Origin of the sequence: Pseudomonas sp. PSPC2-3 (assembly GCF_049898265.1) — a bacterium.
In the GTDB taxonomy this organism is placed as follows: Bacteria; Pseudomonadota; Gammaproteobacteria; order Pseudomonadales; family Pseudomonadaceae; genus Aquipseudomonas; species Aquipseudomonas veronii.
Genome location: NZ_JAFCXJ010000001.1, coordinates 663,652 through 721,322, shown reverse-complemented (window position 1 = coordinate 721,322; position 57,671 = coordinate 663,652). Strand labels below are relative to the sequence as shown.

The 57,671-nt window shown below is 54.8% G+C and carries 54 protein-coding genes (2 of these 54 only partly in view); 43 read left to right on the top strand and 11 right to left on the bottom strand.

What is annotated here, in order from left to right; all coding sequences use genetic code 11:
* Positions 1-1,390 carry the 5' portion of a chromosomal replication initiator protein DnaA gene (gene dnaA / locus ACP7E3_RS03335; RefSeq protein ID WP_026140277.1) on the bottom strand. Its footprint begins 128 nt before the window's first position, so the window shows 1,390 of its 1,518 coding nt (coding positions 1-1,390); its start codon is at positions 1,388-1,390; the stop codon falls past the left edge of the window.
* Between the two features lie 585 nt (positions 1,391-1,975).
* Between dnaA and rpmH the strand changes: the two genes are divergently transcribed.
* The 31 genes from rpmH (at position 1,976) to ACP7E3_RS03180 (ending at position 34,757) form a co-directional block, all read left to right on the top strand.
* A complete protein-coding gene (gene rpmH / locus ACP7E3_RS03330) occupies positions 1,976-2,110 on the top strand; it encodes a 50S ribosomal protein L34 (RefSeq protein ID WP_003213577.1) in 135 nt (44 codons plus the stop codon).
* A 16-nt stretch (positions 2,111-2,126) separates the two neighbouring features.
* Positions 2,127-2,531, top strand: coding sequence for a ribonuclease P protein component (gene rnpA, locus ACP7E3_RS03325; protein WP_010565857.1), 405 nt, complete (start codon positions 2,127-2,129; stop codon positions 2,529-2,531).
* Positions 2,524-2,769: a membrane protein insertion efficiency factor YidD gene (gene yidD, locus ACP7E3_RS03320; RefSeq protein WP_003213574.1), complete on the top strand. Its 246-nt coding sequence runs from the start codon at positions 2,524-2,526 to the stop codon at positions 2,767-2,769. Before rnpA ends, yidD begins: the two co-directional genes overlap by 8 nt.
* A gap of 2 nt (positions 2,770-2,771) precedes the next feature.
* The gene (yidC, locus tag ACP7E3_RS03315) at positions 2,772-4,454 is read left to right on the top strand and encodes a membrane protein insertase YidC (RefSeq protein WP_426122260.1); all 1,683 of its coding nucleotides are present in this window, start codon (positions 2,772-2,774) and stop codon (positions 4,452-4,454) included.
* Positions 4,455-4,533: 79 nt separating this feature from the next.
* A complete protein-coding gene (gene mnmE, locus ACP7E3_RS03310; protein ID WP_017848941.1) occupies positions 4,534-5,904 on the top strand; it encodes a tRNA uridine-5-carboxymethylaminomethyl(34) synthesis GTPase MnmE in 1,371 nt (456 codons plus the stop codon).
* A 551-nt stretch (positions 5,905-6,455) separates the two neighbouring features.
* Entirely contained in the window at positions 6,456-8,348 is a 1,893-nt protein-coding gene (gene mnmG / locus ACP7E3_RS03305; protein WP_057004955.1) for a tRNA uridine-5-carboxymethylaminomethyl(34) synthesis enzyme MnmG, read from the top strand.
* Positions 8,345-8,989 carry a 16S rRNA (guanine(527)-N(7))-methyltransferase RsmG gene (gene rsmG / locus ACP7E3_RS03300; protein WP_026140276.1) on the top strand — a complete coding sequence of 215 codons (645 nt, stop codon included), beginning with the start codon at positions 8,345-8,347 and terminating at the stop codon, positions 8,987-8,989. Before mnmG ends, rsmG begins: the two co-directional genes overlap by 4 nt.
* An 18-nt stretch (positions 8,990-9,007) precedes the next feature.
* A complete protein-coding gene (locus ACP7E3_RS03295) occupies positions 9,008-9,805 on the top strand; it encodes a ParA family protein (RefSeq protein WP_016978715.1) in 798 nt (265 codons plus the stop codon).
* Positions 9,806-9,814: 9 nt separating this feature from the next.
* Positions 9,815-10,687, top strand: a complete 873-nt coding sequence (locus ACP7E3_RS03290; RefSeq protein ID WP_017848938.1) for a ParB/RepB/Spo0J family partition protein — start codon at positions 9,815-9,817, stop codon at positions 10,685-10,687.
* A gap of 148 nt (positions 10,688-10,835) precedes the next feature.
* Positions 10,836-11,243: a F0F1 ATP synthase subunit I gene (locus ACP7E3_RS03285; protein WP_026140275.1), complete on the top strand. Its 408-nt coding sequence runs from the start codon at positions 10,836-10,838 to the stop codon at positions 11,241-11,243.
* Positions 11,244-11,259: 16 nt separating this feature from the next.
* Entirely contained in the window at positions 11,260-12,129 is an 870-nt protein-coding gene (atpB, locus tag ACP7E3_RS03280) for a F0F1 ATP synthase subunit A (protein WP_017848936.1), read from the top strand.
* Between the two features lie 133 nt (positions 12,130-12,262).
* On the top strand, positions 12,263-12,520 hold the full coding sequence (atpE, locus tag ACP7E3_RS03275; RefSeq protein WP_002555987.1) for a F0F1 ATP synthase subunit C: 258 nt from the start codon (positions 12,263-12,265) through the stop codon (positions 12,518-12,520).
* A gap of 57 nt (positions 12,521-12,577) precedes the next feature.
* Positions 12,578-13,048 carry a F0F1 ATP synthase subunit B gene (locus tag ACP7E3_RS03270; protein ID WP_015886647.1) on the top strand — a complete coding sequence of 157 codons (471 nt, stop codon included), beginning with the start codon at positions 12,578-12,580 and terminating at the stop codon, positions 13,046-13,048.
* A gap of 12 nt (positions 13,049-13,060) precedes the next feature.
* The gene (locus ACP7E3_RS03265) at positions 13,061-13,597 is read left to right on the top strand and encodes a F0F1 ATP synthase subunit delta (RefSeq protein ID WP_017848934.1); all 537 of its coding nucleotides are present in this window, start codon (positions 13,061-13,063) and stop codon (positions 13,595-13,597) included.
* 21 nt (positions 13,598-13,618) lie between these two features.
* Complete coding sequence (gene atpA / locus ACP7E3_RS03260; protein WP_017848933.1) at positions 13,619-15,163, top strand: F0F1 ATP synthase subunit alpha; 1,545 nt, start codon at positions 13,619-13,621, stop codon at positions 15,161-15,163.
* Positions 15,164-15,213: 50 nt separating this feature from the next.
* On the top strand, positions 15,214-16,074 hold the full coding sequence (atpG, locus tag ACP7E3_RS03255; RefSeq protein WP_017848932.1) for a F0F1 ATP synthase subunit gamma: 861 nt from the start codon (positions 15,214-15,216) through the stop codon (positions 16,072-16,074).
* A gap of 27 nt (positions 16,075-16,101) precedes the next feature.
* Entirely contained in the window at positions 16,102-17,481 is a 1,380-nt protein-coding gene (atpD, locus tag ACP7E3_RS03250) for a F0F1 ATP synthase subunit beta (RefSeq protein ID WP_010565871.1), read from the top strand.
* A 44-nt stretch (positions 17,482-17,525) separates the two neighbouring features.
* Positions 17,526-17,951, top strand: a complete 426-nt coding sequence (locus ACP7E3_RS03245) for a F0F1 ATP synthase subunit epsilon (RefSeq protein WP_046381581.1) — start codon at positions 17,526-17,528, stop codon at positions 17,949-17,951.
* A 115-nt stretch (positions 17,952-18,066) separates the two neighbouring features.
* Complete coding sequence (gene glmU / locus ACP7E3_RS03240) at positions 18,067-19,434, top strand: bifunctional UDP-N-acetylglucosamine diphosphorylase/glucosamine-1-phosphate N-acetyltransferase GlmU (protein ID WP_046484441.1); 1,368 nt, start codon at positions 18,067-18,069, stop codon at positions 19,432-19,434.
* Positions 19,435-19,664: 230 nt separating this feature from the next.
* Positions 19,665-20,432, top strand: a complete 768-nt coding sequence (locus tag ACP7E3_RS03235; RefSeq protein ID WP_026140274.1) for a DeoR/GlpR family DNA-binding transcription regulator — start codon at positions 19,665-19,667, stop codon at positions 20,430-20,432.
* 10 nt (positions 20,433-20,442) lie between these two features.
* Positions 20,443-22,275: a glutamine--fructose-6-phosphate transaminase (isomerizing) gene (gene glmS / locus ACP7E3_RS03230; protein WP_057004918.1), complete on the top strand. Its 1,833-nt coding sequence runs from the start codon at positions 20,443-20,445 to the stop codon at positions 22,273-22,275.
* Positions 22,276-22,557: 282 nt separating this feature from the next.
* Positions 22,558-23,412, top strand: coding sequence for a TnsA endonuclease N-terminal domain-containing protein (locus ACP7E3_RS03225; RefSeq protein ID WP_010567715.1), 855 nt, complete (start codon positions 22,558-22,560; stop codon positions 23,410-23,412).
* A complete protein-coding gene (locus tag ACP7E3_RS03220) occupies positions 23,409-25,577 on the top strand; it encodes a Mu transposase C-terminal domain-containing protein (RefSeq protein ID WP_010567714.1) in 2,169 nt (722 codons plus the stop codon). Before ACP7E3_RS03225 ends, ACP7E3_RS03220 begins: the two co-directional genes overlap by 4 nt.
* Entirely contained in the window at positions 25,574-27,034 is a 1,461-nt protein-coding gene (locus tag ACP7E3_RS03215; protein ID WP_017848908.1) for an ATP-binding protein, read from the top strand. The genes ACP7E3_RS03220 and ACP7E3_RS03215 overlap by 4 nt, the downstream gene beginning before the upstream one ends.
* 16 nt (positions 27,035-27,050) lie before the next feature.
* The gene (locus tag ACP7E3_RS03210) at positions 27,051-28,718 is read left to right on the top strand and encodes a TnsD family Tn7-like transposition protein (RefSeq protein ID WP_081610198.1); all 1,668 of its coding nucleotides are present in this window, start codon (positions 27,051-27,053) and stop codon (positions 28,716-28,718) included.
* 382 nt (positions 28,719-29,100) lie between these two features.
* Positions 29,101-30,732, top strand: coding sequence for a TnsD family Tn7-like transposition protein (locus tag ACP7E3_RS03205; protein ID WP_232591053.1), 1,632 nt, complete (start codon positions 29,101-29,103; stop codon positions 30,730-30,732).
* A 187-nt stretch (positions 30,733-30,919) separates the two neighbouring features.
* Complete coding sequence (locus ACP7E3_RS03200) at positions 30,920-31,252, top strand: DUF2790 domain-containing protein (RefSeq protein ID WP_026140268.1); 333 nt, start codon at positions 30,920-30,922, stop codon at positions 31,250-31,252.
* A gap of 217 nt (positions 31,253-31,469) precedes the next feature.
* Entirely contained in the window at positions 31,470-32,795 is a 1,326-nt protein-coding gene (locus ACP7E3_RS03195) for an OprD family porin (protein WP_010565095.1), read from the top strand.
* Between the two features lie 484 nt (positions 32,796-33,279).
* Positions 33,280-33,555 (top strand): metal/formaldehyde-sensitive transcriptional repressor, encoded by a 276-nt coding sequence (locus ACP7E3_RS03190; RefSeq protein ID WP_010565096.1) that lies wholly within the window; start codon positions 33,280-33,282, stop codon positions 33,553-33,555.
* 11 nt (positions 33,556-33,566) lie between these two features.
* The gene (gene dmeF, locus ACP7E3_RS03185; RefSeq protein WP_010565097.1) at positions 33,567-34,538 is read left to right on the top strand and encodes a CDF family Co(II)/Ni(II) efflux transporter DmeF; all 972 of its coding nucleotides are present in this window, start codon (positions 33,567-33,569) and stop codon (positions 34,536-34,538) included.
* A gap of 36 nt (positions 34,539-34,574) precedes the next feature.
* Complete coding sequence (locus tag ACP7E3_RS03180; RefSeq protein ID WP_010565098.1) at positions 34,575-34,757, top strand: DUF1289 domain-containing protein; 183 nt, start codon at positions 34,575-34,577, stop codon at positions 34,755-34,757.
* A 333-nt stretch (positions 34,758-35,090) separates the two neighbouring features.
* On the opposite strand, the gene ACP7E3_RS03175 is transcribed toward ACP7E3_RS03180, so the two are convergent.
* The 5 genes from ACP7E3_RS03175 to ACP7E3_RS03155 all read right to left on the bottom strand — a co-directional run bounded on the left by ACP7E3_RS03175 (position 35,091) and on the right by ACP7E3_RS03155 (position 39,322).
* Entirely contained in the window at positions 35,091-35,558 is a 468-nt protein-coding gene (locus ACP7E3_RS03175) for a DUF411 domain-containing protein (protein WP_010565099.1), read from the bottom strand.
* Positions 35,559-35,687: 129 nt separating this feature from the next.
* Positions 35,688-36,752: a copper resistance protein B gene (locus tag ACP7E3_RS03170; protein ID WP_017848904.1), complete on the bottom strand. Its 1,065-nt coding sequence runs from the start codon at positions 36,750-36,752 to the stop codon at positions 35,688-35,690.
* Positions 36,724-36,972, bottom strand: coding sequence for a hypothetical protein (locus tag ACP7E3_RS03165; RefSeq protein ID WP_130926104.1), 249 nt, complete (start codon positions 36,970-36,972; stop codon positions 36,724-36,726). The genes ACP7E3_RS03170 and ACP7E3_RS03165 overlap by 29 nt, the downstream gene beginning before the upstream one ends.
* Before the next feature lie 12 nt (positions 36,973-36,984).
* Positions 36,985-38,937 carry a copper resistance system multicopper oxidase gene (locus tag ACP7E3_RS03160; protein ID WP_016963499.1) on the bottom strand — a complete coding sequence of 651 codons (1,953 nt, stop codon included), beginning with the start codon at positions 38,935-38,937 and terminating at the stop codon, positions 36,985-36,987.
* A gap of 178 nt (positions 38,938-39,115) precedes the next feature.
* Positions 39,116-39,322 carry a co-regulatory protein PtrA N-terminal domain-containing protein gene (locus ACP7E3_RS03155; RefSeq protein ID WP_010565102.1) on the bottom strand — a complete coding sequence of 69 codons (207 nt, stop codon included), beginning with the start codon at positions 39,320-39,322 and terminating at the stop codon, positions 39,116-39,118.
* A gap of 399 nt (positions 39,323-39,721) precedes the next feature.
* On the opposite strand from ACP7E3_RS03155, the gene flgB reads away from it, so the two are divergent.
* Positions 39,722-40,135: a flagellar basal body rod protein FlgB gene (gene flgB, locus ACP7E3_RS03150; protein WP_010565103.1), complete on the top strand. Its 414-nt coding sequence runs from the start codon at positions 39,722-39,724 to the stop codon at positions 40,133-40,135.
* A 30-nt stretch (positions 40,136-40,165) separates the two neighbouring features.
* Here flgB and ACP7E3_RS03145 read toward each other — a convergent pair whose 3' ends face one another.
* The 5 genes from ACP7E3_RS03145 to ACP7E3_RS03125 form a co-directional block, all read right to left on the bottom strand.
* A complete protein-coding gene (locus ACP7E3_RS03145) occupies positions 40,166-40,366 on the bottom strand; it encodes a heavy-metal-associated domain-containing protein (protein WP_010565104.1) in 201 nt (66 codons plus the stop codon).
* Positions 40,367-40,478: 112 nt separating this feature from the next.
* The gene (locus ACP7E3_RS03140; RefSeq protein WP_080943238.1) at positions 40,479-42,836 is read right to left on the bottom strand and encodes a heavy metal translocating P-type ATPase; all 2,358 of its coding nucleotides are present in this window, start codon (positions 42,834-42,836) and stop codon (positions 40,479-40,481) included.
* 2 nt (positions 42,837-42,838) lie between these two features.
* Positions 42,839-43,084 (bottom strand): DUF2933 domain-containing protein, encoded by a 246-nt coding sequence (locus ACP7E3_RS03135; RefSeq protein WP_026140267.1) that lies wholly within the window; start codon positions 43,082-43,084, stop codon positions 42,839-42,841.
* Positions 43,085-43,177: 93 nt separating this feature from the next.
* Complete coding sequence (locus tag ACP7E3_RS03130; protein WP_010565107.1) at positions 43,178-43,714, bottom strand: cupredoxin domain-containing protein; 537 nt, start codon at positions 43,712-43,714, stop codon at positions 43,178-43,180.
* Positions 43,715-43,880: 166 nt separating this feature from the next.
* Positions 43,881-44,234, bottom strand: a complete 354-nt coding sequence (locus ACP7E3_RS03125; RefSeq protein WP_010565108.1) for a co-regulatory protein PtrA N-terminal domain-containing protein — start codon at positions 44,232-44,234, stop codon at positions 43,881-43,883.
* 205 nt (positions 44,235-44,439) lie between these two features.
* Here ACP7E3_RS03125 and ACP7E3_RS03120 point away from each other — a divergent pair, with 205 nt between their 5' ends.
* The 11 genes from ACP7E3_RS03120 to ACP7E3_RS03070 all read left to right on the top strand — a co-directional run.
* The gene (locus ACP7E3_RS03120) at positions 44,440-45,129 is read left to right on the top strand and encodes a heavy metal response regulator transcription factor (protein ID WP_010565109.1); all 690 of its coding nucleotides are present in this window, start codon (positions 44,440-44,442) and stop codon (positions 45,127-45,129) included.
* The gene (gene copS / locus ACP7E3_RS03115; protein WP_010565110.1) at positions 45,126-46,514 is read left to right on the top strand and encodes a copper resistance membrane spanning protein CopS; all 1,389 of its coding nucleotides are present in this window, start codon (positions 45,126-45,128) and stop codon (positions 46,512-46,514) included. The genes ACP7E3_RS03120 and copS overlap by 4 nt, the downstream gene beginning before the upstream one ends.
* 359 nt (positions 46,515-46,873) lie before the next feature.
* Complete coding sequence (copC, locus tag ACP7E3_RS03110; protein ID WP_426122246.1) at positions 46,874-47,257, top strand: copper homeostasis periplasmic binding protein CopC; 384 nt, start codon at positions 46,874-46,876, stop codon at positions 47,255-47,257.
* Positions 47,258-47,260: 3 nt separating this feature from the next.
* Complete coding sequence (gene copD, locus ACP7E3_RS03105; protein WP_010565112.1) at positions 47,261-48,199, top strand: copper homeostasis membrane protein CopD; 939 nt, start codon at positions 47,261-47,263, stop codon at positions 48,197-48,199.
* Positions 48,200-48,273: 74 nt separating this feature from the next.
* On the top strand, positions 48,274-48,615 hold the full coding sequence (locus tag ACP7E3_RS03100) for a hypothetical protein (RefSeq protein WP_080752870.1): 342 nt from the start codon (positions 48,274-48,276) through the stop codon (positions 48,613-48,615).
* 99 nt (positions 48,616-48,714) lie between these two features.
* Positions 48,715-49,971, top strand: coding sequence for a TolC family protein (locus ACP7E3_RS03095; RefSeq protein ID WP_010565113.1), 1,257 nt, complete (start codon positions 48,715-48,717; stop codon positions 49,969-49,971).
* Positions 49,968-51,452, top strand: coding sequence for an efflux RND transporter periplasmic adaptor subunit (locus ACP7E3_RS03090; RefSeq protein WP_010565114.1), 1,485 nt, complete (start codon positions 49,968-49,970; stop codon positions 51,450-51,452). Before ACP7E3_RS03095 ends, ACP7E3_RS03090 begins: the two co-directional genes overlap by 4 nt.
* Complete coding sequence (locus ACP7E3_RS03085; protein WP_010565115.1) at positions 51,449-54,592, top strand: efflux RND transporter permease subunit; 3,144 nt, start codon at positions 51,449-51,451, stop codon at positions 54,590-54,592. Before ACP7E3_RS03090 ends, ACP7E3_RS03085 begins: the two co-directional genes overlap by 4 nt.
* Positions 54,593-54,948: 356 nt before the next feature.
* Complete coding sequence (locus ACP7E3_RS03080) at positions 54,949-56,115, top strand: SAVED domain-containing protein (protein ID WP_010565116.1); 1,167 nt, start codon at positions 54,949-54,951, stop codon at positions 56,113-56,115.
* Positions 56,116-57,366 (top strand): nucleotidyltransferase domain-containing protein, encoded by a 1,251-nt coding sequence (locus ACP7E3_RS03075; protein ID WP_010565117.1) that lies wholly within the window; start codon positions 56,116-56,118, stop codon positions 57,364-57,366. It abuts the gene before it with no gap.
* Positions 57,350-57,671, top strand: partial view of a ThiF family adenylyltransferase gene (locus ACP7E3_RS03070; protein ID WP_017848899.1) — the 5' end (the start) only. It continues 1,463 nt past the right edge of the window; only the first 322 of its 1,785 coding nucleotides appear in the window; its start codon is at positions 57,350-57,352; its stop codon lies beyond the right edge, outside the window. The genes ACP7E3_RS03075 and ACP7E3_RS03070 overlap by 17 nt, the downstream gene beginning before the upstream one ends.

The following is a 57,671-nucleotide window of genomic DNA, read 5'->3' as shown; positions in this document are numbered from 1 at the left end:
CGATTTCCGGCAGGCTGTGGTTGGTCAACTCCTTGGAGAGTGCCATGGCCACCTGACGCGGACGTGCCACCGAGCGCGAACGGCGCTTGGACAGCAGATCGGAAATCTTGATCTTGTAGTACTCGGCCACGGTGCGTTGGATGTTATCCACACTCACCAGTTTGTCCTGCAGAGCCAGCAGGTCTTTCAGGGATTCGCGAATCAGCTCGATGGTGATGTCGCGGCCCATGAAGTGCGAGTGCGCGATGACCCGCTTGAGCGCGCCTTCCAGCTCACGCACGTTGGAGCGAATGCGTTGGGCGATGAAGAACGCGGCGTCGTGGGGCAGATCGACTTTGGCCTGATCGGCCTTTTTCATCAGGATCGCCACGCGGGTTTCCAGCTCCGGTGGCTCGACCGCCACGGTCAGGCCCCAGCCGAAGCGCGACTTCAAGCGTTCTTCCAGGCCTTCGATTTCCTTCGGGTAGCGGTCGCTGGTCAAGATGACCTGCTGGCCGCCTTCGAGCAGGGCGTTGAAGGTGTGGAAAAACTCTTCCTGGGAACGTTCCTTGCGCGCGAAGAATTGAATGTCATCGATCAGCAAGGCATCCACGGAACGGTAGAACCGCTTGAACTCGTTGATAGCGTTGAGCTGCAGGGCCTTGACCATGTCAGCCACGAAGCGCTCCGAGTGCAGGTACACGACCTTGGCATTCGGGTTCTTCTTTAATAGATGGTTACCCACCGCGTGCATCAAGTGCGTCTTACCCAGGCCAACGCCACCATAAAGGAACAGCGGGTTGTAACCGTGCTTGGGGTTGTCGGCGACTTGCCAGGCGGCCGCGCGGGCCAGCTGGTTGGATTTACCCTCGACGAAGTTCTCAAAGGTAAAGGTGCGGTTCAGGTAGCTGGTGTGCTTGAGCGCGCCTTCGACCTGCACGGTGCGCTGCTCGGCGCGAACCGGTGCTTGCTGGGAACTGGCACCCGCCATCGGATCGAAGCTGTCGCGGGACGGCTCTTCATTGGCCGGCGCGTTTTTCTGGGCCGATGATTTCGAAGGCGTCGGCGCGGGAGCCGGCGCGTGGTTGACCGGAGCCGTCACCGCCTGGGCTTGCGACGCGGCAGCCGCCAATGGCGCATTCGGCGCAGCGCGAGGCGCGGAGCTACGTTTGCTGCCTATTAATAAGGAGAGCACGGGCGCGAGGCCGTTGCCATGTTCATCGAGCAATTCGAGAACGCGGCTCAGGTACTTCTCGTTGACCCAGTCGAGAACAAAACGGTTGGGTGCGTAGACGCGCAACTCGTCGCCTTCGGCTTCGACCTGTAGCGGACGGATCCAGGTGTTGAATTGCTGGGCAGGCAGCTCATCGCGCAAAAGCTCTACGCACTGCTGCCAAAGTTCCACTGACACGGATATCCCCTAAGTTGAAAGCCGGTGAGGCAAAAACAGCCGCCATTGTAGCGGTCGGCCGCCCACTTATCCACATGTAGGTTGCGCACAGGCCAGCCAAAATCAACGCCTTAACGTGAATAAAGGCGACCAATGGTCTGTGCATAAGCTCTGTGGATAAGCGCCCCTGAGCTCGTTGCACAAGTGGGGTCGAAAGTCTGTGGGTAACTGGCCTGTGGATAACAACCCATTCCACCCACAGCTTATCCGACAGCGCAGCACAGGCAGAGCACCGTTTCTCCCCCGTGTTGTCATTCTCTGTACATCACGTGGAATAAGGCCTTAAGGCAGTTATCCACAGAGGAATGCCTGCCTAGCTTTTATAAGCTTTACAGAAAAGCTTTAAATAACTTCCTTCTTTATTTTTATATCTATGGCATTGCCCTTGGAAGCTCGCTGGACAAAAAAGGGCGGATTGCCTGTAAAGATCTAATTGAAGGAAAAGCTGGTTGGAAATTGACCTAGAGGCTTGCTTTCTCTAGAATCGCCGGTCTCTTAAAACGGGGGCCATTCCGGCCCGTTGTGGACGAACCAGGTAACAACGCCATGAAACGTACTTTCCAACCAAGCACCATCAAACGCGCCCGTACCCACGGCTTCCGTGCTCGCATGGCTACCAAGAACGGCCGTGCTGTCCTGTCGCGTCGCCGCGCCAAAGGTCGTGCGCGTCTGGCAGTTTGATAATCCGGTACTGGTGGTGAGTCAGGACTTCAGTCGGGAAAAGCGTCTGCTTACCCCCCGGCACTTCAAGGCAGTCTTTGACTCCCCCACCGGCAAGGTTCCGGGGAAAAATCTCCTGCTCCTTGCGCGTAACAACGATCTGGATCACCCCCGTCTCGGGTTGGTGATCGGCAAGAAGAGCGTAAAGCTCTCCGTTGAGCGCAATCGCCTCAAGCGTCTGATGCGCGAATCGTTTCGCCTCCACCAGGACACTCTGGTTGGTTGGGATATTGTTATCGTCGCGCGCAAAGGCCTGGGGGACGTAGAAAACCCCGAATTGATTCAGCATTTCGGCAAGCTCTGGAAACGTCTGGCGCGTACCAACAAACCAGCACCAGCAGTCAGCACCGAAACTGTAGGGGTAGACAGCCTTGATGCGTAAACTGGCACTCGTTCCGATCCAGTTTTACCGCTATGCCATTAGTCCTCTGATGGCCAACCACTGTCGTTTCTACCCCAGTTGTTCCTGCTACGCGTTAGAGGCCATAGAAAATCATGGTCTTCTGCGCGGTGGCTGGCTGACCTTTCGTCGTTTAGGTCGCTGTCATCCGTGGAATCCCGGTGGTTATGACCCGGTTCCACCTATCCCTACCTCCCGTTCTTCTTCGATGGCCGAGTAATCATGGATATTAAACGCACGATCCTGATCGTCGCCCTGGCAATCGTGTCCTACGTCATGGTTCTTAAGTGGAACCAGGACTACGGCCAAGCTGCCCTGCCGACTCAGAATGTTGCTGCCAATCAGGCTGCGCCGGCTATTCCGGACACCCCGCTGGGTAACAATGCGTCCGCGAGTGCCGATGTTCCCAGCGCGAATGGCGAGACAAGCGCCCCTGTAGAAACGCCAGTTGTCACCAATAAAGACCTCATCCATGTGAAAACGGATGTGCTCGACCTGGCTATCGATCCACAAGGTGGTGATATCGCGCAGCTGAAACTGCCGCTGTATCCACGTCGCCAAGACCATCCGGATGTTCCGTTCCAGCTGTTCGATAACGGCGGCGAACGCGTTTATCTGGCACAAAGCGGCCTGACCGGCACCAACGGTCCGGATGCGCGTGCTACCGGTCGTCCGGTTTATTCGACCGAACAGAAGACTTATCAACTGGCTGACGGCCAGAACCAGTTGAACGTCGACCTGAAATTCAGCCTCGACGGCGTCAATTACATCAAACGCTTCAGCTTCACCCGCGGTTTGTACGACTTGAAGGTCACTTACCTGATCGACAACGAAAGCGGCAAAGCGTGGAGCGGCAACCTGTTTGCCCAGCTCAAGCGTGATGGCAGCGCCGATCCTTCTTCCAGCACTGCCACCGGCACCGCGACTTACCTGGGCGCCGCCCTGTGGACAAGTAACGAGCCGTACAAAAAAGTGTCGATGAAAGATATCGACAAGGGCGCGCTGAAAGAAACCGTCCAAGGTGGTTGGGTTGCCTGGTTGCAACACTACTTCGTGACCGCGTGGATCCCGAACAAGGGTGAAGCCAACCTGGTTCAGACCCGCAAGGACAGCCAGGGCAACTACATCATCGGCTTTACTGGCCCGACGTTGACCGTTGCTCCAGGCGCCAAGGCTGAAACCACCGCGACCCTGTACGCCGGCCCGAAAAGCCAGGCAGTGCTCAAAGAGTTATCCCCAGGTCTGGAACTGACTGTGGATTACGGCATCCTGTGGTTCATTGCCCAGCCGATCTTCTGGCTGCTGCAACATATCCACAGCATCGTCGGCAACTGGGGCTTCTCGATCATCTTCCTGACGATGCTGATCAAGGGGATCTTCTTCCCACTGTCGGCCGCCAGCTACAAGTCGATGGCGCGCATGCGTGCCGTGGCCCCGAAACTGGCCGCGCTGAAAGAACAACATGGCGACGACCGGCAGAAAATGTCGCAGGCCATGATGGAGCTGTACAAGAAAGAGAAGATCAACCCGCTGGGTGGATGCTTGCCGATTCTGGTGCAGATGCCGGTATTCCTGTCGCTGTACTGGGTACTCCTGGAAAGCGTGGAAATGCGCCAGGCACCGTTCATGCTGTGGATAACTGACCTGTCGATCAAAGACCCGTTCTTTATCCTGCCGATCATCATGGGCGCGACCATGTTCATCCAGCAGCGCCTGAACCCGACTCCGCCGGATCCGATGCAGGCCAAGGTAATGAAAATGATGCCAATCATCTTCACCTTCTTCTTCCTGTGGTTCCCGGCTGGTCTGGTGCTGTACTGGGTGGTCAACAACGTGTTGTCGATCTCTCAACAGTGGTACATCACACGTAAGATCGAAGCGGCTACCAAAAAAGCCGCGGCGTAACTTACTCTGTGGATAACCACTCAAGACGCCCCCTAGTGGGGCGTTTTGCTTTCCGTCACTTTTGTTCTGGAACCTGCTGATGAGCGCTCCTCGTGAAACCATCGCTGCTGTCGCTACCGCCCAAGGTCGCGGCGGTGTCGGTATCGTTCGAATTTCCGGGCCGCTCGCCGGTATGGCCGCCAAGGCCATCAGCGGTCGTGAGTTGAAACCGCGCTACGCCCATTACGGCGCGTTTCTGGATGCGGATAACCAGGTGCTGGACGAAGGCCTGGCCCTCTATTTCCCGGGGCCGAATTCCTTTACCGGTGAAGACGTCCTTGAATTGCAGGGTCACGGCGGCCCCGTCGTGCTGGATATGCTGCTGCAGCGCTGCCTGCAACTGGGCTGTCGCCTGGCCCGGCCGGGAGAATTCAGCGAGCGTGCATTCCTCAACGACAAACTCGACTTGGCCCAGGCCGAAGCCATTGCCGATTTGATCGAGGCCAGTTCTGCACAGGCGGCGCGCAACGCCTTGCGCTCACTGCAGGGCGCGTTTTCCCTGCGCGTGCATAACTTGACCGAGCAACTGATCAGCCTGCGCATCTATGTGGAGGCGGCGATTGATTTTCCGGAAGAAGAAATCGACTTCCTCGCCGATGGCCATGTGTTGGCGATGCTGGATAAAGTCCGCGACGAGTTATCCACAGTACTGCGCGAAGCCGGGCAGGGCGCGTTGTTGCGCGACGGCATGACCGTGGTGATTGCCGGGCGCCCCAATGCGGGCAAATCCAGCCTGCTCAATGCCCTGGCCGGCCGTGAAGCGGCGATCGTCACCGAGATTGCCGGCACCACCCGGGATATCCTGCGCGAACATATCCACATCGACGGCATGCCGCTGCACGTCGTCGATACGGCCGGGCTGCGTGACACCGACGACCAGGTGGAAAAGATCGGCGTGGAACGCGCCCTCAAGGCCATCGGCGAAGCCGACCGTGTGCTGCTGGTGGTAGACGCCACTGCGCCCGAGGCGGTGGACCCTTTTGCCCTGTGGCCGGAATTCCTCGAGCAACGGCCCGACCCGGCCAAAGTCACCTTGATCCGCAACAAGGCCGACCTGACCGGCGAAGCCATTGCCATGGAGACCAGCGAGGATGGCCACGTCACGATCAGCCTGAGTGCCAAGTCGGCCGGGGATGGCCTGGAGTTGCTGCGCGAACACCTCAAAGCCTGCATGGGCTATGAGCAGACGTCGGAAAGCAGCTTCAGCGCCCGTCGCAGGCACCTGGAGGCGCTGCGCCATGCCAGCGCGGCCCTGGAGCATGGTCGGGCGCAGCTGACCTTGGCAGGCGCCGGTGAGCTGCTGGCTGAGGATTTACGCCAGGCGCAGCAGCTATTGGGCGAGATCACCGGGGCATTCAGCTCGGATGACCTGCTGGGGCGGATCTTTTCCAGCTTCTGTATCGGTAAATAGACCTTCGTTGTCCACAGACAGGCCATTCGTGCCTGTCTGTTTCTCTTGTTTCAGCCGATTTCCTCTCTTTCTGCACTCCTGAGCCAGCCATTGGTGGCCTCACCGTGGGCGCGATTTGCGTTGGCGCAGCAATTTCTGTGGATTAAGCCCTGTGAATAACCGCGCCTGTGCCCGGTTGATAACAGGGCTTGAAACCTGAGCGAAAACCCCTCTGTGGATAACCGCCTGTTTAATCCACAGGCTTAAAGCACTTATCCACGCCGCTCATGGACACATGACCACAGACTTTTGAATCTCTGTACATTACGTAAATAAAGGGCTGTAGCAATCTATCCACAGAAATTAGGCTCAGTATAAATAAACATAAAAACAAAGATTTAATATCTTTCTCTCTTTTAATTTCTATTGTCTGTGATTCATCCACAGCTGGTTAAATTTTGTGCAAAGGGTTCTTTAGGAAGGGCTAAGTCCCTATACTGGCCGCCAAAGCTCTAAAACCAGCTCAATCAATCAATTCCTAATTACCTACATAAGCAGGCACGAGGTGCGTGGTGGATTTCCCTTCCCGTTTTGAAGTGATCGTCATCGGCGGCGGTCATGCCGGTACCGAGGCAGCACTGGCCTCAGCACGCATGGGTGCAAAAACCCTGTTGCTGACGCACAACGTGGAAACCCTTGGTGCCATGAGTTGCAACCCTGCCATTGGCGGCATCGGCAAAAGCCATCTGGTCAAGGAAATCGATGCCCTTGGCGGCGCGATGGCCATGGCCACCGACAAAGGGGGTATTCAATTTCGTGTGCTGAACAGCCGCAAAGGCCCAGCCGTGCGTGCGACCCGGGCACAAGCCGACCGCATCCTGTACAAGGCGGCGGTACGCGAAACCCTGGAAAACCAGGCGAACCTGTGGATATTTCAACAGGCAGCCGATGACCTGATCGTCGAACAAGACCAGGTCCGCGGTGTTGTTACCCAGATGGGCCTGCGTTTCTTCGCTGAATCCGTGGTGTTGACCACCGGCACGTTCCTCGGTGGACTTATCCACATCGGCATGCAGAACTATTCCGGTGGCCGCGCCGGCGATCCGCCGTCGATTGCCCTGGCACAACGCCTGCGCGAACTGCCGCTGCGGGTCGGTCGCCTGAAAACCGGTACGCCGCCGCGGATCGATGGGCGTTCGGTGGATTTCTCGGTGATGACCGAGCAGGCCGGCGATACGCCGATTCCGGTGATGTCGTTCATGGGTTCGAAAGAGCAGCACCCGAAACAGGTGAGCTGCTGGATTACCCACACCAATGCGCGCACCCACGAAATCATTGCCGCGAACCTCGACCGTTCGCCGATGTATTCCGGGGTGATCGAAGGCATCGGCCCGCGTTACTGCCCGTCGATCGAAGACAAGATCCACCGCTTTGCCGACAAGGAAAGCCACCAGGTCTTCATCGAGCCCGAAGGCTTGACCACTCACGAGCTGTACCCGAACGGGATTTCCACTTCCCTGCCGTTCGACGTGCAAATCCAGATCGTGCAATCGATTCGCGGCATGGAAAACGCGCACATCGTGCGTCCCGGCTACGCCATCGAGTACGACTATTTCGACCCGCGTGACCTGAAATACAGCCTGGAAACCAAAGTGATCGGCGGTCTGTTCTTCGCCGGGCAAATCAATGGCACCACCGGTTACGAAGAAGCCGGCGCCCAAGGTTTGCTGGCCGGGGCCAACGCCGCGTTGCGCGCGCAGGGCAAAGACAGCTGGTGCCCGCGTCGCGATGAAGCGTATATCGGCGTGTTGGTCGACGACCTGATCACCCTGGGTACCCAGGAACCGTACCGGATGTTCACTTCGCGAGCGGAATACCGTCTGATCCTGCGCGAAGACAACGCCGACCTGCGCCTGACCGAAAAAGGTCGCGAGTTGGGTCTGGTGGATGACGCGCGTTGGGCGGCTTTCTGCAAGAAACGCGAAAGTATCGACCTGGAAGAGCAGCGCCTGAAAAGCACCTGGGTTCGCCCGGGTACCGAGCAGGGCGACGCGATCGCCGAAAAATTCGGCACGCCGCTGACCCACGAGTACAACCTGCTGAACCTGCTGTCCCGTCCGGAAATCGACTACGCTGGTCTGATTGAAGTGACCGGCGGCGGCGCAGACGATCCGCAGGTCGCCGAACAGGTCGAGATCAAAACCAAGTACGCCGGTTATATCGATCGCCAGCAGGACGAGATCGCTCGCCTGCGCGCCAGTGAAGACACCAAGCTGCCTGTGGATATCGATTACACCGGGATTTCCGGGCTATCGAAAGAAATCCAAAGCAAGCTGGGGATAACTCGCCCGGAAACCCTGGGCCAGGCTTCACGGATCCCCGGTGTGACCCCGGCAGCCATTTCGCTGTTGATGATTCATTTGAAAAAACGCGGCGCGGGCCGTCAGTTGGAGCAAAGCGCTTGAGTTCGTTGGTCACCTCGCAACACGCCGAAGAGTTATCCACAGGAGCACGCCAGTTGGGTGTCGACCTGAGCCCCGCCCAGCACGAGTTGCTGCTCGGCTACCTGGCCCTGTTGATCAAATGGAACAAGGCTTACAACCTGACGGCGGTGCGCGACCCCGACGAAATGGTCTCGCGCCACTTGCTCGACAGCCTGAGCGTGATGCCGTTCATCGAAAACGGCCGCTGGCTCGACGTCGGCAGCGGCGGCGGGATGCCTGGCATTCCGCTCGCTATCCTGTTTCCCGAGTCGCAAGTGACCTGCCTGGACAGTAACGGCAAGAAGACCCGCTTCCTGACCCAGGTCAAACTCGAACTGAAGCTGGACAACCTGCAAGTTATCCACAGTCGCGTCGAAGCCTTCACGCCGCCGCAGCCTTTCAACGGAATTGTTTCCCGGGCTTTCAGCAGCATGGAGAATTTCAGCAACTGGACCCGCCACTTAGGCGACCGCGACACACGTTGGCTGGCAATGAAGGGCGTTCATCCAAGCGACGAGCTGTTAGCATTGCCGGCAGACTTCCACCTCGATAGCGAACACGCCTTGGCCGTACCCGGTTGCCAAGGCCAACGCCATCTGCTGATACTGCGCCGCACGGCATGATTGGGAACACAAGCAAGAATGGCTAAGGTATTCGCGATAGCGAACCAGAAAGGTGGCGTGGGTAAAACCACCACCTGCATCAACCTCGCAGCATCCCTGGTCGCGACCAAGCGCCGGGTGCTGTTGATCGATCTCGATCCACAGGGCAACGCCACCATGGGTAGCGGTGTGGATAAACACGGCCTGGAAAACTCGGTCTACGACTTGCTGATCGGCGAGTGCGACCTGGCCCAGGCCATGCACTATTCCGAACACGGCGGTTATCAACTGCTGCCGGCCAACCGCGACCTGACGGCGGCGGAAGTGGTGCTGCTGGAAATGCAGATGAAAGAAAGCCGTCTGCGCAGCGCCTTGGCGCCGATCCGCGAGAATTACGATTACATCTTGATCGACTGCCCGCCGTCGCTGTCGATGCTGACGCTCAATGCGCTGGTGGCCGCCGATGGCGTGATTATCCCCATGCAGTGCGAGTACTACGCACTGGAAGGCTTGAGCGACCTTGTGGATAACATCAAGCGCATCGCCGAACTGCTCAACCCGAACCTGCAGATCGAAGGCCTGCTGCGGACCATGTTCGATCCGCGCCTGAGCCTGATGAACGATGTGTCGGCGCAGCTCAAGGAACACTTCGGCGATCAGTTGTACGACACCGTGATCCCACGCAACATCCGCCTGGCCGAAGCGCCAAGCTATGGCATGCCCGCGCTGGCGTATGACAAGTCCTCGCGTGGCGCCATTGCCTACCTGGCATTGGCCGGCGAGATGGTTCGTCGTCAACGCCGCAACTCCCGTACCGCTGCAGCCCAGCCAACTTAAGGAAACCCCATGGCCGTCAAGAAACGAGGTCTCGGACGTGGACTGGATGCACTGCTGAGTGGTCCGACTGTCACGACCCTTGAAGAACAAGCGGTACAGGCCGACGAGCGCGAGCTGCAGCACCTGCCGCTGGACCTGATCCAGCGCGGCAAATACCAGCCGCGCCGGGACATGGACCCGCAGGCGCTGGAAGAACTGGCCAACTCGATCAAGGCCCAGGGCGTGATGCAGCCGATCGTGGTCCGCCCGATCGGCGCCGGCCGCTTTGAAATCATCGCCGGCGAACGCCGCTGGCGCGCGAGCCAACAGGCCGGCAAGGAAACCATCCCGGCGATGGTGCGCGATGTGCCGGATGAAACCGCCATCGCCATGGCGTTGATCGAGAACATCCAGCGCGAAGACCTCAATCCGATCGAAGAAGCGATCGCTTTGCAGCGTTTGCAGCAGGAATTCCAGCTGACCCAGCAACAAGTGGCCGATGCCGTGGGTAAATCCCGCGTGACCGTGTCCAACCTGCTGCGCCTGATTGCACTGCCGGAAGTCATCAAGACGATGCTTTCCCATGGCGACCTCGAAATGGGGCATGCGCGTGCTTTGCTCGGTTTACCGGAAAATCAACAGGTTGAAGGGGCGCGACACGTTGTCGCACGGGGTCTCACCGTTCGTCAGACCGAGGCCTTGGTTCGACAGTGGCTCAGTGGCAAACCTGCACCGGTCGAAGCGGTCAAAACTGATCCGGATATCGCGCGTCTCGAACAGCGCCTGGCCGAGCGCCTGGGCTCTGCGGTGCAAATTCGGCATGGCAAGAAGGGTAAAGGCCAACTGGTCATCGGCTATAACTCGCTAGATGAGCTTCAGGGTGTTCTTGCCCACATCCGCTGAAACAATTGCTTATGTAGCGTGTGATCGGAAATCACTACCTGACAGTTGAATAGGGGCAGAACCGCCCCTATACTCTGCGCGCATTTTGTCGGCACAAATTATGCCAAGTTATTGATTTCCGGCAGCCGACCATTGAGGAGCAAGAGTGGTGGAAACCCGCACGCCAAACACGTCGTCGTTCCATCGCTTGGCCGTTTTCCCGGTTCTATTGGCGCAATTTGTCATTTTGCTGATCGCCGCACTGGCGCTTTGGTATTGGCATGGAGTCGTAGCGGGATACTCGGGACTCTGCGGAGGCCTGATAGCCTTGCTGCCCAATATGTATTTTGCTCACAGGGCCTTTCGGTTTTCCGGCGCCCGAGCAGCCCAGGCCATCGTCCGGTCTTTTTATGCCGGCGAGGCGGGGAAATTGATTTTGACGGCAGTGCTGTTTGCACTGACCTTTGCAGGTGTGAAGCCATTGGCGCCGCTGGCTGTATTCAGCGTCTTCGTGTTGACCCAACTGGTCAGCTGGTTCGCTCCCCTGCTAATGAAAACAAGACTTTCGAAACCTTAGGGCGTTTGAGGCAACCATGGCAGAAACAACCGCTTCGGGCTATATCCAGCACCACTTGCAGAACCTGACCTTCGGTCAGCTTCCCAACGGCGGCTGGGGCTTCGCCCACACCGCAGCAGAAGCCAAAGAAATGGGCTTCTGGGCTTTCCACCTGGATACTCTGGGCTGGTCGGTCGCATTGGGTCTGATTTTCGTCCTGATTTTCCGCATGGCGGCAAAGAAGGCGACTTCCGGTCAACCGGGTGCCCTGCAGAACTTCGTTGAAGTATTGGTCGAATTCGTCGATGGCAGCGTGAAAGACAGCTTCCATGGCCGTAGCCCGGTGATTGCACCGCTGGCACTGACCATCTTCGTCTGGGTGTTCCTGATGAACGCCGTCGACCTGATTCCGGTCGACTGGATTCCTCAGCTGGCCATCCTGATCACTGGCGATCACCACATTCCATTCCGTGCGGTGTCCACCACTGACCCTAACGCCACCCTGGGCATGGCCCTGTCGGTGTTCGCGTTGATCATTTTCTACAGCATCAAGGTCAAGGGCATCGGCGGCTTCATCGGCGAACTGACCCTGCACCCGTTCGGCAGCAAGAACATCTTCGTTCAAGCCCTGCTGATCCCGGTGAACTTCCTGCTGGAATTCGTGACCCTGGTCGCCAAGCCGATCTCCCTGGCCTTGCGACTGTTCGGCAACATGTATGCCGGCGAGCTGGTGTTCATTCTGATCGCTGTGATGTTCGGCAGCGGTCTGCTCTGGCTTAGCGGCCTGGGCGTTGTTCTGCAGTGGGCGTGGGCTGTGTTCCACATCCTGATCATCACCCTGCAGGCGTTTATCTTCATGATGCTGACCATCGTCTACCTGTCGATGGCGCACGAAGAGAACCATTAAGGCCAGTCTCGACTAGTCTGATGTCCTTCCCGGTAAAACGGGAAGGTGGCCTGAAAGGGCTATGAAACGATTTGTTTTACCGCTTTAAAATCTAAAAAACCTAAACCATACGACGTAAAAGTCGGGAGGAAAGATGGAAACTGTAGTTGGTCTAACCGCTATCGCTGTTGCACTGTTGATCGGCCTGGGCGCCCTGGGTACTGCCATTGGTTTCGGCCTGCTTGGCGGCAAATTCCTGGAAGGCGCAGCGCGTCAGCCAGAAATGGTTCCAATGCTGCAAGTTAAAATGTTCATCGTCGCCGGCCTGCTCGACGCCGTGACCATGATCGGCGTTGGTATCGCTCTGTTCTTCACCTTCGCGAACCCCTTCGTTGGTCAACTCGCTGGCTAATCACTCGAATTTTCGAGTTGATTGGGGTGATGGACAACGAATGAGCGAGGTGTTGGCGTGAACATTAATGCAACCCTGATTGGCCAATCCGTTGCGTTCTTCATTTTTGTAGTGTTTTGCATGAAGTTCGTGTGGCCTCCGGTCATCGCGGCTTTGCACGAACGTCAGAAGAAGATCGCGGATGGTTTGGACGCTGCCAGCCGTGCAGCTCGCGACCTGGAGTTGGCCCAAGAGAAAGTGGGTCATCAACTGCGCGATGCTAAAGCACAGGCAGCTGAAATCATTGAGCAAGCCAAGAAGCGCGGCAACCAGATCGTCGAAGAGGCTGTTGAAAAAGCCCGCGTCGAAGCTGATCGTGTGAAGGCTTCGGCTCATGCCGAGATCGAACAGGAACTGAACGGCGTCAAAGACGCGCTGCGTGCCCAACTGGGTGCTCTGGCGGTCGGCGGTGCCGAGAAGATCCTCGGTGCCACAATCGATCAAAACGCGCACGCGGAGCTGGTTAATAAACTGGCTGCTGAAATTTAAGCGAGGGCGATCATGGCAGAACTGACCACGTTGGCCCGACCTTACGCTAAGGCAGCCTTCGAGCACGCCCAGGCCCACCAGCAGCTGGCCTCTTGGTCAGCCATGCTCGGCCTGGCTGCAGCAGTGTCGCAAGACGACACCATGCAGCGCGTGCTCAAGGCCCCGCGCCTGACGAGCGCAGACAAGGCCGCCACGTTTATTGACGTGTGCGGCGACAAGTTCGATGTGAAAGTGCAGAACTTCATTCACGTCGTTGCCGAAAACGACCGTCTCCCGCTTCTGCCGGAGATTGCCGCTCTGTTCGACCTGTTCAAGGCCGAGCAAGAGAAGTCGGTAGACGTTGAAGTGACCAGTGCTTTTGCATTGAACCAAGAACAGCAAGACAAACTCGCCAAGGTTCTCAGTGCACGACTCGACCGGGAAGTGCGCCTGCAAGTTGCGGAAGACAAATCCCTCATTGGGGGCATTGTCATTCGCGCCGGCGACCTGGTTATCGATGGCTCGGTTCGCGGCAAACTCGCGAGCCTTGCCGAAGCATTGAAATCTTGAGTTTGAAGGGGCAGCAGAGCAATGCAGCAACTCAATCCTTCCGAAATAAGTGAAATTATCAAGGGCCGCATCGACAAGCTCGATGTGACCTCCCAAGCCCGTAACGAAGGCACTGTCGTCAGCGTATCTGACGGCATCGTGCGGATTCACGGTCTGGCCGACGTCATGTACGGCGAGATGATCGAGTTTCCGGGCGGCGTCTACGGTATGGCCCTCAACCTGGAGCAAGACTCCGTAGGTGCCGTTGTATTGGGCGCGTACACCAGTCTGGCTGAAGGCATGAGCGCCAAGTGCACCGGCCGCATCCTGGAGGTTCCGGTTGGTAAGGAACTGCTGGGTCGCGTAGTCGACGCACTGGGTAACCCAGTTGACGGCAAAGGTCCGCTGAACAACACCGAGACCGATGCGGTCGAGAAAGTTGCTCCAGGCGTGATCTGGCGTAAGTCGGTAGACCAGCCTGTACAGACTGGCTACAAGGCTGTCGATGCCATGATCCCAGTCGGCCGTGGCCAGCGTGAGCTGATCATCGGTGACCGTCAGATCGGTAAAACCGCTCTGGCGATCGACGCGATCATCAACCAGAAGAACAGCGGCATTTTCTGCGTCTACGTAGCCATCGGTCAGAAACAATCGACCATCGCCAACGTGGTTCGCAAGCTGGAAGAAAACGGCGCCCTGGCCAACACGATCATCGTGGCTGCCAGTGCTTCGGAATCTCCTGCGCTGCAATTCCTGGCACCGTACTCCGGTTGCACCATGGGTGAATTCTTCCGCGACCGCGGTGAAGACGCGCTGATCGTTTATGACGATCTGTCCAAGCAAGCAGTGGCTTACCGCCAGATTTCCCTGCTGCTGCGCCGTCCACCAGGCCGTGAAGCCTACCCAGGCGACGTGTTCTATCTCCACTCCCGTCTGCTGGAGCGCGCATCCCGCGTTTCGGAAGAATACGTAGAGAAGTTCACCAACGGCGCAGTGACCGGCAAAACCGGTTCCCTGACCGCACTGCCGATCATCGAAACCCAGGCTGGCGACGTTTCCGCGTTCGTTCCGACCAACGTGATTTCCATCACCGACGGTCAGATCTTCCTGGAATCGGCCATGTTCAACTCGGGCATCCGCCCTGCAGTGAACGCCGGTGTTTCGGTATCCCGTGTGGGTGGTGCCGCTCAGACCAAGATCATCAAGAAGCTCTCCGGTGGTATCCGTACCGCTCTGGCTCAGTACCGTGAACTGGCGGCATTCGCCCAGTTCGCTTCTGACCTGGACGAAGCGACCCGTAAGCAACTTGAGCATGGTCAGCGCGTTACCGAGCTGATGAAGCAGAAGCAATACGCCCCGATGTCGATCGCTGACATGGCGTTGTCGCTGTATGCCGCTGAGCGTGGGTTCCTGACCGACGTTGAAATCGCCAAGGTCGGCAGCTTTGAACAAGCGCTGATTGCTTACTTCAACCGCGATCACGCCGAATTGATGGCGAAGATCAACGTGAAGGGTGACTTCAATGACGATATCGACGCTGGCATGAAAGCCGGTATCGAGAAGTTCAAGGCCACCCAAACCTGGTAAGCCGCAGCGGGAGCCGCAAGGCTCCCGCTTGCTAACCTGATAGGTGTTACATGGCAGGCGCAAAAGAGATTCGCAGTAAGATTGCGAGCATCAAAAGCACGCAAAAAATTACCAGCGCCATGGAAAAAGTGGCGGTCAGCAAAATGCGCAAGGCACAAATGCGTATGTCGGCTAGCCGTCCTTATGCGGAGCGTATCCGCCAGGTAATTGGGCATCTGGCCAACGCCAACCCGGAATACCGCCACCCGTTCATGATCGACCGCGAAGTTAAGCGTGTGGGTTATGTGGTAGTGAGCAGTGACCGTGGTTTGTGCGGTGGTTTGAATACCAACCTGTTCAAGGCCCTGGTCAAGGACATGGCGGTAAACCGCGAAAACGGCGTCGAGATCGATCTGTGTGTAGTTGGTAGCAAGGGTGCGGCCTTTTTCCGCAACTTCGGCGGTAACGTCGTTGCAGCTATCAGCCACCTGGGTGAAGAGCCGTCGATCAATGATTTGATCGGCAGTGTGAAGGTGATGCTGGATGCGTACCTGGAAGGCCGGATTGACCGCCTGTCCGTGGTATCCAACAAGTTCATCAACACCATGACCCAGCAGCCTACCGTGGAGCAATTGATTCCACTGGTGGCGACTCCGGATCAGGAACTCAAGCACCACTGGGACTACCTCTACGAACCAGACGCCAAAGAGCTGCTTGACGGCTTGATGGTGCGCTACGTGGAGTCGCAGGTGTACCAGGCGGTGGTCGAGAACAACGCAGCTGAACAAGCGGCGCGGATGATCGCGATGAAAAACGCTACCGATAACGCCGGTGATCTGATCAGCGATTTGCAGCTGATCTACAACAAGGCGCGTCAGGCTGCGATCACCCAAGAGATCTCGGAAATCGTCGGCGGCGCTGCCGCGGTTTAACGGTTCAAATATTCAGAGGATCCAGCTATGAGTAGCGGACGTATCGTTCAAATCATCGGCGCCGTTATCGACGTGGAATTTCCACGCGACAGCGTACCGAGCATCTACAACGCTTTGAAAGTACAAAGCGATGCAGGCACCACTCTGGAAGTTCAGCAGCAGCTGGGCGACGGCGTGGTTCGTACCATTGCAATGGGTTCCACCGAGGGCTTGAAGCGCGGTCTGGGTGTTCTGGACACTGGCGCTGCCATCTCCGTACCGGTCGGTAAAGCGACCCTGGGCCGGATCATGGACGTTCTGGGTAACCCGATTGACGAAGCTGGCCCGATCGACACCGAAGAGCGCTGGGGCATTCACCGTCCAGCACCTTCGTTCGCGGAACAAGCTGGCGGCAACGACCTGCTGGAAACCGGCATCAAGGTTATCGACCTGGTTTGCCCGTTCGCCAAGGGCGGTAAAGTCGGTCTGTTCGGTGGTGCCGGTGTAGGCAAGACCGTAAACATGATGGAACTGATCCGTAACATCGCCATCGAGCACAGCGGTTATTCCGTGTTCGCCGGTGTGGGTGAGCGTACTCGTGAGGGTAACGACTTCTACCACGAGATGAAGGACTCCAACGTTCTGGACAAAGTGGCACTGGTTTACGGTCAGATGAACGAGCCGCCGGGAAACCGTCTGCGCGTAGCACTGACCGGCCTGACCATGGCCGAGAAGTTCCGTGACGAAGGTAACGACGTTCTGCTGTTCGTCGACAACATCTATCGTTACACCCTGGCCGGTACTGAAGTATCCGCACTGCTGGGCCGTATGCCTTCGGCAGTAGGTTACCAGCCGACCCTGGCTGAAGAGATGGGCGTTCTGCAAGAACGTATCACTTCGACCAAGGAAGGTTCGATCACTTCGATCCAAGCGGTATACGTACCTGCGGATGACTTGACCGACCCGTCGCCAGCGACCACCTTCGCCCACTTGGACGCCACCGTCGTTCTGTCCCGTGACATCGCTTCCCTGGGTATCTACCCAGCGGTCGATCCACTCGACTCGACTTCGCGCCAGCTGGACCCGAACGTGATCGGCCAGGAGCACTACGACACCGCTCGCGGCGTTCAGTACGTGCTGCAGCGTTACAAAGAACTGAAGGACATCATTGCGATCCTGGGTATGGACGAGCTGTCGGAAACCGACAAGCAGTTGGTATCCCGCGCTCGTAAGATCCAGCGTTTCTTGTCGCAGCCGTTCTTCGTGGCTGAAGTCTTCACCGGTGCCTCGGGTAAATACGTTTCCCTGAAAGACACCATTGCTGGCTTCAAAGGCATCCTCAACGGTGACTACGACCACCTGCCAGAACAAGCGTTCTACATGGTCGGCGGCATCGAAGAAGCGATCGAGAAAGCCAAGAAACTGTAATCCCGGCGCCCGGCAACGGGCGCTCATCAGGTTGAGGCAATCAGATGGCTATGACAGTCCATTGCGATATCGTCAGCGCGGAAGGGCAAATCTTCTCCGGTCTGGTAGAAATGGTGATTGCACACGGCGAACTCGGTGACCTGGGTATTGCCATGGGCCACGCGCCATTGATCACCGGTTTGAAGCCAGGTCCGATCACTCTGACCAAGCAAGGCGGGGAACGGGAGGTGTTTTACATCTCCGGTGGTTTCCTCGAGGTTCAGCCGAACATGGTCACGGTACTTGCCGACACCGTGCAACGTGCTGCTGACCTGGATGAAGCCTCCGCTCAGGCTGCCGTCAAGGCTGCTGAGAAGGCCCTGAACGAAAGAGGCGCAGATTTCGACTACGGTTCTGCTGCCGCTCGTCTGGCCGAGGCCGCAGCTCAGCTGCGTACCGTCCAGCAGATCCGCAAGAAGTTTGGCGGCTAAGCCGTTACGCCTCATGCGTGATTGATTAAAAAGGGTAGCCTCGGCTACCCTTTTTCTTTTTTTGCAAAACACTTCTCTGGTCTGAAGCCGGACCGCCCAGGATTGGTAGCCATTCATGTCTCTAGAAATCGTCATTCTCGCCGCTGGCCAGGGCACCCGCATGCGTTCGGCCTTGCCCAAAGTGCTGCACCCGGTGGCCGGTAACTCCATGCTTGGCCATGTTATCCACAGCGCCCGGCAACTGGCCCCGCAACGCATCCACGTCGTCATCGGCCACGGTGCCGATGTGGTGCGTGAACGCCTGGCCGCGGATGACCTGAATTTCGTATTGCAAGACAAGCAACTGGGCACCGGCCACGCTACCGCCCAAGCCGTGCCGTTCATCAAAGCCGACACGGTGCTGATCCTCTACGGCGACGTGCCCCTGATCGAAGTGGAAACTCTGCAGCGCCTGCTCAAGCACGTCGTGCCCGGCCAGATGGGCCTGCTCACCGTCGAACTGGATGACCCTACCGGCTACGGCCGCATCGTGCGCAACGCCGACGGCAAGGTCGCCGCTATCGTCGAGCACAAGGACGCCAGCGACGCCCAACGCGCCATCACCGAAGGCAACACCGGGATTCTCGCAGTGCCGGCCAATCGCCTGGCGGACTGGATGAGCCGTTTGTCCAACAACAACGCCCAGGGCGAGTACTACCTGACCGACGTGATCGAAATGGCCGTCAACGATGGCTTGCTGGTCGCCACCGAACAGCCCCACGACCCGATGGAAGTGCAGGGCGCCAACGACCGCAAGCAACTCGCCGAACTGGAGCGTCACTACCAACTGCGCGAAGGCCGCCGCCTGATGGCCCAGGGCGTGACCCTGCGCGACCCGGCGCGCTTCGATGTGCGCGGTGAAGTCACCGTGGGCCGGGATGTGCTGATCGACATCAATGTGATCCTCGAGGGCCGCGTGATCATCGAAGACGACGTGGTGATCGGGCCGAACTGCGTGATCAAGGACAGCACCCTGCGCAAGGGCGTGGTGATCAAGGCCAACAGCCATCTCGACGGTGCGGTGATGGGCGAGGGCAGCGATGCGGGGCCGTTTGCGCGCCTGCGTCCCGGCAGCGTGTTGGAAGCCAAGGCCCATGTGGGTAACTTTGTCGAATTGAAAAACGCCCATCTGGGCGAAGGCGCCAAGGCCGGCCACCTGACGTACCTGGGCGATGCGGTGATCGGCGCGCGGACCAACGTCGGCGCCGGCACCATCACCTGCAATTACGATGGTGCCAACAAGTATCAGACGACGATTGGTGAAGACGTATTCATCGGCTCCAATAACTCGCTGGTTGCACCTGTAACCATCGGTGATGGCTCAAACACCGCAGCGGGTTCAACCATCAATCAGGATGTGGATAAGTCCCAGCTTGCCGTGGCCCGCGCCCGTCAGCGCAACATCGACGGTTGGAAACGCCCGGTGAAAATCAAAAAGAGCTGAGTTATCCACAGTCTTATCAGCAACAAATAGCCAATGTGGGAGGGGGCTTGCCCCCGATGGCGACGGTCCAGTCAAAGCACTTAATGACTGACACACTGCTATCGGGGGCAAGCCCCCTCCCACATTAGCCCTTCGCCAGTTTCAAAAATTTGCGGCATGCTGCTTGACGATCTTTCGCCAATAGGTTTTTATTGCCTTCGTTATCTTTCGAAACGAAACATAAAGTCACCATGTCGAAACGAAATACACCCCAACGACGCCACAACATCCTGACCTTGCTCAATCAACTGGGCGAAGTCAGCGTGGATGAATTGGCCAAGCGTTTCGAAACCTCGGAAGTCACCATCCGCAAGGACCTGGCCGCCCTCGAAAGCAACGGCCTGCTGCTACGCCGTTACGGTGGCGCGATCACCATGCCCCAGGAGCTCGTCGGCGACCCTGCCCAGCCGATCTCGGTCTACAAGCGCGCCATCGCACGTGCCGCCGTGATGCGCCTGCGCGAACACGCACGCATCATCATCGACAGCGGCAGCACCACCGCCGCCATGATCCCCGAACTGGGCCACCAGCCCGGCCTGGTGGTGATGACCAACTCCCTGCACGTGGCCCGCGCCTTGAGCGAGCTGGAACACGAGCCGGTGCTGTTGATGACCGGCGGCACCTGGGACCCGCATTCGGACTCGTTCCAGGGCCAGGTCGCCGAGCAGGTGCTGCGTTCCTACGACTTTGATCAACTGTTCATCGGCGCCGACGGCATCGATCTGCAGCGCGGCACCACCACGTTCAACGAGCTGCTGGGCCTGAGCCGCGTGATGGCCGAGGTTGCCCGTGAAGTGGTGGTGATGGTCGAGTCCGACAAGATCGGCCGCAAGATTCCCAACCTGGAACTGCCCTGGAGCAGCGTCCATACCCTGATCACCGATGATCGCCTGCCGCATGAGGCCCGCGACCAGATCCAAGCCCGCGGCATTACGCTGATATGCGCGGCAATCATCTAGGAGAAACACCATGTGTGGCATTGTTGGCGCAGTCGCTGAACGTAACATCACCCCCATCCTGATCGAAGGCCTCAAACGCCTGGAATACCGCGGCTATGACAGCGCCGGTGTGGCGGTCTTCACCAACGCCGGCAAGCTGGAGCGCCTGCGTCGTCCGGGCAAGGTCAGCGAGTTGGACCAGGCCCTGGCCGGCGAACCGCTGGTCGGTCGCCTGGGCATCGCCCACACCCGTTGGGCCACCCACGGTGCGCCGTGCGAACGTAACGCCCACCCGCACTTCTCTGGCGACGTGGCCGTGGTACACAACGGCATCATCGAAAACCACGAAGCGCTGCGTGAACAGTTGAAGAGCCTGGGTTACGTGTTCACCTCGGACACCGACACCGAAGTCATCGCCCACCTGCTCAACCACAAGCTCAAGGACCACAACGACCTGACCGCCGCCCTCAAGGCCACGGTCAAGGAACTGCACGGCGCCTACGGCCTGGCCGTGATCTGCGCGAGCCAACCCGACCGCGTGGTTGCCGCACGCAGTGGCAGCCCGCTGGTGATCGGCCTGGGCCTGGGGGAAAACTTCCTCGCCTCCGACCAACTGGCCCTGCGCCAGGTCACCGACCGCTTCATGTACCTGGAAGAAGGCGATATTGCCGACATCCGCCGTGACAGCGTGGCGATCTGGGACGTAAACGGCAATTCCGTCGAGCGCGAAGCCGTGCAATACCGCGACGGCGCCGAAGCGGCCGACAAGGGCGCGTTCCGCCACTTCATGCTCAAGGAAATCCACGAGCAACCGGCCGTGGTGCAACGCACCCTGGAAGGTCGCCTTGGCGACAAGCAAGTGCTGGTCAACGCCTTCGGCCCGCAAGCCGCCGAGCTGTTCGCCAAGGTGCGCAATGTCCAGATCGTGGCCTGCGGCACCAGCTACCACGCCGGGATGGTTGCGCGTTACTGGCTGGAAGAACTGGCCGGCATCCCGTGCCAGGTCGAAGTCGCCAGCGAATTCCGCTACCGCAAGGTGGTGGTGCAGCCCGACAGCCTGTTCGTGACCATCTCGCAGTCCGGCGAAACCGCCGACACCCTGGCCGCCCTGCGTAACGCCAAAGAGCTGGGCTTCCTCGCCAGCCTGGCGATCTGCAACGTCAGCATCAGCTCCCTGGTGCGTGAGTCCGACCTGACCCTGCTGACCCAGGCCGGTCGCGAAATCGGCGTGGCCTCCACCAAAGCCTTCACCACCCAACTGGTCGGCCTGCTGCTGCTGACCCTGTCCCTGGGCCAAGTGCGCGGCACCCTGGCCCCCGGCGTCGAAGCCACCCTGGTGGAAGAACTGCGCCGCCTGCCGACCCGCCTCGGCGAAGCGCTGGCGATGGACAGCACCGTAGAAAAAGTCGCCGAGCTGTTCGCCGACAAGAACCACACCCTGTTCCTCGGCCGTGGCGCGCAATACCCGGTGGCGATGGAAGGCTCCCTGAAGCTCAAGGAAATTTCGTACATCCACGCCGAAGCCTACCCGGCCGGCGAACTGAAACACGGCCCATTGGCCCTGGTGGATGACGACATGCCGGTGGTCACCGTCGCGCCGAACAACGAACTGCTGGAGAAGCTCAAGTCCAACCTGCAGGAAGTGCGCGCCCGCGGCGGCCAACTTATCGTCTTCGCCGACGAGAAAGCCGGCATGGTCAATGGCGAAGGCACCCACGTCATCAACATGCCGCACATCCACGACACCCTGTCGCCGATCCTCTACACCATCCCGCTGCAATTGCTGTCGTACTACGTCGCCGTGCTCAAGGGCACCGACGTTGACCAGCCGCGCAACCTGGCGAAGTCGGTGACGGTGGAGTAATACGGCTGGCGCCGGAAGGCCCGTCTGGTTTTGAACAATAAAGATTGACACAAAACAATAAAGTTTGACACTGATGAACATAGATTGACACAAGGCTCAACCCCCCGTATCTACAGGGGTTTTCCTTTCCAGGCTTTCCCTTTGGTCTGGATTCATCGCTTCAACTTTCAGCGGGTGTAGTCTGGAAAATGTTTTGAATACGGCCGCTTTGGCAGTCGTGTCCTTCTACGACTTTTTCTCGACGCGAGGTGAAGCGGTCCGCATCGACTGAGGAGGCGTGGGTTGCGAGGTCGTAAGTTTGCATCACAGCAGGACATTGAACGGCACATTGCAAATGGATTTGGCGAAGGCGCCGGGGCAAGCTACGTGCCTTGGCTGCGGGTACAAGATGTCCCGTCGATAGGTCGTTCGCACAAGATTCAAGGTGTGAAGATCGAGAGAATTCATCACCTACTGTCAGATCTCGAGCGTTCGTACTTCCTTGTGTGTGAATTTTCTGAAGACGTCGTGGATATCCGAGAGCAATACCCTTTACTACCCACAGAGCGTGCGCAAGCGATAGCGTCGGCGATAGCTGTACGCTATCCAAGATACCCTAGAACAACACTGCCTTATGTGATGACAACAGACTTCCTGTTAACTGTTAAAGACCCGAGCGGAAACTTCAAATCGGTAGCTAGGACGGTGAAGTATCGTTCCGATTTAATTGGCAACAGAAGTAAAAGAACGCTTGAGAAACTTGAGATTGAAAAGCGCTTTTGGGAAAGCCAAGGTGTTGATTGGAAAATCGTAACAGACGAGTTTTTTACACGAGATTTGATAAAAAATATTGGACTAATCAGGAGATACTCGAAGCTCTCTCGTGATTTAATGAAACTGCCGTTGCATTCGAATTTTATTGAGTGCCTAGTGAACAGCCGGGAATATTCGTGGACCTTGGCCACCTGTCTAAGAAAAATAGCATCCCTTCTGTCAATTTCCTATATAGACGCTCAAGCAATTTTCTTTCATCTGGTTTGGACCAAGATACTGAAAATAGATTTGGTTAACACTCCTCTCCATCTTACTGGTCTAGTTCCTGACTTCGAAGTTTCCGCGAGCCCTGTCCAAGTATCGTTGAAGGAGAAAATGTCATGACTGTTCTCGTTAATGACGTTTTCGAGCCTGTAACCGATCTGTCGGTCATCTCTACGATAGCCAGGCTCCTTTACCAGGATGAAACGCGTGACTTAGCAGTTGTGATAGATCTAGCTGACCCACCCCGGCAGCCGTACGCGGTTGGTCTGGAGGAGCTGCGTCGCTCGATAGCATCTGGTCACACCAAACCAGCAGCCATCACCACGCCCGAGTTTATGCTTGTGCTTGAGGAACAGTTGGATGAGAGAGCCAAGCAAGGCCGGGACGAAAAGTGGGCCGTTATCGCCCCTCTATTAGATCCTGAATACCCGGGACAAATATTTGTACGAGGTGAGTTAGGCCGGCTTGTTAGCAGACGGGCGTCAGAGCTCGGAATCCAGCGGAAAACGATCTATCGGCTTCTTTACCGATATTGGTTTTATGGTCAAGTTCGCAACTCATTGCTTAGTAATTATACGGCGGTAGGTGTTGCGGATAGAAAATATGATCCAAGTAGGCCACCAGGGCGAAAGCCTAAATTTCAAGGCGTTCTTACTTCGCCTTCCAAGATGCTTAGTGCGGTTGATAAACGATGCATCCGTGTTGGGTATGCTCTATATGTAAGAGATAAGAAATCTTCTATTTCGAGCGCATATGACGAAATGTTGAGACGATTCTACTCAGTTCGAGACATCTCTAAAAACAGTGAAGAAGAGCTTCGTTTGTTGCCTGGTTCAGAACTCCCCAGCTTGAGGCAGTTCCAATATTGGGGACAGATTTTTTTCGACGAGATTGAAACCGAGCGTGGCCGTAAAGGATTGAGGAGATGGTTAAAAGACTGCCGTCCGCTTTCAGGTACCGTTCGCGATTGGCTGCGTGGACCCTGTCATCAGTTCGAGATCGACGCGACTATTGCCGATATTTATTTGGTCAACAGCTACTCCAGGCGGATGCTCATTGGCCGGCCCGTAGTTTATATCGTTGTGGATAGCTTCTCCGGAATGATTGCTGGTCTCTATGTAGGATTGGAGGGCCCTAGTTGGAATGGGGCCAGGCAAGCGCTGTTCAACGCATTTACCTCCAAAGTCGAGTTCTGCGCTCAGAACGGCGTCGAAATCAATGCAGATGATTGGAATTGTCACCACCTGCCCCACCAGATTTACGCCGACCGAGGAGAGATGCTGTCACTCGCAGCAGAGGGGCTATCGTCAGGATTGGGAATTGAGATGGGCACTGCTCCGCCTTATCGGCCGGATTGGAAGCCTATGGTGGAAAGTCGGTTTGGCATTTTGAATGATTTGACGGGTATCAGATGGCTACCTGGCGGGGTAGCAGCGCGAGACAAAGAGCGAGGCGAGCGAGACTACCGGCTCGATGCCACGCTGAATCTCAAAGAGTTCACCCAAATCCTCATCAAGTGCGTACTCCACTATAACGGGCACCATCGACAGCCTGAACGACTGACTCAGGCGATGATGAATGACGGCGTTGAACCTACACCCAACGGGATATGGAATTGGGCCTGCGACAACGACCTGATCGAATCCAACAAACGTCCTGACGAGCTGGTTTACCTCCATCTCTTGCCTCGCGAGCGCGCGACCGTTCAAAAGGGCGGGGTGATGTTTCGCGGCATGCACTACGTGTGTGATATGGCCATAGAGAAAGATTGGTTTGCCAAGGCTCGCAAAGGGGGCGTTTGGTCAATAGAGTGTTGGTTCGATCCGAACTCTGCGGCACACATTTGGATTCAGGGAGAGGCCAAGCAGTTTATCCGTTGTGATCTTCGACGATCGGATGCCGGTTACGCGAATTACCGCTCGGACGAGATTTTTGATCTGCTCGAAGCCTATCGCCAAAAACCGCCTACTCGCCGGCGAGCCGAGCTGGAAAGCCGTGTGCAGCTTAGCGATCAGGTCCACCAGATCATCAGTCATGCACTCGCAGAACGAAAACTGGAACCTGCTCCGCCCACCAAGGCAGAGGCCACTGGAAACATCCGCGAGAACCGCGCAGAAGAACGTCTCCGTGAGCGTGAAAATGCTGTTGTTCCTGAAGGCGTTAGGGCGGAGCCAGCTTCACTTCAATCTGAATTGACACCGAAAGCGCATGATTCATATGCCGGCGAGCGCACTGCGCAGGTTATCGATTTGCTCAAAAGAATTCGGCCAGGACAGGCAAAATGAAAGGTGCACAGACGTTTGCCAATTACGTCAGACAGGACATTAGTGAGTATGCGGGTAACCCGCTTATCGAAGCTTTGCCTCCGATATTGTCGGAGGCGGCGGCTGTTGAGCTGATCTCGAATTTTCCTCAGCCGGTGGATCCGAAAGAGCTGACGCTCGAAGGAGCCACTCGAATTCACTGTATCGACCGGCTAAGAACCGTGGTACAGCCGTTTTTGCTACATCTGGAACTGGAGGCCCTGTTCTCACTGCTCATTCGTCGAGGGTATGTTGGGCGTAACCCGATGTCGCCCGCTACCGTCCGGCATTTGCATTCTTTATCTGGGGCTCAGCGTTACCACGATGCGTTCAAGTCCACTGCAGAAACGTTTACCGTCGTTGGCCTGAGCGGCATTGGCAAGTCAACGGCACTCCACGCCATTTTGAGCCTTTATCCACAGACAATCCGTCATGAGCGCTATGAAGGAAAGCAGTTTGTTCATACCCAAATCACATGGCTGAAGCTTGACTGCCCTCGGGATGGATCGCTGGCTGGATTTTGTCAGCAGTTTTTTTATGCGGTGGGTGACGCTCTGGGAGACAAGGACTACCACAAGCGCTACAGGCATCGAAACATCAATGATGCGCTGCAACAAATGGAGCAGGTGGCCAGCACGTTTTTCATCGGCGCCTTATTGATCGACGAGCTGCAAAACCTCCACCTGGCGAAAACCGGTGGTAAGGAGAGCATGCTGAATTTTTTTCTGCATTTGGTAAATAACATTGGGATCCCGGTCGTTTTCAGTGGCACGAATTCGACGATTAGCCTGTTCTCAGAAGCCATGCGGACTGCCCGCCGAGTCTGTGGTGCCGGCACGCTCGAATTCAAACGATTCGAAAAGGATGATGAGGAGTGGCGGTTGTTGGTCGAAAATCTCTGGAGCTATCAGTGGTGCAAGCAGATTGCTGAGCTGACCGACGAGATTTTTGACACGCTGTATGAGCACACTCAAGGCGTCACAGATTTCTTGGTCAAGCTGCTGGTATTGAGTCAGCGTTATGCGGTCCAGAGTGGCTCGGAGTGTTTGACTGCTGAGATCCTGGTGAAGGTAAGCAACTCAAAAATGCAGATTCTAAAGCCAGCCCTTTCAGCTCTGCGTAGCCGAGATCCGAAGCGGATGCGACAGTTCGACGATTTGCTGCCGATCGAGGATCAGCTGAGCGAAATGATGGTCTTCGATGGTTTGGCACGAGAGGATCGCCTTGCCTTGCTTCGAAGCGTTGTATCCCGTGAGAAGCCGGCAGACCCATCTCCAAGCATTCTTGCGAAAGACCACCCATCGCCGATTGCTACTGCTGTGGAAAACTCAGAGGCTAAAGCGCTTAGCGAACATGACGCTCCTCTCGAAGCTCTGCGCGCTTCGGGCTGGCTCAACGAGGACCTTTTTGAGTTCTCACCGATGTATCACAAAGCGTGAGTCGGAGGGTGGTGAAGTGCACCTTAAACTCCATTTCTTCCCTGCCGCGTTTCCCGACGAGACGCTGCACAGCGTGATTTCTCGCTATGCCCGTCTTTGTGGTGTTCGTAATTGCCAAGCAGCATTTGCCGGACTGAAATCGGCGGCAGCATTTTCGCAAAATGTGGCATTCCCGAGTCACTTAGGGGATTTTGTCGATGCACTACCCAGCGGTACCGAGCTATCGGTAGCCGAGGTCCTCATGCGCCACACATTATTACCCTACTATGCGCCGTTTTTGAGGATGAGCCAGGTTGAACACGCTCGGACGCTGATGACCGCTGATGGGAAAGGTTTGATGTTAAAGCTGGGCGTCAACGCGAGCCGTATTGGATTCGCCTCCCGAGTGCGGTTATGCCCAGAATGTATCGCCCAAGATCAGGCTCAACGGGGAGTTGCTTACTGGCACAGGGTACACATGCTTCCAGGCGTGCTGGTATGTCCGCATCACGGCACGTCACTCAGGATTCTTGATCCTCGCTGGTCCAGCCGCAGCTCTCGACAACTTAATCTGCCGAGTGATGAGAATGTGCAAGCACACACGGTACTTCTCGACACCCCGTTGCGGTGTATGCCGCCGCTTCACGAAATAGCGTTGCGTTCGCTTCAGGTCATAGAGTCTGAAGTCAATGCTTTGTCGGCGGAGGCGGTGCGCTACACGCTTTTACAAAGGGCGACGCAGCTCAACCTTGCCTCTGATAACCATCGCTTGCACCTGCACATGCTGGCGCAGCACATGGCCGATTTTTTTGCCGCACTCCCGCGTGAATGGGAATTTTCTATACTCGGAGATGTTCGTGCAGGTACACCCGCCTCATGGGTCACGAAGCTGCTTCGTACGCCTATAACCTCCCACCATCCGCTCAAATACATTTTATTGGCCGGTGCTCTGGGCATTGAAATGGTGAGCTTGCTGCATGGTCAATGCCCAGTGAAACAGGCGGTGGCATGTGATCCGAAAGCTCACATTCGGCTTCTCGCGCGCCTTTCTCCGGTGATGCCTAGTAAAGGCCTGGACTGTTCGTCAGCCGCTGTGTGGAAACATGCTCTTGAAGGAGCTGATGCCAAAAAGATCGCTGCCGTTCTAGGCGTTTCATCAGCGTATGTCTATCGTCACATCCGAAATGTACCCGGTGGGCAAGATGCTTGGAGGGAGGCACGATTTCACATTGAGCTATGCGCAAGACGCGCGGCTTTCGAGGCTGATTATCGATGTTACAAAGCACATGCATGCAGGGGGTATGCATGGCTGTATCGTCACGATAGACAGTGGCTTTCGGAGTCAACTGCAAACCCAAGCCCACATCGTACGCCTCGTCTAAATAGCACCGAAATGTTCGCTGCCCTCGATGCGAGACTGGCCGGCGAAGTCCGTCAGTGTGCCGATACGCTTTATGCTCTCGCGGGTAAGCCTGTCCGCATTTCGCGTACCAGGATTGGTCGGGAGCTTCATGTTCTTTCTCGCTTCGAAAAGCAGCTCTGCAAGCTTCCTCTCTGTGCAGCAATGCTCGAAAAAGTATGTGAACCAATCGAAGGCTTTCACGATAGGCGTCTGCGATGGGCTAGACGCCAATTGTTCTCGGAGGGCAAGCCTATATCACGTTCTTCGCTCTACAGGGTCGCGAGCATTCGGCCCCCGCTGTAATCCAGCCGGGCATTCCCTCTATCTAAAAAAAGTTCTAAATCAATTCACCGTGAACACATTGTTTTTCTGTTAATGAAAATTTACACCCACCAGAATAGCGCCGGCATACGCTGGATGATCACAATCATCATCTAAAACGTATTAACCCGCGATCACCCGAAATAGTTTTGCAATCGCCATTGGCTGACCTACACGGGTTATCGATACGTGTTCTGTATTTCAAGCAGTACGGGCGCGGCGGGGTTTAGATGAATTTACTACGATTCAAAGTTGAGCGGCTGTGTAATTTCCAAATCCAGACCGGATACAGAATTTTACGGGTTGCATATATACTGCCCCCGGATGCACGTTCTCTTCGACCCCTACCTTTAATTGGTAAATGATGTCTGATCTATTATTTTTTCCCGTGTCGATGCCGGATGAAATGCTGCACTCTCGTGTCACCCGCTATCACTATCTGTCAGGCAATAGAACCGCGGCAGAAACCTACCGCGATTTGTTCGCATCGAAACCCTTTTGCATTGGTGGCATCGTACCCAAGCAGATCGAGAGGCTCGCGCACAGGCTGCCGGGGCAATCGGAGAGCAATCTCGCAGAGCTGATCAGTAGCAATACTACTTTTCCTGCTTACCGGCCGTTTCTTGGGGTTAAGCAGGGGCCGGAGAACAACGAAGGACCGCTGGGTTATGACGGGGTGGTACGGGTGCCCCGCAGAGAAGAGTCCACCCATGGCAAGGCTAAGCTTTGTCCTACCTGCGTTCAGGAAGATTTGATTGAGCGGGGTTCTGCCTACTGGCATCGATCTCACCAGATACCCGGTGTTGCCGTCTGTTGGCGTCATGGCGACGCATTGATCCATGCCTGCCCCGAGTGCTCTCGCCCGTTCTACCGTAAATTGAAACTGCTTCCCAATCTGACTGAGCCATGCGCATGCGGCTGGAGCCCGTTAAACAGCGCAGCAATACACAAGGGTTCAAAGATGGAACAGAAAGTCGCTCTGTTCGCACACGATATCTTGCAACGCAATATTCCTCCGATAGGCAGCACGGTATTGAGTTCGTGCTACGTCCGCCAATGCAAGAAGCGCGGATTCATTTTCGGAAAAAATGCGGGCATTGCGAAACTATTCGACAGCATCCAAAGCGCTTACGGCGATGAACTTTTGGCGCAGATTGATCCAGCCTACAACAACGGAAAGCATGAGCAATGGATCCGGCTCAAATCAGATAAAGGTCAGCTAAATATGCCGCTCGCGCGGCATTTGATCATTGCTCTTCATTTGTTTTCCAGTGCAGATAACTTTGAAGAGGCTCTGAAGAATGAGTCTATCCTGCTGAGTGCCTCTGTTTCTACGCGAGTTCCCAAAGGCGAACAATCGCTTCCTAACCAAAAAACTAGATATCGCCAAAAAATTGAGTTGCTTTTAGCGCTGCGTACCGACGCCGATGTCGAGTACCTCTGGAAGAAGGCGTACAAACCTACGCAATGGATTCTAGAAAATGATAACGCATGGTTAATGGCAAAACTCCATGCACCTAAAAAACCTACAGTTACGGTCGAAAAGTCCGTCGACTCAAGAGACGGCGCCTATGCAGCCCTTATCGAAGCGGGCGTAGATGAGCTGTATAAAGTTACGAAAGATCCGAAGAGAGTGAACATTCGGAATTTGCAATCGCTACTCCCAGGTTCGTTACCTCATGAGCTGGATCTACGCAAGCAGAGGTTCCCCCTTACTTATCAACAGATCAAGATTCATCAGGAGTCAGTATGGCATTTCCGTCTAAGAACTTTGGTGTGGACTGTCTCTGAACTCATCAGGATGAAGCTCCCCGTGAATTACTCGACGGTAAGATTGACCTCAGCGGTATCAAGCAAGGTTTTCCTGGTTTTTTCCAGTTTCTTCGAGTGGGATCTGGAAAGCCTGGCCAGAACAGGGGTCGACGCAGAGGCCTTGCTCAGATCTACCGGCGTATCAAGGGATTGGGAGGGACCACCGGTTTCAATAAGCTTTTGAGGGCATCTGTGTTCCGTTAGCTTCTGCCAACCTTTGGTGATAACAAAAATGCCATCTGGCTTGAAAGCGTAAACGCGGAGTAGGGTCCACCTTTCACATTAGTAACCTTCGCGGCAGCTTTCTGAAAGCTTTCACTTGTTACTCTTTAACTCAGAAAATTGAGCTTTAGGAGAAAATCATGAAAGCAATGACAGCAATGAAAGCGTTTTGCGCCGCTTCGATTTTGACCTTATCTTCATTAGCCATGGCTGAAGGAGGCGGTGACCGTGTGTATGGTCGGATGATGCAAGAGAACCAACAGGCAATGGAGCAGTACGCCTTAGAAAACGGAAAGGCGTTACCTGAAGTTGTTCATTATGAATATGGAATGAACCTTGATGTCCAGAAGGTAATCAGTACCACTCAGGCCAATAAAACCTGCGGCGTAGCCCCTTCGCGCATGACTTATGAAGATTCGGCGGGCAAGATCAACACCTTGGAGTACATGGTCATGGGCACAAACTGCCCGCACGGAAGCTAGTAGAGATAAGCGATGTCTGCACCAGACTACTCGATATATTTTTAGGCATGCTTACTGTTCGCTGACATAGAAGTAATTTTCAGGTCACGCTGGAGTTATCTATTGTATGAAATTATGTCTGCCGGCGCGTAGAGGAAACCCTCACGTGCCGGTGGCTTTTATAATGATAAAAATATTTCACAAAGAAACTCTGCCAAGCTAAAGCCTGGAGTGTTAAATGAACAATAAAAGCTTTTACAGTCTTTCTCTCATTGCCCTTGGCATGAGCATGGGGCAAGTTGCAGTGGGCGTTGAACAAAAGCCTGAAGGGTTCATTGAGGGGAGCACCTTTAGTATTCTCAATCGAAATCTTTATTTCAATCGAGATTATCGAAAAGGCCAGTCAAGTCCTACGGGCAATGGCTACTCAGCAGAGTGGGCTCATGGCATTATCGGTCGTTTTGAGTCTGGTTTTACACAAGGCGCCGTCGGGTTCGGCATCGATGCGTTTGCAATGGAAGGCCTCAAGCTTGACTCAGGCGATGGTCGCTCGGGAGCTCGAAGTTCAGTCGATGTCTTGCCGCACAACAGTAAAGGCCAACCTGAAGACTCCTATTCAAAAGTAGGCGGCGCCGCAAAGGTCCGTTTCCTGGATACAGTCGTCAAGGTAGGGGATGTCTTTCCGTCGACTCCTGTCGTGGCGTATGGGGATTCCCGACTCCTCCCGGAAAGTTTCCGTGGTGCAACGTTTACCAACACCAGCATCAAAGACCTGACCCTTCAGGGTGGTCGGCTGCATGCGATGAGCCAACCCAACTCCAGTGGCATGCGTGATGGCTTTTCGACTTTCTACGCCGGGGCGGTTGATGCTCCGTGGATTGCTTATCTAGGGGGCGATTACACCGTCAATGAGCACGTAGGTGTAAGTCTTTACACCAGCCAATTCAAGGATGTTTGGAACCAGTATTACGCGGGCACCACATTGAGCTATCCACTCTCAGACAGCGTATCGCTGATCGGTGGCTTTAATTATTACCGAGCCGTTGATGAGGGAAAAAAACTTCTGGGGAGCTTCGATAACAACATCTGGAGCGGCAAGACCGGGGTCAAATTCGGAGCTCATACGGTGACCGTCGGGTATCAGCGTAACAATGGCAACGACGACTTTGACTACCTACGTCAATCAGATTCGATTTTCTTGGATAACTCTATTCAGTACAGCGACTTCAACTCCCCGAAAGAGCAATCTTTGCAGCTACGCTATGATCTAGATATGCAGGCTTTCGGCATCCCCGGTCTTAGCTTCATGACTCGTTACGCGAAGGGTTGGGACGCGGACTATTCCAACGCGAACAGCGTGTACATGCGTCGCGGAGCGGATGGTGCCCCATTACAGGACCAAAAGCGTTGGGAGCGAGACATTGAGGCTAAGTACGTCATCCAGTCAGGTTCTCTGAAGGATATGTCTTTGCGTGTTCGCCAGGCAACGACACGAGCCACCGATTTCGAATCTGATTTGGACGAGGTCCGACTGATTGTCGAATATCCACTGCAACTCCTTTAACGGGCGCTAGCCCTCGGCATCAGGTGTCCGATTACCAGATACACCCCGTCTCTTTGTTTCTCCTTTGGTTTTGGAGACGGCTTAGGCGCCCTAGTGGCGCCTTTTTTTGTGGACTGTCGTTACAGTTTATTTGTCTTAGCCGTCGTTCCAGTGTTCGCACTATGGGGCCAACTACTGTACTGAGTCGCTTTTGCGGAAGATGACGTCTTGCTTGAGAGGCCTCATAGCCTATCCCTGAGTTGTACGGGGTTCTGCGCGATCCAAGGCTAGGGCATTCAGATAATCCTACAGACACCCGCCATCTAAGCGTGACTGAGGGGCGTATCTGCTCCTCGACTTTATTGGTTTTGCCCAGCAAAACGATATTGTTTCGATTGCAGATTTTATTGCAGCAACGCTGCCGGTCGGAAGGCTTCCACGGCACGCTTGTATGGTTCGTTGGAGCATGTGATGATGCACTCAATATAGGCAGGGGGGGTATGGTATGGGTCATTTGAGATCAAGCAAAGACAATCTTCTTAAACGCGTGAAGCGCATCGCTGGGCAGATCCAGGCGATTGAGCGAGCACTCGACTCTGATGATGACTGCTCCAAAACCTTGCTTTTGGTCGCTTCGACCCGTGGCGCTATTAATGGGCTGATGGATGAAATCATCGAAGATCACGCTCGTGAACACGTCGCGAATCCCACACTCAGCAACGAAGAAAGAGCGAAAGGCGTCGATGAGCTTCTCGAAGCCATTCGCCGCTATTCCAAATAGGATTTACCCAAATGAGTAATGCGTACATCGACTTTTCCCACGACCATATGTTCCTTGGGAAATCACATGAAGAAAACGCAAAGCGAACCTTGTGGGTAGTGGCTCTGACCGTCGTAATGATGGTTGCTGAAATCACTGCCGGTTATCTCACTGGCTCAATGGCATTGCTGGCAGATGGTTTTCACATGGCAACGCACGCCGGAGCACTTGGCATAGCCGCAGCTGCTTACGGTTACGCAAAAAGACATGCCTCAAGTGCGCGCTACAGTTTTGGAACTGGCAAGGTGGGAGACCTGGGTGGCTTCGCCTCTGCTCTGATTTTGGGACTGGTCTCCTTGGGAATTGCCGGAGAGTCGCTATTTCGTCTCTTTCAACCGACTCAAGTGCAATTCGGAACAGCGACTTTTATCGCAATTGTAGGATTAGCAGTGAATGTGGTGAGCGCGCTTTTGCTGTCTGGTGGTCATGATCATCACCATGGGCATGACCACGGCCACGATGAATCTCACCATGCGCATGGTCACGACAATAATTTGCGCTCTGCTTACGTTCACGTCATTGCAGATGCACTGACTTCGGTTCTGGCCATCGCAGCACTGCTTGCTGGTCGATACCTTGGCTGGGTATGGCTCGATCCTGCAATGGGGATTGTGGGTGCAGTTGTCATTGCGCGCTGGGCTTGGTCGTTGATGCGGGTGACTGCGGGTGTATTGCTCGATCAGACAGATGATCATGTCGCTGAAGAGATTCGTGAACTGGTTGAGCAACCGGGAGATGCTTCGATCATTGATCTTCATGTCTGGCAGGTGGGGCCGCAAGCCCGCGCTGCGATTGTGAGTGTTCTGGGCAGCCCAGCAGTGAATGCGGAAAACATACGAGAACGGCTTGCAACGGTTCATGAGATCACTCATTTGACAGTTGAGTACCGCACGAAGTTGGTCGCTGATTCACCCGATCAGCTCGCCGTGCTTGCTTCGCAATGAACCCGTAGCACGTAGAGTTCGACGAGAAATTGAACAATGGCCAAGGACATCGAAAATCCCTGTATCTCTGTTTGCCAGCTGAACAGCGAACTGTGCGTCAGCTGCGGTCGCACCAAGGAAGACATCAAAAAATGGAAACGAATGAAGCGTCCAGAAAAAATGGCCTCTGTACAACGGGCGACCCTGCGCCTGAAAAGCCTGCAAAAAAAGAACTCTTAAACCACCGTCATTTACATTTTCAACTTTTTCAGCCGAGACAGATGTCCTGGTTTGGGAGGGCAAGCTGAGGGGCAACGCCATTTCCAAACCGATCACTATCGCGGTCAGCAATCTGCTGCGCAGTGCGTGTCACGGCGTCATCACCAATTACTTGAACTCATCTAAAATTGTTATTGAGGACAGCGGTGCGGGGTTATCCGATGTGGTTTAAGTGCGCCTGTACAACTGTTGCTGATCGTCCTTGGCGAATTGTTTGAGAATAATGTCGACAGAGCAAGTCCCACTGCATGGCCATGAACGGTGACCATGCTGTAACGGGATGGATCGGGGGGGTTAGTTTTCGGGGTATTCAGCAATGACCTGATCTGTGCCAGCTTTGTTCCGGCCGATGATCTGGTAAGCCTCATGCACTCCGTCGACTTCCATTCCTGGAGAACCTGCTGGCATACCAGGGGCGGCGATTCCGAGAAGGTCGTCACGTTTGCTCATCGCAATTATTTGCTCGGCAGGCACGTGACCTTCAACAAACTTTCCGTTGATCATCGCAGTGTGGCAAGACGAGAGTCGTGGAGCGACCCCCAGATCTTGTTTGACAGCACTCATGTTGGTCTCTACATGATCTATGACGGTGAAGCCATTGGCCTCAAGATGCTGAATCCACTTCTTACAGCATCCGCAGTTAGCATCTCGGTGAACATCGATGGCCAACGCCTGTGCTGCTTGAGCGGTTGAACCGATGAACAGTGCGGCGAACGTTGCGATACGCAGAAATCGACTTGAGAGTCGGAAGCTACCTGTCATGGATATTTCCTTTTCCCTTGGCGGCGGCGAGATGAATGCCGCTGCAAAGGTTTGGTTGAAGGTATTATATTTGAGTCGGGGAGCCGCCCCCCTGTTATTCAAAAATCGTAGGGCTTTTGCTCAAACCACTCAGAACCACATCCGAATACCGGCTACAAATCGAGCCTCGTTGGTCTTTTCCCCTTCATCGCTGGCCAGGTCGGCGGTCTTGCCGTAGGAGCGATTCCAGGTAACCCCGACATAAGGGGCAAATTGGCGAACAATCTCGTAACGCAACCGGAACCCTACTTCGGTGTTGGCCAATCCAGATCCTATGCCGCGCTGGGGATCATTTTTTCCATACATGTTTACTTCGACTGTCGGCTGTAAGATCAGGCGATTTGTCAGCAGGATGTCGTAATCGCCTTCAAATCGAGCAGCGGTTTGACCGTTTTCACCGATATAGGCAGTCGCTTCAGCTTCAAAGTTATAGAGGGCCATGCCCTGAATACCGAGCGCTCCCCATGTTTGAGGCGACCCGGGTTTGAAGTCTTGCCGAACGCCCGTGACGACATCCCACCATGGACCGATGGCGTGCCCCCAGAGTGCTTGGAGTTCGGCGTTTTCCGTCACGCCATTGGTACGTTCACCTTCCGAACGCAGCCACAGGCGATCAACGTCACCGCCGATCCACCCTTTGGCATCCCAGGCCAACGCACTCCCGTTGTCAGCGTCTTGGTACTCAAACTTATCCAGAAGGATGAACGAGTTGATTTTTTTGTCGTGTACACCATGACCTGCCACATCTGGAAAGGCGGCTGCACGGTCAGCGTCGGTAAGTACGGGGACAGGGGTTCGGCTTGTGGTCGTAGCCCCTCCAGCCATGCTTTCCATACCGTCCATTTGCCCGTCGTCCATGCTCATCTTGCTGTGATCCATGGCCCCCATCTTGTTATGGTCCATAGTTCCCATTGAGCCGTGGTCCATCTTGGAGTGATCCATTGCGCCATCTTTTGCTTTGGCTGGTTTGGATTTCTGCGCAGTTGAAGGCTTCGCGTTCGCACTTGATGGCATCGCCATCGACGGATCCATCTCCTCAGCAGCTTGGGCCATGAAGAAAAATGCAGGACTGGTAGAGACTGCAAGTGCCATCAACGTTGGGCGTAAAAATTTACTGGTCATGATCTCAATCTGCCTTTTTGGTTTTTTGGTCATGATCCATCGACTCATGGCTCATCTTGCTATTGTCCATTGCCCCGTGATCTAGCTTCGAATCGTTCGCCGTCATTGCTGGCTTGTCCGTTGCTGTAGCAGGAACATTGGTTGAATGATCGCTGCCATTTTCTTGTGCCAGCACCATGGGCGGGAGTCCACCCAGCAGGCCAACGGCAAAGAGGCAACCCACCAGGGAATTACGATTAAGGTATGTGCTCACAGATCGTCTCCTTTACTCATCAACCCGTACTTCACGGAACATGCCCATTTCCATATGGAAAAGCAGGTGGCAGTGATAGGCCCAACGGCCTAAGGCATCAGCGGTAACTCGATAGCTGCGTTTGGTACCTGGCGGCATATCGATCGTGTGCTTGCGCACCATGAACTTGCCGTTCTCATCCTCGAGGTCACTCCACATGCCGTGAAGGTGGATGGGGTGGGTCATCATGGTGTCGTTCACCAAGGTGATGCGCAGACGCTCACCGTACTTCAGGCGAAGCGGCTCGGCGTCAGAGAATTTTATGCCGTTAAACGACCACGAAAACTTCTCCATGTGACCGGTCAAATGAAGCTCGATGGTACGATTTGGCTCGCGGCCGTCAGGGTCTTGGAAAGTGCTTTTCAAGTCGGAGTAAGTGAGCACTCGACGACCATTATTCCGCAAGCCTATTCCAGGATCGTTTAGTTTTGGCGTTGGATTCATGGCTTGCATGTCAACCAGGGGGTTGTTGGTTTCGGAGGCAGGGTGTGTCTGCATTTCTCCACCCATACCGCCCATGCCAGCCATCCCTGACATATCACCACTACCCATTCCAGCCATCTTGCTGTGGTCCATCCCGGCCATGCTGGACATGTCGCCTTTGTCCATGCCCGCCATCTTGCTGTGATCCATACCCGCCATGTTAGTCATGTCACCGCTGTCCATGCCGGTCATCCCGGTCATGTCGCTTTGGTCCATACCGGTCATCTTGCTGTGGTCCATGCCAGCCATGCCCGACATTTCACCTGACTTCTTCTCGGCGCCGCCCATACCGGCCATGCTGCCATGGTCCATACCAGCCATACCGCCCATCCCCATGTCATCCATAGTGACGATTGGACGTGGATCTATAGCAGGTACCTGAGCAACTAGCCCTTCACGAAGTGCGAGGGTTCCGCGTGCATAACCCGTCCGATCCATAGACTGGGCGAAGATGGTGTAAGCCTCTTCACTGGCAGGCTCTACGATCACGTCATACGTTTCAGCTACGGCGATGCGGAATTCGTCAACGCTCACTGGGTTCACGTGTTGGCCGTCGGCGGCCACAACGGTCATTTTCAAACCAGGAATGCGGACGTCGAAATAGCTCATCGCCGAGCCGTTGATAAAGCGTAGGCGTAGCTTCTCACCCGGCTTGAAAATACCGGTCCAGTTACCGTTGGGCGCCTGGCCATTCATGAGATAGGTGTAAGTATCTGCGCTGACGTCTCCAAGGTCGGTTGGGCTCATGTTCATTTCAGCCCACATCTTCCTGTCAGCTACTGTTGCTGACCAACCTTGCTTACTGACATCGTCGATGAAATCACCAACAGTGCGTTTATGGTGGTTGTAGTAGCCCGACTGTTTCTTAAGCTTGGCCATGACACGACTAGGATCTTCATCGGTCCAGTCAGTCAACATCACCACATAGTCGCGGTTGTATTGAAAAGGTTCAGGCTCTTTCGAGTCGATAACGATTGGTCCGTAAACCCCTGCCTGCTCCTGTAAGCCCGAGTGGCTGTGGTACCAGTACGTACCATTCTGATGAACCTTGAACTTGTACTCGTACATGCCGTCGGGTGCAATGCCATGGAAACTCAAGCCAGGTACACCGTCCATATTGGCCGGCAGGATGATCCCGTGCCAATGGATTGAGGTGTCTTGGTCCAGGCGGTTTTTTACACGCAGAGTGACCGTCTCTCCTTCGCGCCAACGCAGCAAAGGTCCTGGCAATGATCCATTGATAGTCATGGCTGTTCGCGGCGAGCCGGTTATGTTTACCGGGGTTTCACCAATAAACAGATCAAATTCATTGCCGGTGAGTACGCTCGGCAGACCAGGACTTGTCACCGCCCATACAGGAGTGCGCCAAAGGCCAAAGCCGCCGAGAATGCCACCAGCGGCCAAGCCTTTTACGAATGTCCGTCTAGAGGTTTTGGAATGCATGCCGTTTATTTCCAATCAGTCAAAAGGGAAGCCGTGCGAAACAACCGATCATGAGTTGCCCGGATCAGCTTTGCCCACCGTCACAAAAGACAAACTCTTACGGCAAGCGAGTTCAGAAATTGCCACATTTAAACCACCGCAGTGATTACATTTCTGTCAGCTTGGAGGGCCCAGCTATTTAGCAATTCTTGTGGTCCATCGCCTTGGCTTTGCTTTCAGCGACAGGAGGTTGGGCATTTTGCGTTTGAGCCACTCGGTACGATTCCATCGAATTATTCCTGGCCACTTCCATGCGTGCGAAAGTCCGGTCACCACCGCCTTCAGCCATAGCCAAAGAAGAAACGGTCAGAGCAGCGATGACGAACAAGGTTTTGATAGGATTCATTTGGGGTTCCTCGGATGAGTATTGATGCCCCCTGAATCCACATCAATCGTTGACTCTAAGAGGTGAGCTTGAGGCTCAATAGGACTATAAGACTCATCCCCTGACAGGAAGCTTAGGCCAATATTACAGTTGTGTCAGGTTGCGATATTTCTCTTGAGATACAGAGTGAATAGTCCGTAAGGTCTAAGCCATCCAGCGTCACATAACCGCCATTTACTCTTTAAAACTTACCTGTGCGGTTGTGTAATCTTCCGGTCACTTTCGCGGAGGTTTGACGTTTTTTCGTTCGCACTTGAATTGTATCTCGACTCGGATGCACTACGTTAAGCACTTGAGTGTTCGATATAGGTGGGAATGCTAAATGGCAGCGTAACTTAGCGTAACTAAAGGTGGCCACCGGTGAGTATTAATTTTGAAAAAGCGCTTGGCTCCGCAGAAAGAGCATTACTTTTTCGCAGCCAACGAGCTGAGGTGCTTAGCAATAATATCGCTAATGTCGACACTCCTAACTTTAAGGCCAGAGATTTGGACTTTTCCGCTGTCCTGGCTAGCCAGACAAAAGGAGGTTTTGCTACTCCGTTCTCTTTGAAAACAACAAACCCAAAACATATTGCCGTAAACGAATTAGCAAGTGATATTCACAGCGGCGCTTTGCTTTACAGCACGCCGAACCAACCTTCCATTGATCAAAATACTGTGGATCAACAGGTCGAGGTGGCAAAATATACGGAAAATTCGATTCATTTCGAAACTGCTTTTACTCGATTGAATGGAGCATTTAAGGGGCTACTTAAAGCTCTACGAGGTGACTAATAAACCTCACCCAGCGAGGGAATCAGCGCCTCAGGCGCTGATTTGGGAAGGGAAACCGAGTGCTTCCACAGTTTTACGGACCTGCTCTGGGGGTTCGCTGCTTTCAACGGTTACCTTACCTGCCGCGCGATCCACGGAAACCGTAGCCTTGCTGTCCAGTGACTGAATTGCTTTGGTGATTTTGCTGACGCAGCTACCGCAACCAATGCCTGATACGTTTAAGACGAACATGGTTATTCCTCTTGTGCTGAGCGGTCTCTTTTCACCGCAACACCAGCATCAACGTTGACACAATGGCAAGGTCAAGGGTTATGTATTAACGGGCTGCGAGCATCGGTTACGCTCAATCTATTCGGGTATTCCTCAGTCTCAAAGCATTGAAAACTACAGATGCAGAACTGACGCTCATGGCTAACGCAGCGATCATTGGCGACAGAAGGTGCCCCGTCAGTGGGTAGAGCAGGCCTGCGGCGAGGGGGATACCCATTGAGTTGTAAAGGAAGGCGAACCCCAAGTTTTGCCGCATGTTTTTCACCGTTGCAACCGAAAGTGCCCGTGCTCGTAAAATCCCCATCAGGTCGCCTTTTACCAGCGTGAGCTGCGCGCTATTCATCGCGACGTCAGTCCCTGTACCCATGGCAATGCCCACGTCTGCTCGCGCCAAGGCCGGTGCGTCGTTGATACCGTCGCCGGCCATGGCAACCTTTCGACCGGATTGCTGGAGGTCCGCCACCAGGCGCTCCTTGTCCTGAGGTTTCACTTCACCATGAACCTCTTCAATACCCATCTCCCTGGCGACAGCACGTGCGGTGGTGAGCCCGTCTCCGGTGGCCATGATGATTTTTACGTTATCAGCCTTAAGCTTGGTGACTGCTTCTTTAGAGGTCGGTTTTATCGGGTCTGAGACCGCCAGTAATCCTGCCAAGACCCCGTCAACTGCTAGATAGATGATGCTGATGCCTTCAAGGCGCAACAACTCTGCACGGTCTTGTAAGACCTTAGTGCTCACGCCGGCAGCTTCCATCAGTGCAGTGTTGCCCAGCTGTACTTTCTTACCATCAACGAGGCCACTGACTCCAATCCCTGACCCGGACTCAAACGATTCAGGCTTGGTGAGCGCAACATTTTCAGTTCGGGCGTGATCGACGATGGCATGAGCCAAAGGGTGTTCGCTGCCTTGATCAAGGCTAGCGGCCAGTTGAAGAACATCGTGTGGGTTGAAATCTGGTGTGGCCTCCACACTGTGAAATACCGGCCGTCCCTCTGTCAGGGTCCCAGTTTTATCGACAATCAGTGTGTCGATCTTGCAAAGGTTTTCGATGGCTCTGGCATCCCTGAACAGCACACCCATACTGGCGGCTTTACCCGTCGAAACCATGATCGACATGGGCGTTGCGAGACCCAGTGCACAGGGGCAAGCGATGATAAGTACGGCGACAGCGTTGATCAGGCCGAAGACCCAGCTGGGTTCTGGGCCGAATAGCCCCCAGCCTAAGAGTGTCAGCAACGCAATCGCGATAACCCCCATCACAAAGTAGCCGGCAATCGAGTCGGCCATTCGTTGCATTGGCGCTTTGGAGCGTTGGGCTAGAGCGACCATTTGTACTATCTGCGACAGCATGGTGTCGGCGCCGACCTTTTGCGCCTCCATCACCAAGCTCCCATGAGTATTAAGCGTGGCGCCGATCAAACTATCCCCTGCTCTTTTCATTACCGGCACAGGTTCACCAGTGAGCATGGATTCATCCACCGCACTTTCTCCCTCGAGTACGGAGCCATCAACTGGCACCTTTTCACCAGGTCTGACCCGCAAATGGTCTCCCAAGTGAACATGGGTAAGAGGAATGTCTTCCTCCTGACCATCGGCGTTGATCTTGCGTGCAGTCTTGGGAGACAGGCCTAGAAGGGACTTAATGGCGGCGGAGGTTTGTGAACGTGCTTTGAGCTCAAGAATCTGCCCAAGCAAGGTGAGCGAGATGATGACCGCAGCGGCTTCGAAGTAGACGCCGATGCGTCCATCTTGCATGAAGGTGGTGGGAAAACTTTGGGGAAATAGGGTTGCCGCGACGCTGTAAAGATAGGCTGCGGCAGTCCCCAGCCCAATCAGAGTCCACATGTTTGGACTGCGATTTCTAACAGATGCTATGGCCCTTACAAAAAAGGGCCAACCTGCCCATAAGGTGACCGGCGTCGCCAGAGCGAACTCGATCCAGTTTTGAACCGAGCCGTGGAAGAATTGTAATGAATGACCCGCCATGGCTAGAAGGGTCACTATCACGGTTAAAGGCAGCGACCACCAAAAGCGGCGAGCGAAATCCCGGAGCTCGGTTTTGTCATCGTCATCTAGCGCGGGCATGACCGGTTCTAATGTCATGCCACATTTAGGGCAATTGCCGGGCCCTGGCTGTCTTATTTCCGGGTGCATAGGACAGGTAAATTCAGTGGCTACTTGTAGCACAGGCTCTGTAGCGGAGATGCTGGGTTCAGTGCTGGGATGATTACCACTGTAGTGGTCTGGATCTGCCCGAAATTTCTCTTGGCATTTCTGGCTGCAAAATTGATACATCTGTCCCTGATAAGACTCGCCAAATTTACTTGGAGGCGTAACCGCCATACCGCACACCGGGTCACGTAGATCACCGTCAGGGGGCGAGGCAGCGTGGGCGGGACCGTGATCGTGATGGCTCGGTGTAGTGGGCATAGCTATTTTTCGTCCTTGTTGGTTGCTGCCTGATCGCCATGATCATGTCCGCCATGTCCATGCCCAAAAAAATGCATCAATGGACAGATCAACAGAATGAGATAGGGCAAATACGGATAAACGTGGCTGAAATGTTCCCGCACCACGTAGAAGGCACCGATCGCGATGAGCATGATCAGTACAACGCCTGTTTTGCGCCTCCAAAATGGAGGGGTGGTGCTTCCAAACGGATGCTGATGGTTATTCATGATCTAGACCCCAGTGTGAGCGAGTTGCTCTGATCTCTGCCTCAGAGCGTAGTCAACTCTCGCGTCGACGCGGTTTTAGCTGTCAGCTCAGGCTTACTTCAAGTCAAATTGACCGACCATCCCCGACTGGTAATGACCTGGCACGTTGCAGGCAAATTGAAGTCCGGCGCTGTTGTTGAAGGTCCAGATCAACTCCTTGGTTGCTCCTGGCTCGACCAGCACGCTGTTCGGGTCGTTATGTTCCATTCCGACCATCTTCATCCCTCCCATGCTGTGGCCCATGTTGCCCGTCATCTTCCCAGCACCGATGGGTGTAAGCGTTCCATTCTGGAACATGCTCGCCATTTCTTTTTGGTGCGCCGCATGAGCAGCGGCCTGACCGATATTGAACTCGTGCAGCAGCGCCCCTTTGTTGTGAAGTACAAAGCGAACTGTTTCACCGGGCTTTACGTCGATGTTTTTAGTTTTGAAGAAAATATCACCCATCTCCACATCAACCGTGCGAGTAACCTCAGAGGCGACTCCAGGCTGGCCAATATCCTCTTTCCCATGACCTGCGCTGGCCATCGCTGTAGCACCGAAGAGTAGGGTGATTGCCGCAATAACTGGGGTAATAAGCTTATTTTTCATGGTGACCTCGTGGGTTAAGAGCGAATCACTGGCTATGCTAAAGGGGCGGAGCTGCCACTTAACTGACCTGAACACTACATTTCTGTAAGTTTTCAAAAGAAAACGCGGCGCCCGAATGACGCCGTGTTTAGAGGACCGGTTCAAAAAACCAATGAGACCTGGTTGGTCACTGATGGTTTTCAGAAAGCATCAGTTTGTGCTCGCGCTGCATTTGGCTCAAAACGTCATCAACCATAGCATCGTGTTTTTCCATCCAGGCGAGGTGCTGCTGAGGTGACATTGATGCGTTTGGGTGATCTTGATGGAGCTGGCTCATGATTTCGCCCAGCATTTTCATATGCTCGGCCATGTGTACATGGCGCTGTCCTTCAGGGGCTTTTTCAGCTTGTACCAAGGTTGCTTCTGCTTTGTCGCGCAGGCTCTCCATACGCTCCGCGATCCGGTCTGCGCCACCTTCAGCCAACGCAGAAGCCGAGACGAGTATCGAGCTCACAAAGAAAAGGACTTTTAGGCGATTCATAGGACAGCTCCTTATGGATTTATTTTCCGGCTCCCTTAGGTTTCATGCTGAAGAGTCGGTCGAGCACCAAGAAGTACTCATGTTTGAACCCTAGACAGCGCTCGCTGACAACTACCTGAAGCCAATATTACTTTTCTGTCAGTTGCTGGTTGGCAGAAGCATTTCGTTGCAGACTCAGCCTCACAATTATTTGAGAGCCACCCCCATGAGACTTCTGGTTGCGGAAGACGAACCCAAAATAGGTATCTATTTGCAGCAAGGACTCACTGAGGCGGGGTTCAATGTTGATCGCTTTACCAATGGCCAAGACGCGCTTCAGCACGCTTTGAGCGAGGCGTATGACCTGCTGATTCTCGATGTGATGATGCCTGGGCTGGACGGATGGGAAGTACTTCAGAAGGTGCGAGCATCCGGAAAAAATGTCCCCGTGCTTTTTCTCACGGCGCGAGACCGCGTTGAGGATCGCGTCAAAGGACTTGAGCTGGGGGCAGACGATTACCTTATAAAACCCTTCGCATTTTCTGAATTGCTGGCCCGCGTCAGAACGCTGCTGCGAAGAGGGAGCACAGCCCCCTCCCAAACCCACATGAAATTGGCGGATCTTGAGGTTGACCTGCTCAAGCGCAGGGTTGTCCGTGGAGGCAAACGTATAGATCTCACAGCCAAAGAGTTTGCGTTACTCGAATTGCTGCTCCGTCGTCGAGGCGAGGTTCTCCCCAAGTCACTTATTGCTTCCCAAGTTTGGGATATGAACTTCGACAGCGATACCAACGTCATCGAGGTCGCGGTCAGGAGGCTCAGAGCGAAGATTGATGATGATTTTGAGGTCAAGCTGATCCACACCTCTCGGGGGATGGGTTACATGTTGGACGCACCGGACTCGGGGTCGGAATGAAGCGAATGTCACTGACTACCCGCATGAGCCTGATGTTCATGCTTGCTGTAACAGCTGTGCTCACCGTCGCCGGACTCAGTTTTAACAACCTTAGCCGGCATCACTTCAAGATGCTGGATCAGCAGGCGCTGAACGAAAAGCTTCACTCGACGCAAAGAATTTTGACTGGGTTGAATAGCATTGATCAGTTCAGTGATGTTAAGCCCGAGCTGGAGGCGCTGCTTGGTGCTCATCGTGATTTGACAGCACTTATCATCGATGGTGACGGCAAGCTCCTGTTTGCTGATCCTGGTCCGATCGTAGTGCCGGAAGACTACCGAACAATCACAAACAGCAATGTCTGGGAGTGGCGAGATGAGGAGCAGGTATTTCGAGGAGTGACGGCACAAGCCATTGTGACAGGGCAAGACAAGCCATTGACCGTGATGTTGATCTTTGATGTTACTCAACATATGGCTTTCTTCGAGACGCTTGAACGCTGGTTTTGGATAGGGCTGGTGATCAGCGCGCTGGTCAGTGCTGCACTGGGCTGGATGGTCGCGAGTAGTGGCCTACGGCCTATCCGCCTAGTTACTCAGGTCGCGGCTTCAATGTCAGCTAAATCACTCAAAGAGCGTATTCCGTTAGGTCCCGTTCCTAAAGAGCTCCAGCAGATGGTGTTGTCGTTCAACGCAATGTTATCCAGATTGGACGATGCGTTTGTTCGTTTATCGAACTTCTCTGCGGACATTGCTCACGAATTACGAACGCCGGTCAGTAATTTGATGACTCACACTGAAGTGGTTTTATCTAGAAAAAGGAATATTGAGGACTACGAAGATAATCTGTACTCAAATCTTGATGATTTAAAACGTATGGGCCGGATGATTGATGACATGCTTTTTCTGGCGAAATCAGACAACGGTCTGATTACACATGAAAACAAACCGATAGACCTGGTAGCGGTAGTAGAGAAATTACTCGAATACTACCGCTTGCTTGCTGATGAGCGAGGGATCGACCTCAAAGTCACAGGGAGGGGGAGCGTCCGAGGTGACGTCCTTATGCTCGACAGGGCCATCTCTAATCTGCTCTCAAATGCACTCCGGTACACCCCCGAAGGGGAGTGTATTAGTGTCGATATCCGGCAGAAAGGAACTTCAATATCGGTCTCCGTGGAGAACCCTGGAAAGCCAATCGCGCCTGAGCATCTTGAAAAGTTGTTCGATCGTTTTTATCGCGTGGACCCGGCTCGCAGAGAAGGGAGCCCAAGCAATGCAGGGCTAGGTTTGTCGATCACTCGATCAATCATAGAAGCGCATGACGGCAAGATTTGGTGTACGTCATCAAGCGGAAAAACAGCCTTTCATATTGAACTCCCTTGTGCGGATGAAAAAAAGGCGTAAGGCCCGTTGCTCATATATATATAGCAGCATGTGGTTAGCTCAAAGGGAACGTTCGTGGATGACGGAAACCTCTTGGCGCGTCGCAAAGGGAGTCACGTATTCGGCCCTGTATACGCGCTTATCAGTGTCCAAAATCCCACCTCAAGCTGACTGAAATGTAATCGAATAGTTTGCGTTCATGTGGCATCGTGTACTCGCACTGTGACGTTAGAGTTCTTGTGATTTCTTCCTGTCCAGCCCGCCCTAGGACACGGAATCTGCTAGGTATTCGCCAGTGGCTTTAACAAGCGTCAAAAAGTAAAAACTAGATATTCCCTAAAAAACCTAGAACCAACAGCTCTTGCTGTGAGGAGTCTTGCATGTCATTCCTTAAAACTACCACCGTAGCTGTTGCGCTGACTGCGGGTTTGCTTCTGAGTGCAGTTGCTCAGGCGCATCCAAAGCTGGTTTCTTCTACTCCCGCTGAAGGGGCGGATGCGGCGGCTCCTTCTAAAATTGAACTGCACTTTTCTGAGAATCTAACGACTCAGTTCTCTGGTGCCAAACTGATCATGACCGATATGCCTGGCATGCCGAACTCTCCTATGGGCGTAAAAGCCGGCGTTGCAGGTGGCAGTGATCCGAAGACGATGGTTATCACGCCCGCATCGCCATTGACCACGGGTACTTATAAAGTCGAATGGCGTGCCGTCTCCTCGGACACTCACCCGATTACCGGTAACTTTTCCTTCAAAGTGAAATGATTCATGAGCGACTCAATAAATATCGCTGTTCGCTTTGCCCTTTATTTCGATCTTATGCTCTTATTTGGACTGGCAATTTTCGGTCTTTATAGCCTGAGGGGTAAAGAAAGAGTATCGGGAGCGGTTTTGAATTTTGAGTCGCTTCTTTACGGTACATCTGTTGTAGGTGTAGCTCTGTCCCTTGCAGCCATGCTGTTGCTTGCGAAAGCAATGAGTGGCGTATCGGGCTTTATGGAGCTACATCACCATATTTTTCAAATGGTTCTCATGGGGACTGACGTCGGTTTGACCTGGATGGTCCGAATAGGGGCGTTGGTGACGGCAATTATTGGCGTTTCCCTGAACAAGCGCTTTCCAACACTGAGTCTTTGGATTGTCACTGTCTGTGGCGCGATTGCGCTAGCGACGCTGGCATGGACGGGGCACGGAGCAATGGACGAGGGAAGCCGTCGCTACTGGCACTTTATTAGCGACATCTTCCATCTTTTGGCCGCAGGCGGTTGGTTGGGTGCGCTAGCGGCATTTGCCCTGCTGCTGCGTTTGAAATCACTGAAAGGTGAGCGAGAAGCACGAATTCTTGCTCGGGTACTGACAGGGTTTGAATCGGCCGGCGCGGTGATTGTAGTGATCATCAGCATTACGGGAGTGGCGAACTACCTATTTATCGTTGGGCCAAATCTCGATGAGGTGATGCTCAGCACTTATGGCGAGTTGCTATTTTTGAAGGTCCTGCTCTTTGCCGGGATGATCGTATTAGCGACGCTCAACCGTTTTCACCTAAGCCCGCTCTTGGAACGTTCTGTTCGAAATGGAGACTATGCTGTCGCGGTCAATGCCTTGCGCCGTAGCATGAAGCTCGAATTTTCAATGGCAGTCATCATTATTTGTCTCATAGCATGGTTAGGTACTTTAAGCCCAGTAATGGAAATGAGCGCCGCATAGCGGTTGGTGATAGCCGACAAAGGAGTCTCAAGGGTGAATTGTAAGGGCCATTTGCACCGTCTACACTCCAGCTCATGAAACGCTACCTGCGGTTTTGCCTAATTTTCCTGATTAGCTTGGCGCTTCCCCTCAGCGGGATGGCGGGTGTTCAGGCATCGACTGAACCATGCCCGATGAAAACCATGGGCATGGCGATGATGGATGGTATGGGGCAAGACTGCTGCCACGACATGAAAAGTCCCACCGAGCATGGAAAACCCTGTAAGCCGGGCCAGGAATGCAAAACTGGCGGTATGCTGCAAGTCTCGATCATCAAGCCTCCTATCACCTTGTCCAGTCCTCTCGTTCTGCCCTTCTCCAGCCATTTCCCACTCGTACAAACCCCTTCAGGGGTATGGCGACCGCCCCGTACTTGATTCCTGTACCACACTGAGCCTCATTCCGCTTTAGCGGGATGGCATATCTGCGCGCATGTCTTATGAAGCGCGCGGTGGATCATCACAGGAATCGTGAACATGAACTTCAAGTGCTATTGCACAGGTTGGTCCCTTGTGGCCGGCCTGGCGGCAAGCGTACTGGCATTGCCGTGCCTCGCTGGCGTATTGACACTCGATGAAGCTTTGCGGCTGGCCGAAAACAATGCACCGTCGTTGACCGCACAAGACGCCAAAATTCAAGCAGCCACCAGCGCGGCCATTCCCGCTGGCGAACTACCAGATCCCAAGCTACTGCTGGGCGTCCAGAACTACCCCATTGGTGGTCCGGACAGATGGAGCATCGACCAGGACTTCATGACCATGCAAGTGGTCGGGATCAGGCAGGAGATGCCTAACAGCGACAAGCGCAAAGCACGTATCGAGGTCGCGGATGCGGCTGTTGATAGAGCGTCCGCCGAGCGTCGAGTGGCGCGTCTGAACGTCCGACAGTCCACGGCACTGGCCTGGATCAGTAGCTACTCGGTTGAGCGTAAAGATGTGATGTTCCAGGACTTCTATAAAGAAAACCGTCTTCTAAGCGATACCGTCCGGTCACAGATTGCGGGTGGCCGCGCTCAACCCGCCGATGCGGTCACACCTAAACAGGAAGCTGCTCAACTGGCCGAGCTGCAGGATGATTTAGTTCGCCAACGTGCGCAGGCCCGGGCTGCCCTCAAGCGCTGGATTGGCCCTGCCGCCAATGACAAACCGGTGGGCAGCTTGCCTGATTGGCCCATCGAAACCTCTGGTTACTCCCATAAGCTGCAACATCACCCCGAACTAGCTGCTTTTGTGCCGATGACCCGAGAAGCACAAGCCAAGATTCGTGAAGCTAAGGCGGAAAAGCAATCTGACTGGAGCTGGGAATTCGACTATCAGCATCGCGGCCAACAGTTCGGTGATATGGTCAGCGTGCAGTTTTCATGGGATCTCCCGCTGTTTCCTGACTCTCGGCAAAACCCCAAGATTGCGGCCAAGCACGCCGAACTAAACCAGCTTGAGGCTGAGCGCGAAGCCCTGTCACGCGAGCATACCCAGCAACTAGAGGATGAACTGGCCGACTACGAGCGCCTCAATCGTTCAGTCAACCGTAATCAGGAAAGCTTGTTGCCGCTGGCTAAAGAAAAGGTCGAACTCACCATGGCCAGCTACCGCTCCGGCAAGGGTGATTTGAAATCGGTTGTGGCCGCCCGACGCGAACTCATCGAAGCCCGTCTCAAGCAGATTGACGTTGAAGAGCAACGTGCTCTTACCAGCGCTCGCCTGTATTTCTCCTACGGGGAGTCCGCTCAATGATTTTTAAAGTATGGAAAGGGACTTTAGTCGTCGGCATCTCGATTGCCTTGGGTGTTGCCGGTGGTTACTGGTTAGCTCAACCGCGAATGAGCGGAGTAGCTGGTGTTGTGCAGGATCAGGAACCCAAAGCCTCTGCTGATCGAAAAGTTCTGTATTGGTATGACCCAATGTACCCACAACAGAAATTCGATAAACCGGGTAAGTCACCCTTCATGGACATGCAGATGATCCCTCAATACGCAGATACCAAGGGGGACAGCGCTGCCATTCGAATTGATCCAAGCCTGACTCAGAACCTTGGTATGCGATTGGCAAGTGTCAGTCGAGGCTTATTTGCCTCGACACTGAACGTGGTAGGTGTGCTGGCCTTCAACGAACGGGACGTTGCAGTCATTCAGGCCCGTACGGCGGGTTTTGTCGAGCGCGTGTATGCCCATGCACCTGGTGATGTGCTGAAAGCGAATGCCGCCTTGGCAGATATGTTGGTTCCGGATTGGGCAGCTGCTCAGGAGGAATTTCTCGCCCTCAAGCGTAGTGGCGATGCTGGCTTGCTTACAGCGGCCCGGCAGCGATTGCGGCTAACCGGAATGCCAACTTCGTTAATTGCTCAAGTTGAGCGCAGTGGCAAGGTTCAGCCGAACCTGACTCTGACCACCCCTATTGGTGGTGTGCTTCAAGAACTGAGTGTGCGTGAAGGTATGACGGTGGCCGCAGGCGAGACGCTGGCTCGTGTTAATGGTTTGAGCAGTGTCTGGCTGGCCGTGGCTGTACCAGAGTCGGAAGCTGGGTCAATCGTCATAGGGCAAGCAGCCGAAGCGCGTTTGTCCGCGTTCCCTGGAGTTGTGCTCAAGGGCGTCGTAAGTGCGATTCTTCCGGAAACCAGTTCGGACAGTCGCACACTTCGCGTTCGAGTCGAGTTACCCAATCCGGATGGTCGACTTAGACCAGGTTTGACCGCACAGGTAAGCCTCAACCGTTCGACGGAGCAAAGTGTTTTGTGGGTGCCGAGCGAGGCCGTCATTCGTACCGGTCGACGTGCGTTGGTGATGCTCTCTGAAGACGCTGGTCGATATCGCCCGGTGGAGGTGCAGTTAGGACAGGATAACGATGGCAAGACGGCTATATTGAAAGGCTTGGAAGAGGGGCAGAAAGTGGTGACCTCTGGCCAGTTCCTGCTCGACTCGGAGGCCAGTCTCAAGGGCGTTGTCGCAAGCTCATTGGACGTTTCGCCATCTACTGTAACCGTCGGAGCTTTGCATGAGGCCGATGGTCAGATCGTTGAGATCAACGACAAAGAAGTCACGCTCGCCCACGGTCCCTTCAAGACATTGGGTATGCCAGGCATGACGATGACTTTCCCTCTCGCCACTCCAGCTCTGATGAAGGGCCTAAAAACGGGCGACAAGGTTCGGATTGCTGTCAGCCAGACGGATGATGGTCTGCGCGTTGAGCGTCTGGAACGCTCTGGGAGCCAGCCATGATTGCGGCCCTTATTCGCTGGTCGGTGGCCAACCGCTTTCTTGTGTTGCTGGCGACGCTGTTCGTCACGGCATGGGGTATCTGGGCGGTTCAAAGTACGCCCATCGATGCATTGCCAGACCTGTCGGATGTTCAGGTAATTATCCGTACACCTTATCCAGGCCAAGCCCCACAGATCGTCGAGAACCAGGTGACCTATCCATTGGCAACCACCATGCTCTCAGTGCCTGGGGCCAAGACTGTGCGCGGTTATTCCTTCTTTGGCGACAGCTTCGTTTACGTGCTGTTCGAAGACGGAACTGACTTGTACTGGGCCCGCTCGCGGGTGTTGGAATACCTGAGCCAGATACAGAGTCGCCTTCCGGCCAGTGCCAAGCCCGCCTTAGGACCTGATGCCACAGGGGTTGGCTGGATTTTTCAGTACGCGCTGGTTGATCGCAGTGGTGGGCACGATCTGGCGCAACTGCGAGCCCTACAGGATTGGTTTCTCAAGTTCGAGCTCAAGACACTGCCGAACGTTGCGGAAGTGGCCACCGTGGGTGGCATGGTCAAACAGTACCAGGTCCAACTCGATCCGCTTAAGTTGGCGAACTTGGGTATCACGCAGTCTGAGGTGACCGAGGCGATCGGCAAGGCCAATCAGGAAACCGGTGGGGCCGTGCTGGAAATGGCGGAGACAGAGTTCATCGTACGAGCTTCCGGCTACCTGAAGACGCTCAATGACTTTCGCGCTATCCCACTCAAACTGGGCACCGGCGGTGTGCCGGTCACCCTGGGCGATGTTGCCACGATTCAGTTGGGGCCTGAGATGCGTCGAGGCATCACCGAACTGGATGGCGAAGGTGAGACTGTCGGCGGCGTGGTGATTCTGCGCAGCGGTAAGAATGCTCGTGAAACCATTGCGGCGGTCAAAACCAAACTCGACGAGCTGAAAAGCAGTTTGCCGGCCGGGGTAGAAATCGTCACCACCTACGACCGCAGCAAGTTGATTGATCGTGCCGTGGAAAACCTCAGCCACAAGCTGATCGAAGAGTTCATCGTCGTCGCGTTGGTCTGCGGGATCTTTCTCTGGCACCTGCGCTCATCCCTGGTAGCAATTATCTCCCTTCCAGTGGGGGTGTTGATTGCTTTCATCGTCATGCGCTACCAAGGCATCAATGCCAACATCATGTCCTTGGGCGGGATCGCCATCGCTATCGGCGCCATGGTCGACGCCGCAGTGGTGATGATCGAGAATGCCCACAAGAAGGTAGAGGCCTGGCACATGGCCCACCCAGGGGAGGAACTCAAGGGTGAGCATCACTGGCACGTGATGACCGAAGCGGCTGCCGAGGTAGGACCTGCATTGTTCTTCTGTCTGCTGATCATCACCCTGTCGTTCATTCCGGTGTTCACGCTGGAGGCTCAGGAAGGACGTCTATTCGGTCCATTGGCGTTCACCAAAACCTACGCTATGGCCGCAGCGGCTGGACTGTCGGTAACTCTCGTACCGGTGCTGATGGGGTATTGGATTCGTGGACGAATTCCCAATGAGCAACAGAATCCGCTAAATCGCTGGCTGATCCGGATCTACGAGCCCGCTCTGGACGCCGTATTACGTCGACCCAAAGTAACACTGCTGGTTGCGTTGCTGGTCTTTGTCAGCGCGTTGTGGCCGATCTCTCGTCTGGGTGGTGAGTTTCTTCCCCCGCTGGACGAAGGGGACCTGCTCTATATGCCATCAGCTCTGCCGGGATTATCGGCTCAGAAGGCCGCGCAACTGCTTCAACAGACTGACCGTCTGATAAAGACAGTTCCAGAGGTCGAACACGTATTCGGAAAAGCCGGCCGCGCTGAAACCGCGACTGACCCCGCACCTTTGGAAATGTTCGAAACCACCATCCAATTCAAGCCGCACGAGCAATGGCGGCCAGGCATGACCCAGGAAAAACTCGTGGAGGAGCTGGACCGAGTGGTGCGTGTCCCAGGCTTGACCAACATCTGGATACCGCCGATTCGTAACCGCATTGACATGCTGGCTACCGGTATCAAAAGCCCGATTGGTGTGAAAGTTGCCGGTACCAACCTGACGGAGATCGATGCCGTAACCCAAGCCGTCGAACGTGTAGCCAAGGACGTGCCAGGTGTCAGTTCAGCGTTGGCCGAACGACTGACCGGTGGCCGCTATATTGACGTGGATATAGATCGTAACGCTGCGGCCCGCTATGGGTTAAATATTGCCGATGTGCAGTCGATCGTGGCCGGCGCAATAGGCGGTGAAAACGTCGGGGAGACGATTGAAGGGCTGGCTCGTTTCCCGATCAACGTCCGTTACCCTCGCGAGTGGCGTGACTCACTCGGTGCCCTGGAGCAGTTGCCGATCTACACACCTTTGGGTAGTCAGATCACCCTTGGCACTGTGGCGAAGATCAAGGTCAGCGATGGTCCGCCTATGCTCAAGAGTGAGAACGCACGACCTTCAGGCTGGGTGTATATCGACGTGCGTGGCCGGGACATTGCCTCAGTAGTCGCCGATCTTCGACGGATCGTCAGCGAGCAGGTTAAGTTGCAGCCCGGTATGAGCCTGAGCTACTCAGGACAGTTCGAATTTCTCGAAAGGGCCAACGCACGACTCAAACTGGTGGTGCCTGCCACGCTGTTGATCATATTCGTGCTGCTCTACCTAACGTTTTCTCGATTTGATGAGGCCTTGCTGATCATGGCCACTCTGCCATTCGCACTGACTGGTGGGGCATGGTTTCTCTATCTGTTGGGATTCAACCTGTCGGTTGCCACCGGGGTCGGCTTTATCGCCTTGGCCGGTGTTTCTGCCGAATTTGGCGTGATCATGCTGCTCTACCTGAAAAATGCATGGACCGAGCGTCAAGACCTCGTTGACAACACAGAACGCGGGTTGATGGCCGCGATTCGTGAAGGCGCTGTCCAGCGCGTTCGACCTAAGGCTATGACCGTGGCAGTGGTTATCGCTGGTTTGTTACCTATACTTTTGGGAAGCGGTACCGGTAGCGAGGTTATGAGCCGCATTGCCGCCCCGATGATTGGCGGTATGGTTACGGCACCCTTGCTATCGCTGTTTGTGATCCCGGCGGCCTATCACCTCATGCGTCGTCGACACTTGTCCGTTGAGCCTGGCAAGCACTGACGCGTAAAAATGCATACGAAAGGGGCTGCGCTTGCAGCCTCGTTTGAGCTGCATAGCCCGTTTTCATCAGTCCTACGCGTGGTATGTATCGAAATTAGCAAGTTTATGTCTTTTGCATAAACTCGCTAATTTCGATACATACGCTGTGGTCAGTGCAATTACCCACCAGCACTTGCCAGAAAAACGAACGCTGCCACCACTCCATTTCGATGAGCCAAAAAAAGCATCATGCTCAATGCCGACTCAGCATTCGTTACCCTCAAGATCTCTCTTGAAAACGAGGCAAATGACCTTAATATGATCTTATCTTGCCATCATCGTTTTCAATCATGGATGTTTCTCGGGGGTAGGTCGAAATGGCAGAACAAGAAGACGCTAAGCCCGCAAGCGGGCGCTTCAACACAAATGATGAGACGAAGCGGATCGTATGGACCCAGACCGCTGGTCATTGTGAACTGTGCGGCACGGATCTGACGTTCGATTATCGTGCCGGCAAGCCAATGAAATGGGGAGAAGTGGCGCATATCCTGCCCGCCAGTCCCAAAGGCCCTCGGGGACGCGCGGATCATGATGCTGAGGCGCACACAAACAATACCGCTAATCTGATGCTCCTGTGCCCAGGTTGTCATGACAAAATTGATCGTGACGCAGATGGTTATCCTGAAAATGATTTGAGTGGTTTACACCAAGCGTACCTAGAACGCATCCGAATCGCTGCAACGACCCCCGAGGGTGGCAGAGCCATTCCCCTAATTGTCCAGAGTCAGCATTTCCAGACTATCAACGACATTCCCGTTCGCGATCTGTTGACTGCGATGTCTGCTGAAGGACTAACGGCCTTCGATCAAGGCATCAAAATCACTTTCCCTGCGCCCGGACCGCGAGGTAGGGACGCGACCTATTGGCAGAATATCAAAGACAGCGTCCAGTATGAGCTGGAGCAGCAACTCAAGCGTCGCGGCGGCACCTATGGCGATGCGCCTGCACTAGCTGTAGTGGGCTTGGCCGATATTCCAGCTTTGATGATGTTGGGTCAGAGCATCGGCGACCGTTCTAAACGCTTGATCTTCTCTTTTAACCGCGAGCATCTTCTGCGCTGGCCCGATCAGTCCGCTGAGCCGCCCAAGTTTCTGTTTACTCCTCCGCCGGACGGTGATGGCCCACTGGCGCTAGTGCTCTCCATTTCTGCGCAAGTTCCAATTCGCGACGTGACTGACGCCATTCCAGGTGCGCGCATTGCAGAGCTGTCGATTCCGGAACCTAGCTACGCGATGGTACAGAACCGTCGGGTGATTCATGCCTTTCGCGACGCACTCCAAATACGACTGAGCCAGCTTGAGGCTCTGACTCCTGATCCTATCCACGTCTTCGCCGCCATTCCTGCGGCACTGGCCATCGAGTTTGGCGCGTTGCTCACAACGCAGCATCAACATACGTACCTGATCTTCGATCGGGACAAAGAAAACCACGATCGGTTTACGCAAACACTGCAATTGGGCTCGGTGGCCCAGGAGGCTATGTAAATGCTTTTGAGCAACGAACAGACCAAGCGCAGCAGTTGGGAATATTTTCTGCTTCGCGCCGCGCGGGAAATCTCGCTGTCGGAAGCGCAGTACGAAAAAATCAATGACCGCTACTCCCAATTGGAAAAAATCCTCTCGGCTTCTGACAATCCGTTGCTCGCTGAGGCCCATATCTTCGTTCAGGGCTCAATGCGGCTGAAAACCACCATTAAGCCAATTACCGGTGCGCCTGCGGATCTGGACACCATTGATGCGGACGCGATTATCTGGCTCCCTCACGCTCAAGGCGCTGGTGCGAAGGAAGTTCTAGAGGCGATCGAACAGCGTTTTAGAGAAGGCTCCCGCGTTCAGGAAGAAGTTAAGCAACTACGTCGTGGTATTCGGATCGTTTATGCCGACGAAAATCCAGGTTTCCACATTGATGTCACACCTGCCCGCGCGATCAACGGAAATGGTGAAGCAAACGGCGAGGGTAAGCTGGAGGTTCCGGATCGGGACACAGGGTGGAAAGCAAGCAGCCCTATTCCTTACTCGAATTGGTTGCAGGTCGCATCCGCCCAGGAAATCTCCCTGGAAAGCTTGGTGATTGCCAAAAGCCAGCGAATGCTTGATGCCGCGACACAAGATCCTTTGCCGCATTATCAGGACTACATCGATCAAGATCCCCTGCGTGCGACCATAAAGCTGCTTAAGCGGCATCGCGATGAATGGGCCATCAATACAAGGAGCGCTGATACTCGCCCCATATCGGCGGTCATCACCACCCTGGCCACTCACGCATACCTGGATGTCGTGAAGGAATCGCAGTCGAAGCCTTTGGCTCCGCTCGATGCAATTTTGGAAATTGTCCGCAGAATGCCGCAGCACATCGCGCATAGAGGTAACGATTGCTTTGTCTGCAACCCTGCCGATAACGGCGAAAACTTTGCAGAAAAGTGGAATCGGCCAGGCGAGGGGCAAGGCTATCGTCAAGCATTTACCAAGTGGCATGCGGACGCCAGTGCATCCGTATCATTGGGTTTGGAAAGTTTTGAATCCAACGATTCCTTTGCCGAGGCAGTGAAAAAGAATTTCGGTATTGCACCGGCATTCATCACGGCAGTGAACAATGAGATCCCTGCGAATTGGACGATGCCCGGCCGACCGGATGGCACTACTCGAAACTCTGCTTCGATGGGTTCGCTCTTCGGAGGTGCCAGCGGTGGAGGAACCTCTCAGTCGAGCGTAAAGCCAGTTGGACGCCTTGGCTGATCCCATTAAGACGCCATTGCAGCGCGGAATCGCCGCACTGCGAAACACCCTAGGTCAGGATGCTGCCGATGCATTGCTCCAGCCCGCACCCATGCGGGCTGACGAAGCGGCGTGCTTTCACTTCCCCTTGCCCATCGATTACACGGGGCAGGAGCGGCGCCTGCGTATTGGTTTCCCCTCCAACTTTCCCCGTGGGCTCTTGCGGCTGAACGTCGAACCCTCTCCATGGCTGGTTTGGCCGCATGCCACCAAGTCGGGGCTTTGCCTTCATGGCTTTCAGGAACGCCCCATCATGGGCTCCCCGG

Excerpts from the sequence above, each read along its gene's own strand:
- ACP7E3_RS03160 (WP_016963499.1), bottom strand. The coding sequence starts at position 38,937 with ATGCATTCCAAAACCTCTAGACGGACATTCGTAAAAGGCTTGGCCGCT.
- rpmH (WP_003213577.1), top strand. The coding sequence starts at position 1,976 with ATGAAACGTACTTTCCAACCAAGCACCATCAAACGCGCCCGTACCCAC.
- ACP7E3_RS03090 (WP_010565114.1), top strand. The coding sequence starts at position 49,968 with ATGATTTTTAAAGTATGGAAAGGGACTTTAGTCGTCGGCATCTCGATT.
- copD (WP_010565112.1), top strand. The coding sequence starts at position 47,261 with ATGAGCGACTCAATAAATATCGCTGTTCGCTTTGCCCTTTATTTCGAT.
- ACP7E3_RS03245 (WP_046381581.1), top strand. The coding sequence starts at position 17,526 with ATGGCTATGACAGTCCATTGCGATATCGTCAGCGCGGAAGGGCAAATC.
- ACP7E3_RS03145 (WP_010565104.1), bottom strand. The coding sequence starts at position 40,366 with ATGTTCGTCTTAAACGTATCAGGCATTGGTTGCGGTAGCTGCGTCAGC.
- mnmE (WP_017848941.1), top strand. The coding sequence starts at position 4,534 with ATGAGCGCTCCTCGTGAAACCATCGCTGCTGTCGCTACCGCCCAAGGT.
- yidC (WP_426122260.1), top strand. The coding sequence starts at position 2,772 with ATGGATATTAAACGCACGATCCTGATCGTCGCCCTGGCAATCGTGTCC.
- copC (WP_426122246.1), top strand. The coding sequence starts at position 46,874 with ATGTCATTCCTTAAAACTACCACCGTAGCTGTTGCGCTGACTGCGGGT.
- yidD (WP_003213574.1), top strand. The coding sequence starts at position 2,524 with ATGCGTAAACTGGCACTCGTTCCGATCCAGTTTTACCGCTATGCCATT.
- copS (WP_010565110.1), top strand. The coding sequence starts at position 45,126 with ATGAAGCGAATGTCACTGACTACCCGCATGAGCCTGATGTTCATGCTT.
- glmU (WP_046484441.1), top strand. The coding sequence starts at position 18,067 with ATGTCTCTAGAAATCGTCATTCTCGCCGCTGGCCAGGGCACCCGCATG.
- ACP7E3_RS03155 (WP_010565102.1), bottom strand. The coding sequence starts at position 39,322 with ATGAATCCTATCAAAACCTTGTTCGTCATCGCTGCTCTGACCGTTTCT.
- ACP7E3_RS03080 (WP_010565116.1), top strand. The coding sequence starts at position 54,949 with ATGGCAGAACAAGAAGACGCTAAGCCCGCAAGCGGGCGCTTCAACACA.
- ACP7E3_RS03075 (WP_010565117.1), top strand. The coding sequence starts at position 56,116 with ATGCTTTTGAGCAACGAACAGACCAAGCGCAGCAGTTGGGAATATTTT.
- ACP7E3_RS03190 (WP_010565096.1), top strand. The coding sequence starts at position 33,280 with ATGGGTCATTTGAGATCAAGCAAAGACAATCTTCTTAAACGCGTGAAG.
- ACP7E3_RS03095 (WP_010565113.1), top strand. The coding sequence starts at position 48,715 with ATGAACTTCAAGTGCTATTGCACAGGTTGGTCCCTTGTGGCCGGCCTG.
- ACP7E3_RS03125 (WP_010565108.1), bottom strand. The coding sequence starts at position 44,234 with ATGAATCGCCTAAAAGTCCTTTTCTTTGTGAGCTCGATACTCGTCTCG.
- dmeF (WP_010565097.1), top strand. The coding sequence starts at position 33,567 with ATGAGTAATGCGTACATCGACTTTTCCCACGACCATATGTTCCTTGGG.
- glmS (WP_057004918.1), top strand. The coding sequence starts at position 20,443 with ATGTGTGGCATTGTTGGCGCAGTCGCTGAACGTAACATCACCCCCATC.
- atpE (WP_002555987.1), top strand. The coding sequence starts at position 12,263 with ATGGAAACTGTAGTTGGTCTAACCGCTATCGCTGTTGCACTGTTGATC.
- ACP7E3_RS03200 (WP_026140268.1), top strand. The coding sequence starts at position 30,920 with ATGACAGCAATGAAAGCGTTTTGCGCCGCTTCGATTTTGACCTTATCT.
- ACP7E3_RS03265 (WP_017848934.1), top strand. The coding sequence starts at position 13,061 with ATGGCAGAACTGACCACGTTGGCCCGACCTTACGCTAAGGCAGCCTTC.
- atpD (WP_010565871.1), top strand. The coding sequence starts at position 16,102 with ATGAGTAGCGGACGTATCGTTCAAATCATCGGCGCCGTTATCGACGTG.
- ACP7E3_RS03085 (WP_010565115.1), top strand. The coding sequence starts at position 51,449 with ATGATTGCGGCCCTTATTCGCTGGTCGGTGGCCAACCGCTTTCTTGTG.
- ACP7E3_RS03120 (WP_010565109.1), top strand. The coding sequence starts at position 44,440 with ATGAGACTTCTGGTTGCGGAAGACGAACCCAAAATAGGTATCTATTTG.
- atpG (WP_017848932.1), top strand. The coding sequence starts at position 15,214 with ATGGCAGGCGCAAAAGAGATTCGCAGTAAGATTGCGAGCATCAAAAGC.
- ACP7E3_RS03100 (WP_080752870.1), top strand. The coding sequence starts at position 48,274 with ATGAAACGCTACCTGCGGTTTTGCCTAATTTTCCTGATTAGCTTGGCG.
- ACP7E3_RS03205 (WP_232591053.1), top strand. The coding sequence starts at position 29,101 with ATGTCTGATCTATTATTTTTTCCCGTGTCGATGCCGGATGAAATGCTG.
- atpB (WP_017848936.1), top strand. The coding sequence starts at position 11,260 with ATGGCAGAAACAACCGCTTCGGGCTATATCCAGCACCACTTGCAGAAC.
- ACP7E3_RS03295 (WP_016978715.1), top strand. The coding sequence starts at position 9,008 with ATGGCTAAGGTATTCGCGATAGCGAACCAGAAAGGTGGCGTGGGTAAA.
- ACP7E3_RS03140 (WP_080943238.1), bottom strand. The coding sequence starts at position 42,836 with ATGCCCACTACACCGAGCCATCACGATCACGGTCCCGCCCACGCTGCC.
- ACP7E3_RS03220 (WP_010567714.1), top strand. The coding sequence starts at position 23,409 with ATGACTGTTCTCGTTAATGACGTTTTCGAGCCTGTAACCGATCTGTCG.
- ACP7E3_RS03215 (WP_017848908.1), top strand. The coding sequence starts at position 25,574 with ATGAAAGGTGCACAGACGTTTGCCAATTACGTCAGACAGGACATTAGT.
- ACP7E3_RS03235 (WP_026140274.1), top strand. The coding sequence starts at position 19,665 with ATGTCGAAACGAAATACACCCCAACGACGCCACAACATCCTGACCTTG.
- ACP7E3_RS03175 (WP_010565099.1), bottom strand. The coding sequence starts at position 35,558 with ATGACAGGTAGCTTCCGACTCTCAAGTCGATTTCTGCGTATCGCAACG.
- ACP7E3_RS03195 (WP_010565095.1), top strand. The coding sequence starts at position 31,470 with ATGAACAATAAAAGCTTTTACAGTCTTTCTCTCATTGCCCTTGGCATG.
- ACP7E3_RS03290 (WP_017848938.1), top strand. The coding sequence starts at position 9,815 with ATGGCCGTCAAGAAACGAGGTCTCGGACGTGGACTGGATGCACTGCTG.
- ACP7E3_RS03130 (WP_010565107.1), bottom strand. The coding sequence starts at position 43,714 with ATGAAAAATAAGCTTATTACCCCAGTTATTGCGGCAATCACCCTACTC.
- atpA (WP_017848933.1), top strand. The coding sequence starts at position 13,619 with ATGCAGCAACTCAATCCTTCCGAAATAAGTGAAATTATCAAGGGCCGC.
- ACP7E3_RS03135 (WP_026140267.1), bottom strand. The coding sequence starts at position 43,084 with ATGAATAACCATCAGCATCCGTTTGGAAGCACCACCCCTCCATTTTGG.
- ACP7E3_RS03170 (WP_017848904.1), bottom strand. The coding sequence starts at position 36,752 with ATGACCAAAAAACCAAAAAGGCAGATTGAGATCATGACCAGTAAATTT.
- ACP7E3_RS03180 (WP_010565098.1), top strand. The coding sequence starts at position 34,575 with ATGGCCAAGGACATCGAAAATCCCTGTATCTCTGTTTGCCAGCTGAAC.